This window comes from Streptomyces sp. NPDC002795 (assembly GCF_042888725.1).
Taxonomy (GTDB): domain Bacteria; phylum Actinomycetota; class Actinomycetes; order Streptomycetales; family Streptomycetaceae; genus Streptomyces.
The window spans coordinates 57,672-113,689 of the sequence record NZ_JBIAQB010000012.1 but is presented as its reverse complement, the minus strand read 5'-3'; the positions used below and the strand labels follow the sequence as shown (position 1 = coordinate 113,689).

At 70.5% G+C, this 56,018-nt stretch carries 56 protein-coding genes and 1 tRNA gene (2 of these 57 cut by a window edge); 17 read left to right on the top strand and 40 right to left on the bottom strand.

Features of this window, described 5'->3' with window-relative positions; all coding sequences use genetic code 11:
- On the bottom strand, positions 1-723 hold the 5' portion of the coding sequence (locus ACFYWS_RS31820; protein ID WP_389282201.1) for an adenylosuccinate synthase. The gene continues 561 nt to the left of window position 1, outside the view; the window shows 723 of its 1,284 coding nt (coding positions 1-723); the start codon lies at positions 721-723; the stop codon falls past the left edge of the window.
- A 172-nt stretch (positions 724-895) separates the two neighbouring features.
- On the opposite strand from ACFYWS_RS31820, the gene ACFYWS_RS31815 reads away from it, so the two are divergent.
- On the top strand, positions 896-1,756 hold the full coding sequence (locus ACFYWS_RS31815; protein ID WP_389282199.1) for a diacylglycerol kinase: 861 nt from the start codon (positions 896-898) through the stop codon (positions 1,754-1,756).
- A 60-nt stretch (positions 1,757-1,816) separates the two neighbouring features.
- Here ACFYWS_RS31815 and ACFYWS_RS31810 read toward each other — a convergent pair whose 3' ends face one another.
- A complete protein-coding gene (locus ACFYWS_RS31810; RefSeq protein ID WP_389282198.1) occupies positions 1,817-2,338 on the bottom strand; it encodes a GbsR/MarR family transcriptional regulator in 522 nt (173 codons plus the stop codon).
- A gap of 92 nt (positions 2,339-2,430) precedes the next feature.
- Here ACFYWS_RS31810 and ACFYWS_RS31805 point away from each other — a divergent pair, with 92 nt between their 5' ends.
- Together ACFYWS_RS31805 and ACFYWS_RS31800 are read left to right on the top strand one after the other, a co-directional pair.
- The gene (locus ACFYWS_RS31805) at positions 2,431-3,363 is read left to right on the top strand and encodes an ATP-binding cassette domain-containing protein (RefSeq protein ID WP_389282196.1); all 933 of its coding nucleotides are present in this window, start codon (positions 2,431-2,433) and stop codon (positions 3,361-3,363) included.
- Positions 3,360-4,976, top strand: coding sequence for an ABC transporter permease (locus tag ACFYWS_RS31800; protein ID WP_389282194.1), 1,617 nt, complete (start codon positions 3,360-3,362; stop codon positions 4,974-4,976). Before ACFYWS_RS31805 ends, ACFYWS_RS31800 begins: the two co-directional genes overlap by 4 nt.
- 48 nt (positions 4,977-5,024) lie before the next feature.
- Here the strand turns inward: ACFYWS_RS31800 and ACFYWS_RS31795 are convergent, their stop codons facing one another.
- The 4 genes from ACFYWS_RS31795 to ACFYWS_RS31780 form a co-directional block, all read right to left on the bottom strand.
- Positions 5,025-6,248 (bottom strand): cytochrome P450, encoded by a 1,224-nt coding sequence (locus ACFYWS_RS31795; protein ID WP_389282193.1) that lies wholly within the window; start codon positions 6,246-6,248, stop codon positions 5,025-5,027.
- 19 nt (positions 6,249-6,267) lie between these two features.
- Positions 6,268-6,933 (bottom strand): response regulator, encoded by a 666-nt coding sequence (locus ACFYWS_RS31790; protein ID WP_389282192.1) that lies wholly within the window; start codon positions 6,931-6,933, stop codon positions 6,268-6,270.
- On the bottom strand, positions 6,930-8,264 hold the full coding sequence (locus ACFYWS_RS31785; RefSeq protein WP_389282190.1) for a sensor histidine kinase: 1,335 nt from the start codon (positions 8,262-8,264) through the stop codon (positions 6,930-6,932). The genes ACFYWS_RS31790 and ACFYWS_RS31785 overlap by 4 nt, the downstream gene beginning before the upstream one ends.
- 96 nt (positions 8,265-8,360) lie before the next feature.
- Positions 8,361-9,245: an alpha/beta hydrolase gene (locus ACFYWS_RS31780; protein ID WP_389282189.1), complete on the bottom strand. Its 885-nt coding sequence runs from the start codon at positions 9,243-9,245 to the stop codon at positions 8,361-8,363.
- A gap of 127 nt (positions 9,246-9,372) precedes the next feature.
- Here ACFYWS_RS31780 and ACFYWS_RS31775 point away from each other — a divergent pair, with 127 nt between their 5' ends.
- The gene (locus ACFYWS_RS31775) at positions 9,373-10,005 is read left to right on the top strand and encodes a TetR/AcrR family transcriptional regulator (protein ID WP_389282187.1); all 633 of its coding nucleotides are present in this window, start codon (positions 9,373-9,375) and stop codon (positions 10,003-10,005) included.
- Here the strand turns inward: ACFYWS_RS31775 and kynU are convergent.
- From kynU to ACFYWS_RS31725, 10 genes are all read right to left on the bottom strand, one after another.
- Positions 10,002-11,195, bottom strand: coding sequence for a kynureninase (gene kynU / locus ACFYWS_RS31770; protein ID WP_389282186.1), 1,194 nt, complete (start codon positions 11,193-11,195; stop codon positions 10,002-10,004). The two genes, ACFYWS_RS31775 and kynU, sit on opposite strands and share 4 nt — an antisense overlap.
- Positions 11,188-12,030 carry a tryptophan 2,3-dioxygenase family protein gene (locus tag ACFYWS_RS31765; RefSeq protein ID WP_389282184.1) on the bottom strand — a complete coding sequence of 281 codons (843 nt, stop codon included), beginning with the start codon at positions 12,028-12,030 and terminating at the stop codon, positions 11,188-11,190. Before ACFYWS_RS31765 ends, kynU begins: the two co-directional genes overlap by 8 nt.
- 155 nt (positions 12,031-12,185) lie before the next feature.
- The gene (locus ACFYWS_RS31760; RefSeq protein WP_389282183.1) at positions 12,186-12,599 is read right to left on the bottom strand and encodes a DUF3151 domain-containing protein; all 414 of its coding nucleotides are present in this window, start codon (positions 12,597-12,599) and stop codon (positions 12,186-12,188) included.
- 140 nt (positions 12,600-12,739) lie between these two features.
- Positions 12,740-13,771 carry a class II fructose-bisphosphate aldolase gene (fbaA, locus tag ACFYWS_RS31755; RefSeq protein WP_389282181.1) on the bottom strand — a complete coding sequence of 344 codons (1,032 nt, stop codon included), beginning with the start codon at positions 13,769-13,771 and terminating at the stop codon, positions 12,740-12,742.
- Between the two features lie 168 nt (positions 13,772-13,939).
- Positions 13,940-14,500 carry an orotate phosphoribosyltransferase gene (gene pyrE / locus ACFYWS_RS31750; RefSeq protein WP_389282180.1) on the bottom strand — a complete coding sequence of 187 codons (561 nt, stop codon included), beginning with the start codon at positions 14,498-14,500 and terminating at the stop codon, positions 13,940-13,942.
- Between the two features lie 47 nt (positions 14,501-14,547).
- Positions 14,548-15,342 (bottom strand): aldose 1-epimerase, encoded by a 795-nt coding sequence (locus ACFYWS_RS31745; RefSeq protein ID WP_389282179.1) that lies wholly within the window; start codon positions 15,340-15,342, stop codon positions 14,548-14,550.
- Between the two features lie 65 nt (positions 15,343-15,407).
- Entirely contained in the window at positions 15,408-16,274 is an 867-nt protein-coding gene (locus tag ACFYWS_RS31740; protein ID WP_389282178.1) for an SRPBCC family protein, read from the bottom strand.
- 1,032 nt (positions 16,275-17,306) lie between these two features.
- On the bottom strand, positions 17,307-18,833 hold the full coding sequence (locus tag ACFYWS_RS31735; protein ID WP_389282176.1) for a polyamine aminopropyltransferase: 1,527 nt from the start codon (positions 18,831-18,833) through the stop codon (positions 17,307-17,309).
- A gap of 112 nt (positions 18,834-18,945) precedes the next feature.
- Positions 18,946-19,470 (bottom strand): DUF2617 family protein, encoded by a 525-nt coding sequence (locus ACFYWS_RS31730; protein WP_389282175.1) that lies wholly within the window; start codon positions 19,468-19,470, stop codon positions 18,946-18,948.
- A gap of 334 nt (positions 19,471-19,804) precedes the next feature.
- Complete coding sequence (locus ACFYWS_RS31725; protein ID WP_389282173.1) at positions 19,805-20,098, bottom strand: hypothetical protein; 294 nt, start codon at positions 20,096-20,098, stop codon at positions 19,805-19,807.
- Positions 20,099-20,223: 125 nt separating this feature from the next.
- Between ACFYWS_RS31725 and ACFYWS_RS31720 the strand changes: the two genes are divergently transcribed.
- The 3 genes from ACFYWS_RS31720 to ACFYWS_RS31710 all read left to right on the top strand — a co-directional run bounded on the left by ACFYWS_RS31720 (position 20,224) and on the right by ACFYWS_RS31710 (position 23,457).
- Positions 20,224-21,426, top strand: coding sequence for a pyridoxal phosphate-dependent aminotransferase (locus ACFYWS_RS31720; protein WP_389282171.1), 1,203 nt, complete (start codon positions 20,224-20,226; stop codon positions 21,424-21,426).
- 97 nt (positions 21,427-21,523) lie between these two features.
- Positions 21,524-22,084, top strand: a complete 561-nt coding sequence (locus ACFYWS_RS31715) for a SigE family RNA polymerase sigma factor (protein WP_389282170.1) — start codon at positions 21,524-21,526, stop codon at positions 22,082-22,084.
- Positions 22,081-23,457, top strand: a complete 1,377-nt coding sequence (locus tag ACFYWS_RS31710) for a PQQ-binding-like beta-propeller repeat protein (protein WP_389282169.1) — start codon at positions 22,081-22,083, stop codon at positions 23,455-23,457. The genes ACFYWS_RS31715 and ACFYWS_RS31710 overlap by 4 nt, the downstream gene beginning before the upstream one ends.
- 64 nt (positions 23,458-23,521) lie before the next feature.
- Here ACFYWS_RS31710 and ACFYWS_RS31705 read toward each other — a convergent pair whose 3' ends face one another.
- The 3 genes from ACFYWS_RS31705 to clpB all read right to left on the bottom strand — a co-directional run bounded on the left by ACFYWS_RS31705 (position 23,522) and on the right by clpB (position 28,643).
- Complete coding sequence (locus ACFYWS_RS31705) at positions 23,522-24,061, bottom strand: YbjN domain-containing protein (RefSeq protein ID WP_389282167.1); 540 nt, start codon at positions 24,059-24,061, stop codon at positions 23,522-23,524.
- A 128-nt stretch (positions 24,062-24,189) separates the two neighbouring features.
- On the bottom strand, positions 24,190-25,866 hold the full coding sequence (locus tag ACFYWS_RS31700) for a recombinase family protein (protein ID WP_389282165.1): 1,677 nt from the start codon (positions 25,864-25,866) through the stop codon (positions 24,190-24,192).
- 164 nt (positions 25,867-26,030) lie between these two features.
- The gene (gene clpB, locus ACFYWS_RS31695; RefSeq protein WP_389282164.1) at positions 26,031-28,643 is read right to left on the bottom strand and encodes an ATP-dependent chaperone ClpB; all 2,613 of its coding nucleotides are present in this window, start codon (positions 28,641-28,643) and stop codon (positions 26,031-26,033) included.
- Positions 28,644-28,770: 127 nt separating this feature from the next.
- Between clpB and ACFYWS_RS31690 the strand changes: the two genes are divergently transcribed.
- Positions 28,771-29,184 (top strand): pyridoxamine 5'-phosphate oxidase family protein, encoded by a 414-nt coding sequence (locus ACFYWS_RS31690; protein WP_389282162.1) that lies wholly within the window; start codon positions 28,771-28,773, stop codon positions 29,182-29,184.
- A gap of 110 nt (positions 29,185-29,294) precedes the next feature.
- Here ACFYWS_RS31690 and ACFYWS_RS31685 read toward each other — a convergent pair whose 3' ends face one another.
- Positions 29,295-29,651, bottom strand: a complete 357-nt coding sequence (locus tag ACFYWS_RS31685; RefSeq protein WP_389282161.1) for a hypothetical protein — start codon at positions 29,649-29,651, stop codon at positions 29,295-29,297.
- Positions 29,648-29,848, bottom strand: a complete 201-nt coding sequence (locus ACFYWS_RS31680) for a hypothetical protein (protein WP_389282160.1) — start codon at positions 29,846-29,848, stop codon at positions 29,648-29,650. Before ACFYWS_RS31680 ends, ACFYWS_RS31685 begins: the two co-directional genes overlap by 4 nt.
- A 128-nt stretch (positions 29,849-29,976) precedes the next feature.
- On the opposite strand from ACFYWS_RS31680, the gene ACFYWS_RS31675 reads away from it, so the two are divergent.
- Positions 29,977-30,960 (top strand): helix-turn-helix transcriptional regulator, encoded by a 984-nt coding sequence (locus tag ACFYWS_RS31675; protein ID WP_389282159.1) that lies wholly within the window; start codon positions 29,977-29,979, stop codon positions 30,958-30,960.
- A complete protein-coding gene (locus tag ACFYWS_RS31670) occupies positions 30,957-31,958 on the top strand; it encodes a LuxR C-terminal-related transcriptional regulator (protein WP_389282158.1) in 1,002 nt (333 codons plus the stop codon). Before ACFYWS_RS31675 ends, ACFYWS_RS31670 begins: the two co-directional genes overlap by 4 nt.
- Before the next feature lie 13 nt (positions 31,959-31,971).
- Here the strand turns inward: ACFYWS_RS31670 and ACFYWS_RS31665 are convergent, their stop codons facing one another.
- The 8 genes from ACFYWS_RS31665 to ACFYWS_RS31630 form a co-directional block, all read right to left on the bottom strand.
- Positions 31,972-33,096: a sugar ABC transporter substrate-binding protein gene (locus ACFYWS_RS31665; protein WP_389282156.1), complete on the bottom strand. Its 1,125-nt coding sequence runs from the start codon at positions 33,094-33,096 to the stop codon at positions 31,972-31,974.
- Between the two features lie 189 nt (positions 33,097-33,285).
- A complete protein-coding gene (locus ACFYWS_RS31660) occupies positions 33,286-33,807 on the bottom strand; it encodes a GNAT family N-acetyltransferase (protein WP_389282155.1) in 522 nt (173 codons plus the stop codon).
- Between the two features lie 71 nt (positions 33,808-33,878).
- Complete coding sequence (locus ACFYWS_RS31655) at positions 33,879-34,340, bottom strand: heat shock protein transcriptional repressor HspR (RefSeq protein WP_389282154.1); 462 nt, start codon at positions 34,338-34,340, stop codon at positions 33,879-33,881.
- Positions 34,341-34,345: 5 nt separating this feature from the next.
- Positions 34,346-35,533, bottom strand: a complete 1,188-nt coding sequence (gene dnaJ / locus ACFYWS_RS31650; RefSeq protein ID WP_389282153.1) for a molecular chaperone DnaJ — start codon at positions 35,531-35,533, stop codon at positions 34,346-34,348.
- A 36-nt stretch (positions 35,534-35,569) separates the two neighbouring features.
- Positions 35,570-36,226: a nucleotide exchange factor GrpE gene (grpE, locus tag ACFYWS_RS31645; protein ID WP_389282151.1), complete on the bottom strand. Its 657-nt coding sequence runs from the start codon at positions 36,224-36,226 to the stop codon at positions 35,570-35,572.
- Positions 36,223-38,079, bottom strand: coding sequence for a molecular chaperone DnaK (gene dnaK, locus ACFYWS_RS31640; protein ID WP_389282150.1), 1,857 nt, complete (start codon positions 38,077-38,079; stop codon positions 36,223-36,225). Before dnaK ends, grpE begins: the two co-directional genes overlap by 4 nt.
- A 181-nt stretch (positions 38,080-38,260) precedes the next feature.
- A complete protein-coding gene (locus ACFYWS_RS31635) occupies positions 38,261-39,268 on the bottom strand; it encodes a glycosyltransferase family 4 protein (protein ID WP_389282149.1) in 1,008 nt (335 codons plus the stop codon).
- 2 nt (positions 39,269-39,270) lie between these two features.
- A complete protein-coding gene (locus ACFYWS_RS31630; RefSeq protein WP_389282148.1) occupies positions 39,271-40,125 on the bottom strand; it encodes an NAD-dependent epimerase/dehydratase family protein in 855 nt (284 codons plus the stop codon).
- Positions 40,126-40,322: 197 nt separating this feature from the next.
- Between ACFYWS_RS31630 and ACFYWS_RS31625 the strand changes: the two genes are divergently transcribed.
- The 6 genes from ACFYWS_RS31625 to ACFYWS_RS31600 all read left to right on the top strand — a co-directional run bounded on the left by ACFYWS_RS31625 (position 40,323) and on the right by ACFYWS_RS31600 (position 49,742).
- Positions 40,323-42,605 (top strand): (Fe-S)-binding protein, encoded by a 2,283-nt coding sequence (locus ACFYWS_RS31625; RefSeq protein WP_389282146.1) that lies wholly within the window; start codon positions 40,323-40,325, stop codon positions 42,603-42,605.
- 176 nt (positions 42,606-42,781) lie between these two features.
- On the top strand, positions 42,782-44,344 hold the full coding sequence (locus tag ACFYWS_RS31620) for an esterase (protein WP_389282144.1): 1,563 nt from the start codon (positions 42,782-42,784) through the stop codon (positions 44,342-44,344).
- Positions 44,345-44,447: 103 nt separating this feature from the next.
- On the top strand, positions 44,448-45,842 hold the full coding sequence (locus tag ACFYWS_RS31615) for an FG-GAP repeat protein (protein ID WP_389282142.1): 1,395 nt from the start codon (positions 44,448-44,450) through the stop codon (positions 45,840-45,842).
- Positions 45,843-45,940: 98 nt separating this feature from the next.
- Positions 45,941-47,092: an FG-GAP repeat domain-containing protein gene (locus ACFYWS_RS31610; protein WP_389282141.1), complete on the top strand. Its 1,152-nt coding sequence runs from the start codon at positions 45,941-45,943 to the stop codon at positions 47,090-47,092.
- A 172-nt stretch (positions 47,093-47,264) separates the two neighbouring features.
- Positions 47,265-48,746, top strand: a complete 1,482-nt coding sequence (locus tag ACFYWS_RS31605) for an FG-GAP repeat protein (protein WP_389282139.1) — start codon at positions 47,265-47,267, stop codon at positions 48,744-48,746.
- A gap of 108 nt (positions 48,747-48,854) precedes the next feature.
- Positions 48,855-49,742, top strand: a complete 888-nt coding sequence (locus ACFYWS_RS31600; protein ID WP_389282137.1) for a Yip1 family protein — start codon at positions 48,855-48,857, stop codon at positions 49,740-49,742.
- A gap of 81 nt (positions 49,743-49,823) precedes the next feature.
- On the opposite strand, the gene ACFYWS_RS31595 is transcribed toward ACFYWS_RS31600, so the two are convergent.
- A complete protein-coding gene (locus ACFYWS_RS31595; protein ID WP_389282135.1) occupies positions 49,824-50,321 on the bottom strand; it encodes a phosphoribosyltransferase in 498 nt (165 codons plus the stop codon).
- Positions 50,322-50,332: 11 nt separating this feature from the next.
- Positions 50,333-50,908, bottom strand: a complete 576-nt coding sequence (gene dcd, locus ACFYWS_RS31590; RefSeq protein ID WP_326023947.1) for a dCTP deaminase — start codon at positions 50,906-50,908, stop codon at positions 50,333-50,335.
- Positions 50,909-51,418: 510 nt separating this feature from the next.
- Between dcd and ACFYWS_RS31585 the strand changes: the two genes are divergently transcribed.
- Positions 51,419-51,492 (top strand) — tRNA-Gly (locus ACFYWS_RS31585).
- 50 nt (positions 51,493-51,542) lie between these two features.
- Here the strand turns inward: ACFYWS_RS31585 and ACFYWS_RS31580 are convergent.
- The 9 genes from ACFYWS_RS31580 to ACFYWS_RS31540 form a co-directional block, all read right to left on the bottom strand.
- A complete protein-coding gene (locus tag ACFYWS_RS31580) occupies positions 51,543-52,712 on the bottom strand; it encodes a tyrosine-type recombinase/integrase (RefSeq protein WP_389282132.1) in 1,170 nt (389 codons plus the stop codon).
- Entirely contained in the window at positions 52,712-52,924 is a 213-nt protein-coding gene (locus ACFYWS_RS31575) for an excisionase family DNA-binding protein (protein WP_389282131.1), read from the bottom strand. The genes ACFYWS_RS31580 and ACFYWS_RS31575 overlap by 1 nt, the downstream gene beginning before the upstream one ends.
- Positions 52,925-52,927: 3 nt before the next feature.
- Complete coding sequence (gene repSA / locus ACFYWS_RS31570; RefSeq protein ID WP_389282129.1) at positions 52,928-54,316, bottom strand: replication initiator protein RepSA; 1,389 nt, start codon at positions 54,314-54,316, stop codon at positions 52,928-52,930.
- A 4-nt stretch (positions 54,317-54,320) separates the two neighbouring features.
- Positions 54,321-54,509 (bottom strand): hypothetical protein, encoded by a 189-nt coding sequence (locus tag ACFYWS_RS31565; RefSeq protein ID WP_389282128.1) that lies wholly within the window; start codon positions 54,507-54,509, stop codon positions 54,321-54,323.
- Between the two features lie 92 nt (positions 54,510-54,601).
- Entirely contained in the window at positions 54,602-54,898 is a 297-nt protein-coding gene (locus tag ACFYWS_RS31560) for a SpdD-like protein (protein WP_389282126.1), read from the bottom strand.
- Between the two features lie 24 nt (positions 54,899-54,922).
- On the bottom strand, positions 54,923-55,078 hold the full coding sequence (locus ACFYWS_RS31555; RefSeq protein ID WP_389282124.1) for a hypothetical protein: 156 nt from the start codon (positions 55,076-55,078) through the stop codon (positions 54,923-54,925).
- Between the two features lie 8 nt (positions 55,079-55,086).
- Positions 55,087-55,275: a mobile element transfer protein gene (locus tag ACFYWS_RS31550; protein ID WP_389282122.1), complete on the bottom strand. Its 189-nt coding sequence runs from the start codon at positions 55,273-55,275 to the stop codon at positions 55,087-55,089.
- A gap of 19 nt (positions 55,276-55,294) precedes the next feature.
- Complete coding sequence (locus tag ACFYWS_RS31545) at positions 55,295-55,969, bottom strand: DUF2637 domain-containing protein (protein ID WP_389282120.1); 675 nt, start codon at positions 55,967-55,969, stop codon at positions 55,295-55,297.
- 34 nt (positions 55,970-56,003) lie between these two features.
- Positions 56,004-56,018: the end of a hypothetical protein gene (locus ACFYWS_RS31540; RefSeq protein WP_389282118.1), read on the bottom strand. The gene runs 180 nt beyond the window's last position; the window shows 15 of its 195 coding nt (coding positions 181-195); the start codon falls outside the window, past its right edge; the stop codon is at positions 56,004-56,006.

Genomic DNA, 56,018 nt, shown 5'->3' with positions numbered 1-56,018 from the left:
GTTCGACGAGGTGACGAAGGGGTACGTGCCGTGGTCGATGTCGAGGAGCGTGCCCTGGCCGCCCTCGAACAGCACGACCTTGTCCTCGTCGAGCGCGTCGTTGATGACCAGGGTGGTGTCGGCGACGTAGCCCTTGATCTTGTCGGCGTAGCCGAGCAGCTCCTCGACCACCTGCTGCGCCTCGATGGCGCGGCGGTTGTAGAGCTTCGTCAGGAGCTGGTTCTTGACCTCGAGAGCCGCCTCGACCTTCTGGGTGAGGATCGACTCGTCGTAGAGGTCCTGGACGCGGATGCCGACACGGTTGATCTTGTCCGCGTAGGTCGGGCCGATACCGCGGCCTGTCGTACCGATCTTGCGCTTGCCGAGGAAGCGCTCGGTGACCTTGTCCACCGTCACGTTGTAAGGCGTGATGATGTGCGCGTTACCGCTGAGCAGGAGCTTCGACGTGTCGACGCCGCGCTCGTTCAGACCGCTCAGCTCGGAGAGCAGGACCGACGGGTCGACGACGACACCGTTTCCAATGACCGGCGTGCACTCCGGCGAGAGGATTCCGGAAGGGAGGAGATGCAGCGCGTACTTCTGGTCGCCTACGACAACCGTGTGGCCGGCGTTGTTGCCGCCCTGATAGCGCACTACATAGTCCACGGATCCACCGAGCAGGTCGGTGGCCTTTCCCTTGCCTTCGTCACCCCACTGAGCACCGAGCAGCACAAGTGCGGGCACAGGCGTACACCCCTTCCGGGCGGGGCATGTCCAAGGTCAGGGGCCGTGGCCGCGACTTTGCGGCCTGCCTTCGTGAGCCTTGGGGTGCCCCGGAATAGACCAAGCCCCTGGCGCAATAGCGCAAGGGGCTCTTGCACAAAGATGCTACCCGAGGAAGCGAGGCAAGGCCGAGGTGGCGGCTTTGGACCATCCATCTGACCGTGCGGACGACGCGAGCGGGAGGCTGTCGCGGCAGCTTCTGGTGATCGTCGATCCGGTCGCGATGCGCGCCGACGGGGAGTCCGTGCGCATCGCCAAGGACGTGTTGTGTGCGGGTTCGACGGCGAAGGTATGCCTGCCGGAGGGGCCCGCGGAATTCGCGAAAGCCCTGGCCAAGCGGGGTGTAAGACGACCGGTCGTGATCGGGGACGACCGGGCGCTGCTGCGCGCGGTGTCGCTGCTGCACCGGGAGCGGGAGCTGTCCGGGGCGGTGTTCTCGATGGTGCCGGTGGGGGCGGCGGTGTCGCTCGCGCACTCGCTGGGGGTGCCCGCGGGGACGGTGGAAGCGGCGCGCGCGGCGCTCGACGGGGCTCCGCGGTGGCTCGATCTGCTGGTGGACGACAGCGACGGGGTGGTGCTCGGAGGCCTGAGCATCCCGCCGATCGCGGACCCCTCGGCCTCGGGGCCGCCGGGCGGGCGGCCCTGGCGGCGGATGTACGGCTCGCTGGTGCGCAACCTCGCGGCGCGCTCGCCGCGCGGCGAGGTCGCGGACGAGGCACCGGCCACGCGGCTGCGGATCGAGGCGGACGGGGTGACGCTCGTCGACCTCGACCAGCAAGTGCGGGGCGTCTCGGTGACGCCCGGTGCGGGCGACGGGCTCGCGCGGGTGGAGGTGCGCAGGGCCGCGGGGGCGGCGGTCTCCGTCCGGGCGCACACGGTCACGGTGACCGGGGCGGACTTCCGGTACCGGGCGGACCAGGTGACGATCGGCGGGCCGGTACGGAGACGGACGTGGTCCGTGCGGGCGGGGGCGTGGGCGCTGGCGCTGCCTTGACCGGATGCGTTGGCCGGCGCCGTGGCTGAGGTCGCGGGGCTCCGCCCCGGACCCCGCTGCTCAATCGCCGCGGGGGCTCGAAAAATCAAGTGTCTTGCGGTGTTCGCGCCAGCGTTCCAGCAGGCCCGCCAGCTCCACCTGCACGAATTCGAAGAACGCGAGGGTTTCGCCGATGCGGCGGCCCGCGGGGGTGTCCGCGCCGAGGCTTTCGACGCCCTCGCGCAGCGCGTCCTCCCAGCGCTTCATGACGCTGTCGCGGCTGCCCAGCGCCTCGTACCACTGGTTGCTGTGCACTCGGAAGAGGTCGCGCCTCGTTCCGGGCTCCCGCTCGCGCACGACCATGTGCTGCTGGGTCAGGTAGCGCACCGCGCCGGACACCGCGGCGGGGCTGACCTGGAGCTGCTGGCCGAGTTCGGCGGAGGTGAGGGCGCCGGAGTCGGAGGCGAGGAGGGCCGCGAAGACACGGGAGGGCATCCGGGACATGCCGGCGTCGACGAGCTGGGCGGCGAAGCGCTCGATGAACCGGGAGCGGGCCTCCCCTACCGCCTGCTCGTGCGTCTCGTCCTTGCCCTGCGTGCTCATGTCCCGATCCTCTCCCCTTGCCCGGTCTGCGACATCAGTTTATACGCTTCCTTAACTTCACAAGTTTGTGAAGTGCGCGTAGCTTCAGAATCATGACGAAGGCAATCACGGTCTCCGGACTGCACAAGTCGTTCGGCAGGACCCACGCGCTTGACGGTCTCGACCTGGATGTCGAGGCCGGAGAAGTGCACGGCTTCCTCGGCCCGAACGGAGCGGGAAAGTCCACCACCATCCGCGTCCTGCTCGGCCTGCTGCGCGCCGACTCCGGCGCCGTGCAGTTGCTCGGCCGCGACCCCTGGGCCGACGCCGTGGAGCTGCACCGCAAGGTCGCGTACGTACCCGGTGACGTGACGCTGTGGCGCAACCTCAGCGGTGGCGAGGTCATCGACCTCTACGGGCGGCTGCGCGGCGGGCTCGACAAGAAGCGCAAGGCCGAGCTCATCGAGCGCTTCGAACTCGACCCGACCAAGAAGGGCCGCACGTACTCCAAGGGCAACCGGCAGAAGGTGGCCCTGGTCGCCGCGTTCGCCGCGACCGACATCGACGTACTGATCCTCGACGAGCCCACCTCGGGACTCGACCCGCTGATGGAGGACGTCTTCCAGTCCTACGTCGAGGAGGCCGCGCGCGAGCACGGGCGGACGGTGCTGCTGTCCTCGCACATCCTCAGCGAGGTCGAGGAGCTCTGCGACCGGGTCAGCATCATCCGCAAGGGCGTGACCGTGGAGAGCGGTTCGCTGGCCGAGCTCCGGCATCTGACCCGTACCAGCGTCACCGCCGAACTCGCGGGCGCGCCGGACGGGTTGGGCGAACTTCCCGGGGTGCACGACCTCGACGTACAAGGGATGCGGGTCAAGCTGCAGGTCGACACCGACAAGCTCGACGCCGTCCTGCGTTCGCTCGCCGACTCCGGCGTGCGCTCGCTGACCAGCACCCCGCCCACCCTGGAAGAGCTGTTCATGCGGCACTACCAGGACGACGCGGCCGACGTGCGGGCCGAAGCGAAGGAAGCGGTGTCGCGATGAGCGCCCTCGTGAGCGACAGTCGCTACGTGTCGCGGTCGGGCGGCGCGCGGCACCTCGCGGGCACCGGGACGCTGCTCAGGCTCGCGCTGCGCCGTGACCGCGTGATGATGCCCGTGTGGATCGCCATCACCGCGATGATGGTCGTGTCGATGCCGAACACGCTGAAGAGCGTGTGGCCCACGGTCGCCGAGCGGGCCGACATCGCGGCGTCCATGAACACCAACAGTTCGATGCGCGCCATGTACGGGCCGGTCTTCGGGGACTCGCTGGGTGCGCTCACGGCCTGGCGCGGGGGCACGTTCGCCGCGGTCTTCGCGGCCATCATGAGCCTGCTCATCGTCGTACGGCACACCCGTGACGAGGAGGAGAGCGGGCGGCAGGAGCTGGTGTCGTCGGCGATGGTGGGGCGGCGCGCGCCGCTGACCGCCGCGCTGCTCGCGGCGCTCGTGGCCAACGGTGTGCTCGCGCTGATCATCGCGGGCGGGCTCGCGGGCCAGGGCGGGGCCGGGGCGCTCGCCCTCGGGCTCGCGATCGGTGGCTGCGGGATGGTGTTCGCGACGATGGCGGCGATCGTCGCCCAGTTCACGGAGAGCGCCCGGCTGGCGCGCGGCGCCACGTCCGCGGTGCTCGGTGTGGCCTTCGTGCTGCGGGCGGCGGGCGACTCCGGTACGAACGACGGTTCGTCGCCGCTGACCTGGATCTCGCCGATCGGCTGGGTCGAGAACGTACGCGCCTTCGCGGGCGAGCGGTGGTGGGTGCTGGGGCTGGTCCTCGCGGCCGTCCTGATCCAGGCCGCGGTGGGCTACGAGCTGGCCGGGCGGCGCGACATCGGCATGAGCTTCCTGCCGACCCGGCCGGGACCGGCGAACGGGCGCCTCGGGACGGCCGGTTCGCTGGCCTGGCGGTTGCAGCGGGGCAGCGTGACCGGCTGGTCGATCGGGTTCCTCGCGGCCGGTGTCGTCTTCGGCGGCATGACCGAGGGAGCGGCCGACCTGGTCGGCGACAGCGAGAACACCAAGCAGATCATCGAGCGGATGGGCGGCCAGTCCGGCATCACCAACGCCTTCCTCGCCACGATGGTCGGCATGCTCGGAATGGTCGCCGCACTCTACATCGTGCAGGCGGTGCTGCGGCTGAACGGCGAGGAGACCTCGCAGCGCGCCGAACCGGTCCTCGCGAACGCGGTCGGCCGGATCGCCTGGGCCGGCGGCCACCTCGTGATCGCCTTCGCGGGCGCCGCGCTGATCATGCTGCTCGGCGGGGTCGGGCTCGCGGTCGGCTACGGGCAGGAGTTCGGCGCGATCATCGGCGCCTGCCTGGTCCAGCTCGCCGCGATCTGGACGCTCGGCGGGGTGGCCGTGCTGCTGTACGGGGTGTGGCCTAGGGCGGCTGGCGCCGCGTGGGCGGCGGCGGGAGCGGCGCTGCTCATCGGCTGGATCGGCCCGGCGCTGAAGCTGCCGCAGGCGGTCATGGACATCTCGCCGTTCGGGCATCTGCCGAAGCTGCCGGGCGGGGAGATGACGTGGGCCCCTGTGGTGGTGGAGGTGCTGCTCGCGGCGGTGTTCGTGGGCGTGGGCCTTGTCGGGCTGCGGCGGCGGGACATGACCAACTGAGGTGCCTTCACCGCCCCGCTCACGTCCCGCTCACAACTCCCCGGCGAGTCACAGCTCCACGGCGAGCCCCTCCAGCCCCCGGATGACGAAGTTCGGCTTGCGCTGCGGCTCCGACGTGAGCCGCAGCGTCGGCGCCTGCGTCAGCAACGCCCACATGGACGCGGCGAGTTCGATGCGGGCGAGCGGGGCGCCGATGCAGTAGTGGATGCCGGCCGAGAAGGAGATGTGGGGGTTGTCGGGGCGGGTCAGGTCCAGGCGGGCCGGGTCGGTGAAGACCGCCGGGTCGTGGTTGGCCGAGCCGAAGAGGAGGGCCACCTCCGAGCCCGCCGGAATAGTGGTGCCGGCCACCTCGATCTCGTCGAGCACCCAGCGTTCGAAGAGCTGGAGCGGGGTGTCGTAGCGCATCAGCTCCTCGATCGCGGTGGGGATCAGGGAGTGGTCCGCGCGCAGGGCCGCCAGCTGCTCGGGGTGGCGGAACAGTGCCCACCAGCCGTTCACGGTCGCGTTGACTGTGGCCTCGTGTCCCGCGTTGAGGAGCAGGACGCAGGTGGAGATCATCTCCTGTTCGGTGAGGCGGGCCGGGCGAGTCCCGTCCTCGTCGTCGTGCGCGGCGATCAGGCCGGAGATGAGGTCGTCGGCGGGGCGTGCGCGGCGTTCCGCGATCAACTCCCGTAGGTACTCGGCGAATTCGAAGGACGCGGTGACCGCCGCCCGCGCCGTCTCCGGCGACAAACTCAGCTCGTACATCCCGCAGATCGCCGCCGACCACGGCCGCAGCGGCGCCCGGTCCGACTCGGGGATGCCGAGCATCTCGGCGATGACGGCGACCGGGAGCGGTTCGGCGACCGCGGTGAGCAGGTCGCCGCCGCCGTCGGCCACAAGCCCGGAGACGAGTTCGCCCGCCAACTTATCTACGTAGGGCTGGAGTTGACGCACCGTGCCCGGCGTGAACGCCTTCGACACCAGGCGGCGGATGCGGGTGTGGTCCGGGGGTTCGAGGTCGAGCATGCCGTGGTCGTTGAGCGTGTGGAACGGCTCGTGCTCGGGCGGCGGGGCGGTGCGGCCGAAGTCCTCGTGGGCGTACCGGTGTTGATAGGTGCGGCCGAGGCGGCGGTCGCGCAGGAGCGCCGAGACGTCGGCGTGGTGCGGGATCAGGTACTGGTTCGACGGCTCGAACCAGTGGACCCGGCCGGCCTCGCGCAGGGCCGCGTAAGCGGGGTACGGGTCGGCGACGAAGGCCGGGGACCAGGGATCGAACACAGCGGCATCCATGCGCGGACGCTAGCCCCGCTCACCCCGGCGTGACCAGACGTGCCTCGTACGCGAACACCGCCGCCTGCGTCCGGTCGCGAAGGCCCAGCTTCACCAGGACCCGGCTCACATGCGTCTTGATCGTCGACTCGGCGACCACGAGCCGCTCGGCGATCTCGATGTTCGACAGGCCCTGCGCGATCAGGACGAGCACCTCCGTCTCACGCTCGGTCAGCTCCCCGTACGCGCCCTCCTGCCGCCCCGCCGACCCCCTCGACGTCTCGGACAGCTTGGCGAACTCGGTGATCAGGCGGCGGGTCACGGCCGGCGCGAGGAGCGCCTCACCGCTCGCCACCACCCGTACGCCGTCGGCGAGTTCGCGCGCGGAGGCGTCCTTGAGGAGGAAGCCGGAGGCCCCGGCGCGCAGCGCCTGGTACACGTACTCGTCCAGGTCGAAGGTGGTCAGGACGAGCACCTTGGTGCCCGCGTCCGCCGCGACGATCTCGCGGGTCGCCTCGATGCCGTTCAGCTCCGGCATCCGGATGTCCATCAGGACGACGTCGGGGCGCAGCTCGCGGACCTTGGCGATGGCCTCCACGCCGTTGACGGCCTCGCCGACGACCTCGAAGTCCGGCATGGCGTTGAGCAGCACGGAGAAGCCCTCGCGGACCATCATCTGGTCGTCGGCGACCAGGACCCTGATCACGCTTCGTCCTCCGTCCCGGTGGCCGCGGGCCGGGCGACGGGGATGAAGACCGCCACCTCGTACCCGCCGTCGTCCGTCGTCTCCGCCGTCATCTCGCCGTCGAGCATGGAGACACGCTCGCGCATGCCCGTAAGGCCGTGTCCCGCGCCGGGGCTCGGCTTGACCAGCCCGGTCGACGGGCCGTTGACGATCCTGAGCCCGAGGCCCCCGAGAACGTACGACACCTCGACGGCGGCCTGCGAACCCGGGGCGTGCCGCAGCGCGTTGCTCAGCGCCTCCTGCACGATCCGGTACGCCGACAGCTCGACGCCCTGCGGGAGTTCACGGGCCGCGCCCGTCACCGTCCGCGTCACGGTCAGGCCTGCCTCCCGCACGTTCTCCAGCAGCTTGTCGAGGTCGGCGAGCGTGGGCTGCGGGGCGTCGGGCGCCTCGTAGTCCTCGGCCCGTACGACACCGAGGACGCGGCGCAGTTCGGTGAGGGCCGCCACCGCGTTCTCCCGGATCGTGACGAACGCCTGCTCCAGCTCGGGCGGCGGGTTCTCGACCCGGTAGGGAGCGGCCTCCGCCTGGATGGCGACGACCGACATGTGGTGCGCCACCACGTCGTGCAGCTCGCGCGCGATGTTCGTGCGCTCCTCAAGGAGCGTGCGCCGGTCCCGTTCGACGGCGGTGACCGTACGCTCCTGGACGACCTGGCGCCGCGCGGTGCGGTTGACGTGGACGAGCGCGACGATCCCGACCCCGATGCCGGAGAGCACCGCCACCGGGAGGGCGATGCCGCCGTCGAGGCCGCCGAAGACCGCCGCGGAGAGCAGCGAGTACAGCGTGGACAGGGCCCACATCCAGGCCGCCGTACGCGGCCGGGTGCGCGCCGCGACCACCATCAGCACGATCGTGTGGCCCATGATGCTGCCGCCCGACCACGGGTAGAGGCCGTCGCTCGTCGCCCAGACCAGGACGGGGGCGGCCCCCAGCGAGAGCCAGAAGGCGAGGACCGGGCGGAGCAGGGTGAGCGCCACCGGGACCGCCACCATCAGCCCCGCGACGAGGGCGAAGAAACCGTCGTCGAGGGCGTCGTAGCTCGCCATGCCGGTGAGCAGCGTGAGCCCGGCCAGGCCGAGCACGACGGCGTGCGGCAGCCGCCCCAGGTGCCTGCGGAAACGCTCGGGGAACTGCCGGGCCCACGGCCCGTCCGTGCCCGCCCGGGGCAGCGGCCGGTATGTGAGCACCCCCCGGAACAGGTCCTCGCGCAGCCCCCGCAGCGCCGCCTTCGCGAGATGTATCTCAGGGCTGTGCTCGCGCGGCCCCTGGATGATGGTCGTGTCGGTCATGGCACTCACGGTAGGTCGCGAGGGCGCGGCCCCGCGTCCGTACGGAGGAGGGTTCGACGGCGTCCGTCGCAGGGACTACGCGCGCCGGACGCACGGTCACCAGGCCAGTTGCGCGATCTCCTCCGCGACCACCGCGCAGGCATCCGCCGCCGGGTCGATCACCGGGAAGTGGCCGACCCCCTCCAGGAACGTGACGCCCACGACCTCGCCTGCCTTCGCCGCCGCGTCCGCGTACGCCTCGGTCAGCTCGAACGGGATGGTCGTGTCCGTACGCCCCTGGACGACGGTCGTCGCGACGCCGGTCGGCAACAGCTCCACGGGGTCCACGTACGGAAGGCGCTCGTCGAACAACTCCCGCATACCGCCTAGGAGTTGGACACACGCGTCGTCGCAGACCCCTAGCTCCCCGGCGAGCACGAAGCCCGCGAGCGGGGCGATGGCGACGACGCCGCGCAGCGCCGCCGAGTTCGGGGTGCGCCAGGGCGCGCCCTCCGGCAGTACGTGCCGGGCCCCCGCCCACAGCGCGAGCTGGCCGCCCGCCGAGTGCCCGGTGACGATGGTGCGGCGCGGGTCCGCCGACGGCAGGTGCTCGGCGGCGAGCGCGGGCATCGCGTCGAGCGCGGTCGCCACGTCGTCGAAGGTCTCCGGCCAGCGCCCCGCGACGGGCCCTTCGGCGCCCTGGTGCGGAACGACACTCCCGCGCCGGTACTCGACGTTGGCCACGGCGAACCCGCGCCTCGCGAGGAAGTCGCAGAACGGGGTCATGTACTGCCGGTCGTACGGCGCCCGCCACGCGCCGCCGTGCAGGACCACGACGAGCGGGGCGGCGGTCGCACCGTTCCTCGGGGCGTAGAAATCGACGACCTGGTCCGGGTGATCGCCGTACGCGGCGCTGACGTCCGGCGGCACGACAGGATGCGAGAAGGCCGACGCCTCCTCCGCCTCCTCGCGGGCGGCGCCGGACTTGTCGGAGTCTGACATGCTCCAACCTCTCGACATCGTGCGGAACTTGCGGGTTCGGGTATGCGGACGCTACCAGGCCCGTGACGTGCGTCAACACGCACAGTGACCGCACAAACGGTCCCTTCGTACCGTTACCCTGGCGGGCATGACCGGTAACCCGACCGAAGCGCACGAACCCGGCACGCTCCGCCCCGGCGGCCGCACGGCCCGTGTCCGCGCGGCGGTGCTCGACGCGGCGGGCGACGTCCTCGCCGAACACGGCTTCGACCGGCTCGACCTGGGCGACATCGCGCGGCGCGCGGACGTCGGCAAGACGACCGTGTACCGGCGGTGGGGCTCGCCCACCGGCCTCGTCGCCGACCTCCTCGACCAGATGGCCCAGGAATCGCTCCCCCGCACCGAGACGGGCACCCTGCACGGCGACCTGACCGCCAACGCACGCCTCGTACACCGCACGTTGGCGGACCCCCGGCAGGGCCCCCTGTTCCGCGCGGTGATCGCCGCGGCCGCCTGCGACCCGCGCACGGCATCGGCCCTCGCCCGCTTCTACGAGGTCCGGGTGGCCGAGTGGGCGCCGTGCGTGGAACAAGCGGTGGAACGCGGCGAACTCCCGCACGGCACGGACCCGTCGGAGGTCATCCGCGCGGTGTCCGCGCCGCTGTACTACCGCCTGCTGACGACCGGCACGCCCCCCACGGAAGCGGACGCGGACCGATCCGTGAGGGCGGCCGTGGCGGCGGCGGCCGCGGGCGCGTACGCCCTCCCTCCGGTGCCCTAGCCCAGTTCCCGCGCCAACACCCCCGCCGCCCGCTCCACATCCGCGAAGGACAGATACAACGGCGTAAAGCCAAAGCGCAGAACATCCGGCGCCCGGAAGTCACCCACGACCCCGGCCCCGATCAACCGCCCCATCACCTCACCCGCATCCGCACACCGCAACGCCACCTGACTCCCCCGCTCCCCGTGCGCACCCGGCGTCACCACCTCGACCCGGCCCCCGGGCACGTACGCCTCGACGCACTCCAAGAAGAAGTCCGTCAGGGCAAGGGACTTGCCGCGTACGGCGTCGACGGACACGTCGGGCCGCGACCACACCTCAAGCGCCGCCTCCAACGCCAGCATCGACAGGATGTCCGGCGTACCGACCCGCCCTCGTGCGACCCCGTCCGCGGCCTCGTACTCGGACCGCATCCCGAACGGCTCGGCGTGCGAGTTCCAGCCCGGCAGCGGCGAATCGAAGGCGGCCTGGTGCTCGCGCCGCACATACAGGTACGCGGGTGAACCCGGCCCCCCGTTCAGGAACTTGTACGTGCAGCCGACGGCGAGGTCCACCCCGTGCGCGTCGAGCCCGACCGGCAGCGCGCCCGCGCTGTGGCACAGGTCCCACACCGAGACCGCCCCAGCCGCACGGATCGCCGCCGTCAGCGACGGCAGGTCGTGCAGCCGCCCGCTGCGGTAGTCGACGTGGTTCAACAACACCGCCGCCGTACGGGACGACAACGCGCCCCGCACCTCTCCCGGCTCCACCGCCCGCACCGAACAGCCCGTCATCCGGGCCGCCGAAGCGGCGATATAGCCGTCGGTGGGGAACGTCGCGGCGTCGACGAGGATCTCGTCCCGCCCCTCACCGGCCAGCCGCACCGCACCCACAAGTGCCTTGAAGACATTGACACTTGTGGAGTCACCGACCACGACCTGGCCGCCGCCCGCGCCCACGAGCGGAGCGATCAGATCCCCGATCCGCTCGGGCGCGGTCCACCACCCGGACTCGGTCCAGGACCGGATCAGCAGCTCACCCCACTGCCGGCGCACGACGTCGTCGACCCGCCCGGGTACGTTCGCGGGCAGCGCGCCCAACGAGTTCCCGTCCAGGTACACGACATCCTCGCCGAGAACGAACTCGCCTCGCACACCCGCGAGTTGGTCCTTCGCGTCCAGCTCGCGCGCACGCTCGTACAGATCAGACATGGGACCTCGCCGTCCACAGCTCGGGGAACACGCTCTTGCCCGCACGCTTCTCCAGCCACGCCACACCGGCGGAGCCACCCGTGCCCGTCTTCGCGCCCATGGCGCGCCGCGTGGCCACCAGATGATCGTTGCGCCAGCGCCACACCAGCTCCGCGACATCGGTCAACGCCTCGCCGAGCCGGGCGAGTTCATCGCTCTCGTCCCCGGCGTACAGGCGCGTCCACACCGCCTCGACCTCCGCCGACGGCTCGTACTTCCGCGACACGTCACGTTCGAGGACGGCGCGCGGCACCGCGTGCCCCCGCCGGTGGAGCAGCCGCAGCACCTCGTCGTACAGGCTCGGCTCGTGCAGCGCCTTCTCCAGCTCGGCGTGCACCCGGGGCGCGCCGCGGTGCGGCACCAGCATCGACGCCGACTTGTCGCCGAGCAGGAACTCCATGCGCCGGTACATCGCCGACTGGAAGCCGCTGCCCTCACCGAGCGCGGACCGGTACGAGTTGAACTGGGCCGGGGTGAGCTGGCCGAGCGGCCGCCACGAGGCGTTGAGCGCGTCCAGCTCACGCACGGAACGTTTCAGCGCCGCGACCGCGGTCGGCACGTCGTCGCCGCCGAGCGCGCGGGCGGCCGTCTCCCACTCGTGCACGATGACCGTGAACCACAGCTCCATGACCTGGGTGGTGACCAGGAAGACCATCTCGCCGGGATCGTCCGAGCGCAGCTGCTGGAGGTGGGTGAGGGCGTCGGCCTGGACGTAGTCCTCGTAGGGCGTGGTGCCCGCGAAGTCGAGATGCGGGGTGGCGGGAGCTTCCGCCTCGTGATCCGCGTCGTGGGACATCGCTGTCTCCTGATGTGTACTCCGGGTAGCGGTCCGCCCTGCCGTTACCGACACGGGGCCCCGGTCCCCGACTGCATCCTCCGCAATCGTCCCCGCAAACGGCAAGGCCCGCCTGGTCACATTGGACCGGGCGGGCCGCACCGCACGAAGAAATCTCAGGTCAGCGTCTGCGCGGCCTGCTCCGAGGAGTCCTTCAGGAACTGCGTGCAGCGCTCGTACTCCTCCTGCTCACCGATCGTGCCCGCGGCCCGCGCGAGGGCGTGCAGCGCGCGCAGGAAACCGCGGTTGGGCTCGTGGTCCCACGGCACCGGGCCGTGGCCCTTCCATCCGGCCCGGCGCAGCGAGTCGAGGCCGCGGTGGTAGCCGGTGCGGGCGTAGGCGTACGACTCGACGACGCTGCCGCGCTCGAACGCGTCGTCGGCGAGCTGCGCCCAGGCGAGCGAGGAGGTCGGGTACTTCGCGGCGACGTCCGCAGGGGCCGTGCCGGACGCGAGCAGCTCGCGCGGCTCCGGGTCGTCCGGGAGCTGGGTCGGGGGCGGGCCGCCGAGGAGGTTCTCGTGAAGGTTCATGGGGTCAAGTGTGCCGCGCCCGCACGGCTTCCCGTCGAGCGCCCTCGTGACATGCCACGGGCCCGGCTCCCGAGAGGGGATGCCGGGCCCATGAGCGAAAGAACCAGCGGGAAGAACCAGCGGGCGAACCAGCGGGGGAACTACTTGATGCGCGTACCCGTCGAACGCAGGTTCTCGCAGGCCTGGACGATGCGGGCGGTCATGCTCGCCTCGGCCTTCTTGCCCCACACACGCGGGTCGTACGTCTTCTTGTTGCCGACCTCGCCGTCGACCTTCAGGACGCCGTCGTAGTTCTCGAACATGTGGCCCGCGATGGGCCGCGTGAAGGCGTACTGGGTGTCGGTGTCGAGGTTCATCTTCACGACGCCGTTCTCCAGCGCGGTGGTGATCTCCTCGACCGTGGAGCCCGAGCCGCCGTGGAAGACGAAGTCGAACGGCTTCGAGCCGGCCGGCTGCCCGTACTTCGCGGCGACGCCCTCGTTCAGGTCCTTGAGCAGGTCGGGGCGGAGCACGACGTTGCCCGGCTTGTACACGCCGTGCACGTTGCCGAACGAGGCGGCCAGCAGGTAGCGGCCCTTCTCGCCCAGGCCGAGCGCCTCGGCGGTGCGCAGCGCGTCGTCGACCGTGGTGTAGAGGTTGTCGTTGATCTCGTGCGAGACGCCGTCCTCCTCACCACCGGTCGGGGTGATCTCGATCTCCAGGATGATGTTCGCGGCCTTGGCCTTGGCGAGCAGCTCCTGGGCGATCTCCAGGTTGTCCTTCAGCGTCTCGGCCGAGCCGTCCCACATGTGCGACTGGAACAGCGGCAGGCCGCCGGCCTCGACGCGCTTGGCGGAGATGTCGAGCAGCGGACGCACGTAACCGTCCAGCTTGCCCTTGGGGCAGTGGTCGGTGTGCAGCGCGATCTTGTTGCCGTAGCGCGCGGCGGCGACGTGCGCGAACTCGGCGAGCGCCTCGGCGCCCACGACCATGTCCTTCACGCCCTGGCCCGAGAGGTACTCGGCGCCACCGGTGGAGATCTGGATGATGCCGTCGGACTCGGCCTCGGCGAAGCCCTGAAGCGCGGCGTTCAGGGTCTGCGTCGACGAGACGTTGATGGCCGGGTAGGCGAACTTCCCCGCCTTGGCCCGGTCGAGCATCTCGTTGTACTGGTCCGGGGTTGCGATGGCCATCTGCCGTCTCCTCGTAAAGCGCGGGATTGCGGGTGTGGTGGTCGTGGTTCTCGGTGACCCTCACCAAGCGTCAAAGGGGTGACATCATCGTCGACCCCATCTTTCCAGACTTGCGCGAATGCTCCAGCCCGGCGAAGGTCCCGGAGTTCCCGGGCCTCGGACAGGGCCTCAGTCCAGGCCGAGCTCGTCCTTCGAGAAGGCGAAGAGGTACGGCACCCCGGCACCCTCGGTGATCTTCTCGGCGGCACCGGTGGCCCGGTCCACGATGGTCGCGACGGCGACGACCTCGGCCCCGGCCTCGCGCACCGCCTGGACGGCCTCCAGCGGGGAACCGCCGGTCGTGGACGTGTCCTCGACGACGAGCACGCGACGCCCCTTGATGTCAGGGCCCTCGACCCGCCGCTGCATGCCGTGCGCCTTGGCGGCCTTGCGGACGACGAACGCGTCGAGCCGCTCGCCGCGCGCGGCCGACGCGTGCAGCATCGCGCCGGCGACCGGGTCGGCGCCCATGGTGAGGCCGCCGACCGCGTCGAACTCAAGCCCGTGCTCACCGGCCAGGTCGAGCAGCACCTGGCCCACCAGCGGGGCGGCCTCGCCGTCGAGGGTGACGCGGCGCAGGTCGACGTAGTAGTCGGCCTCGATGCCGGAGGAGAGGGTCACCTTGCCGTGCACCACGGCCTTGTTCTTGATCTGCGTCAGCAGCGCGTCGCGCACGTCGTTCGTCGTCATGCCTACGAGCTTAAGGGGGCCCGGTGGGGGCCCGGCGCGGACCCGTTTTACAGGTGGCTCCACGTCCAGGTCGTGCTCGTCTCCAGCGGCTCCACCGGGGTGACCAGGCGCGGCGCGGTGTTCAGGCCGTTCGGGGGGCCGGTCTGCGGTTCGACGCAGACGGCCGCGTCCTGCTCGTCGTAGACGACGACCCACTGCTCGGGGCTCTTCACCTCGACCTGGAGGGCGCCCGGCCAGGACAGCATGACGTCGACGCCACCGGGCATCCCGAAGCAGTCGTCCCAGGGGCCGGGGGTGGCCTCGATGCGCTTGCCGGTCGGCAGGTGGTCGGCGCCGCGCTCCTCCTGCCAGGCCGGGTCGAAGGCGATCTGCACGCTGCTGCCGCCGTCGGTGACCGTCCGGTTGAACCAGGGGTGCCAGCCGGCCTGCGCGGGGAAGGAATCGCCGTACGTCTCGATCCCCAGCGACAGGGTCAGCGAGTTCTCGGAGAGCGAGACGAGCTGCGTGACGCGTCCGCTGTACGGCCAGGGGTCGGTGAGGTCGTACGTGAAGGCGGCCTCGGTGCGGGTTTCGCGCGCGGTGGTCCACTCGGCGTTCCGGCCGAAGCCGTGGATGGCGTGCGGCGGGGAGTTCAGCGGCATCTGGTGGGTGTGCCCGCCGTCCCGGAACTGCCCGTCCTTGATGCGGCCGCACCACGGCACCATCGGAAAGCAGCCGTACTTCTCGCCCTGCCGCAGCAGTTCGGTACCGGAGATCTTCAGGCTGCTGATACGGCAGCCGTTGCCCGGCGCCACGGTTACTTCCGCGTCGCCCGCGGTCAGCGTCGTTTGCTGTGTCGTCACGATCACTGAGACTAGGCCGTTTCTGACGGTTCAGCAGACGGAAGGGAAGGGCCTTGGGGGTACGGCTACCGGCGCCTGCGCAGGACCCGGCCGACGACGATCGCCGAGGCGAGCGCGACGGCGGCCGCGGGGGCGGCCCAGCGCAGTGTCGCGCCGGCCGTGACGCCTTCGGGGGCGGGCACGGGGGCGTACCGGCCGCGCGGCGGCGCGTGGTCGACCTCCTCCGCGCTGCGGCCGATCATGGTGCGCCGGGCGTGCGCGGCGACCGGCTCCGCCGGGAGGTCGGATTCGGGCCCCGCGCGGTCCGCGTCGGGGTCGAGGGACGGCGGCGGGATCTCGGTGTCGTAGACGGAGGAGTGGTCTTCGGCGGGCGCGAGCGCCTCGGCTCCACGGGGGTCGCCGACCGAGCTGCTGCCCGAGCCCTCGACGGTGTCGTCGACGGGCCCGTCGCCCTCGCCCTCACGCGGGTCGTCCTCACCCGCGTCCTCGTCGGGGTCCGAACCCGGTTCCTGGCCGGTCGCGCCCAGGTTCTCCGCGAAACGGTTCAGCAGACGGTGGGCCGCCGCCGCCACGGCCTCGCGCGGCAGCTCAGCGACCCGGCCGTCGCCGGATCCGGTGCCGGAGAAGGTGACCGCGGAGCCGCCGGCCGACGCCGCGACCCGGGCGGTCAGGGCGAACTTCACGCCTCCCGCGCCGCGGGCCTCACGGCCTTCACCCGTCACGGCGAAGGAACCGTCCGCCGACTGCGTCACGGTCACGCTGCCGCGGTACGTGATGGTGTGCCCGCCGATACGCACCTTCAGACGACCACCGCCACCGCCACCGGCGGCATCGCGCTGGTAGCCGGGCAGGGCCCGGTCGACACGTTGGGAATCGCAGAGCACCGCCCGCAGTGACTCCGCCGGAACCGGAACGAACACCTCATGCTCCATGCCGCCGAGCCTAGCGACCTCATCGCTCACGTGTACCCCCTTCGCCCTCCACCTTCCGACTTTCCAACGCCCCGGGACGCTCCTGTGCTAGTGCCGTCGCGGCTGAGCGGGGGCCCGGCCCCGGGGCCGGATCCATGACGGCGGGAGCACCCCCGGCGCGGCCCCAGGACCCCGGCCCCCGCGCCGAAGACGGCAGGCACCAACCTGGCGCAGCCCGCAAAACCCCGGCCGCCCACACCGATAACGACAGGCACCACCCTCGGCACAGCCCCCAAAACCCCGGCCCCCGCGCCGAAGACGGCAGGCACCAACCTGGCGCAGCCCGCAAAACCCCGGCCACCCGCACCGATAACGACAGGCGCCACCCTCGGCACAGCCCCAAAGCCACGGCCCCGCCAACCCGTGACGGCAGGCGCCGGCCCCGACACCCACACCCATCGGCGACGGCGCCGCGCAACAAGCATCACCCCGGACAACCGAAGCCCCCGGAGGGGGCGGGCGGTGGTAGACAACCGAAGCCCGGCGCAGCCGAACCCACGCCGCCGCGAACCAACACCACAGGCACCACCCTCGACACAGCCCCAAAACCCCGACCCCCACACCGAAGACGACAGGCGCCACCCTCGGCACAGCCCCAAAACCCCGGCCCCGCCAACCCGTGACGGCAGGCGCCGGCCCCGACACCCACACCCGTCGGCGACGGCGCCGCGCAACAAGCATCACCCCGGACAACCGAAGCCCCCGGAGGGGGCGGGTGGGTGGGAGACAAGCGAAGCCCGGCGCAGCCCCAGGACCCCGACCCCCACACCGAAGACGGCAGGCACCAACCTGGCGCAGCCCGCAAAACCCCGACCCCCACACCGATAACGACAGGCGCCACCCTCGGCACAGCCCCAAAACCCCGACCCCCCGAACCCGTGACGGCAGGCGCCGGCCCCGACACCCACACCGAAGACGGCAGGCGCAGCCCCCGACACCGCCCCAAAACCCCGGCCACCCTCCAACCCGTAACCGCAGGCACCGCCCCCGCCCCTACCCCCCGTACCGCGGATGTATCAACGTCGACGGCACACCCCCCACCCCCGTACGCACCACCCGCTCACCCGCCGGAGGCCCCGGCCGTGTCCATCCCGCCAGTACGAACCCGACACCCCCGTCGCCGCGATACGCCACCACCCGCAACCCCGCGGAGCGCACCGTCGCGGCGCCCGTGCTCAGCGGCGCCGCGCCGCGCCCCACCCGCGCCACCACTCGCCCCCGGTCCGCGAGAACCCGCCCCACCAACCCGTAGAACTCCTGCGAGTACAGCTTCGTGCTCGCCGTGCTGCCGGGGTCGGGCAGATCGCACACCACCACGTCGTACGGCAGCACCCGCGGAGCGCCCCGCAGCCACGCGAACACGTCCCCCGTCATCACCCGCACCCGCGGATCCCCCAGCGATCGCCCGTTCAGCTCCCTCAGCCCCGGATCGGTCCGGGCCAGCCGCACCACCACCGGGTCGGGGTCGACGACGTCCACCCGCCGCACCCCGCGGGCACGCAGCACCTCACGCGCGGCGAGGCCGTCGCCCCCGCCGAGGATCAGGACCCGCGCGCGGGGACCGCCGTGCAGCGCGGGGCCGACGAGCTGCCGGTAGGGGCGACCCCGTTCGTGCCCGTCGACCCGCAACCGCCCGTCGAGAAAGAGCGACGTGGGGCGCCGCCCACCACCCGTGAGCACGACTTCCTGCACCCCGGTCTGCACGGCGACCCGCACATCCGCCCCGAACAGAGCGTGCCGCGCCGCCCGCTCGAAGTCGTCGACGAGGACCCAGGACGTGGCGAGCAGGCCGAGCACCGTGACGTTCGCGACGATCAGCAGCCGGCGGTCGCGCCGGCTCAGGTCCCGCCGGAACAGTCCGAGGACGAGCACCGCCCCCGCCACCGCGTTGACCGCCCCGGTGAGCAGCGCCCCGGTCAACTGCCCCAGCAGCGGCAACAGCAGAAAAGGAAACGCAAGGCCGCCCACCAGCGCACCCACATAGTCCGCCGCGAACAGATCGGCCACGGCCCCGCCCGCGTCCTGCCGTCGGATCCGCTGGATCAGCACCATCAGCAGCGGCACTTCCGCCCCGATCAGTACCCCGATGGCCAGCGAGAACCCGACGAGCAGCCAGCGCGGCCCGTCCTCCCAGGCCCCGCCCCAGTCCCCGGTCCACGCGAACACCGCGTACAGCACCATGGCGCTGCAACCGCCGACGAGCGCGAGCAGCGCCTCGATCATCCCGAAGCCGACCGCGGCCCGCAGCCGCAGCCGCTTGGCGGCGAGCGAACCGAGGCCCATCGCGAAGACCATGACGGAGAGCACGACGGAGGCCTGGGTGACCGAGTCGCCCATCAAGTACGAGGCGAGCGCGACCAGTTCGAGTTCGTACACGAGTCCGCAGGCCGCGCAGACGAAGACTCCCGCGAGGACGAGGACGCGGCCGGTGCCCGGCTTCACCGGGAGCGGGGACCGGACCGGGTCGCCCAAGGGCCGGGGGCGGCCCCGCGTCGTCACGGGTGGGTGCGGTTCGATCACCCTGGAACGCTACGTCACCGCCCGACTCCACCCGGTCACCCACACGTGTGGAACCGATGCACCGCAGGCCCACCCACGACCTGCACAGCCACCGCGAGCCGGGCTCGCGCCGCTACAGGGCGGCGGCCGCCGGCATCCGCGCGCCCACCCTGGTGCGGGTGGCGACCAACTGGCCGTCCTGCGGGTACGCGTGCCAGGTGCGCCAGTGCACCTGACCCTCGTACCGCTGGGCCAGCATCGCGGTGAAGGCATGCGGGCTGCCGGGGAAGACACCCGCAAGGCCGTTCGGGTGGTCGGCGACGAGCGCGAGCAACTCCTGTGCGCGGCCCGCGAATTGACCCGCCGTCAAATGCTCGACGCGGGCGGCGAATTCGTACTCCCAGTCGCCGAGGCTCTTCGCGACCCCCAGCGGGAGCGGCGTGCTGCTGCCAGGAATGCACGCCACGGTCTCCGAGCAGGTGCCGCGCTCCTCCTCGAGCAGCACCTGGTGAGAGGCCCCGAGCAGCCTCAACTGAAGCCTTGCGTCGTCGAGATCGAGGTCGAGTGTCGCGAGCGCGGGCAACGGCTCCCGGCCGAGGGCCCAGGCCAGATCGGCCGCACTCGTATCGCTGTAGGCGGTGTTCAGGGTCGTGAGCATGGGTCGGCTCCGCTAGCACGCAAAGGGAGGTGGGGCCGGCTGGGTCGAAGGGGCCGGCTCAGGCCCACGCGAACGCGATAACTACGTAGTACGAGGGCTGTGTTGACAGTTAAAGGGAATCATGGGGGACGACGCCATCACAGCGTTTTTACCCAACTTCGGAGGGTTTCCATCCCCTCGAGGGCAGCACAGCTCAACTGTTCAACTTCAACGAGCACTATTCGCGCCCGGCGCACAACCTACGAGGGCACACCCGGACAAGCGTGCGGCCCACGCGGACCGACTGCCCCGTGTCAGTCGCCTCCGCGCGGGCCGCACGCCCGGACCCGGCGCGTCAGCTTCCGCCGCCACCGCATCCACCGCCGCCGCCGCCACCACCACCGCACGACGAACCGCCGCCGCACGAGTTGCCGTGATGGCCGCCGCCGGAGTCACCGGACGAGGAACATCCGTAGCCACCACCGCCACCACCACTCGCGGCACCGCCACCGGCCCACCAGCTGCTCCGGCCGGCCCGGTTCTTCCTCAATGAGGTGCTGGATGAGCGGCCGCTGCCGCCCGCCCTGGCCGTCCCGAGCACGATGGCGACCACAATCGTCACGAAGACCACGATGAAGAAAATGTTCATCACCTGCCCTCCTCTCTCTTCCCCCGTATCCCCCGAGGGGCCGCCCCGTGCGGGCGTGACAGGGGGATGCCCCTGCCCGGAGCACGCCAAGCGGGAGTTGAGGAAGTCCAGAGGTTCGGCGCAGGATGACCGGCATGACCTCCAGCGCACGCCCCCTGCTCAACCGCCGCCTCGCCGAGTTCGGGACGACGATCTTCGCCGAGATGTCCGCGCTCGCCGTGCGGACCGGCGCCATCAACCTCGGCCAGGGCTTCCCCGACACCGACGGCCCCGAGCAGGTGCGCGAGGCCGCGGTACGGGCGCTGCGCGCGGGACACGGCAACCAGTACCCGCCGGGCCCCGGCATCCCCGAGCTGCGCACCGCGATCGCCGCCCATCAGCAGCGCCGCTACGGCATGGAGTTCGACCCCGACCGCGAGGTCCTGGTCACAGCGGGCGCCACGGAGGCCATCGCCGCCTCCCTCCTCGCCCTCGTCGAACCCGGCGACGAGGTCATCGCCTTCGAGCCGTACTACGACTCGTACGCGGCGAGCATCGCCCTCGCGGGCGGCACCCGCGTCCCGGTGACGCTGAGGCCGACCACTGACGGGGACGCGTCCTTCCGCCTCGACCTCGACGAACTGCGCGACGCGATCACCCCCCGCACCCGCCTCCTCCTCATCAACACCCCGCACAACCCCACCGGCACCGTCCTCAGCCGCGCCGAGCTGACCGCCATCGCCGAACTCGCCGTCGAACGCGACCTCCTCGTCGTCACCGACGAGGTCTACGAACACCTCACCTACGGCGACGCCGAACACATCCCGCTCGCCACACTCCCCGGCATGCGCGAACGCACGGTCACCATCGGCAGCGCCGGCAAGACGTTCTCGTTCACCGGATGGAAGGTCGGCTGGGTCACCTCGACCCCCGAACTCGTCACGGCGGTCCGCTCGGCGAAGCAGTTCCTGACGTACGTCTCCGCGGGCCCCTTCCAGTACGCGGTCGCGGAGGCCCTCGCCCTCCCCGACACGTACTTCTCCGACTTCCGCGCCACCATGACCGCCAAGCGCGAACTGCTCGCGACCGGCCTCGAAGACGCCGGCTTCACCGTCTTCCGCCCCCAGGGCACCTACTTCATCACCACCGACATCCGCCCCCTCGGCTTCGACGACGGCTTCGAATTCTGCCGCGCCCTCCCCGAACGCTGCGGCGTCGTCGCCGTCCCCAACGCCGTCTTCTACGACGACCGCACCGCGGGGGCCCCCTACGTACGCTTCGCGTTCTGCAAGCAGGACGACGTACTGAGCGAGGCGGCGGCGCGGCTCGCCAAGGTGCGTACGCGGTAGGGCGGTTCACGGCGGCCCGTTGAAGAAAGCCTGCGCAGCAGGCATAGATGTCCCGTGCTCCGCGCGTCCTTGTGGGCGTCAGAGAACGGGAGGGCCCATGGACCCGCAGGATCAGCTGAGATTCCGGGACTTCGTCGACGCCAGGTGGGGCACCCTGCTCCGCCTGGCGAACCTGCTCACCGGCGGCGACCGGCACGAGGCCGAAGACCTCGTACAGACCGCGTTGATGAAGGCGCTGGGGCACTGGCGGCGCATCGACGACCCCGAGGGGTACGTCCGCAAGGTGATGTACCGGCACCAGGTCAGCCGCTGGCGGCTGCGCCGGCCGCACCGCGAACCGACGTTCGACGCGTCGCGCACGGTGTGGCGCGAAGCGGGCACGGCCGACGGCACCGCCGACGCCGACCTGCGGATCACCATGGCCGGAGCGCTGGCCCGGCTGACCCCGCGCCAGCGCACGATGCTCGTCCTGCGCTACTTCGAGGACCTGTCCGAGAGCGAGGTGGCGGCCGCCCTCAGCTGCTCGGTCGGCACCGTACGCAGCACCACCCACCGCTCCCTCGCCCGGCTGCGCACACTCGCGCCGGAACTCGACGCCCGGCGCCCCGCCACCGCGGCCGACCCGAAGAACACCGCGCCGAAGGGAGTCCACGCATGAATGCCGACCAGCTCGACCGCACGCTCCGGGACGTCCTCCACACCTGGACCCCCGAAAGCCCGGGCGCGCCCACGGACATCGCCGACCGTCTCGTACGCCGCCGCAAGCGCCGCACCGCACTGCGCGTCACCGGCGCGACCCTCGGCCTCACCGCCCTCGCCTTCGGCACCGTCCTCGTCACCGGCACGGGCGGCGACGACCGGCCGCCGACGCCGGCCAACCACGTCAGCCGGGAGGGCAAGCTGCGCTGGCACACCACGCTGCCGGGCAAGACCACATGGGACGCCTGCGCCACGGGCCCCGCAGCCGTGTACTGCCGGGGCGCCGGGTACGACGGCATCGGCGTCGACACCCGTACGGGAAAGGTCGTGTGGCAGCGCAAGGCCGCGCACCCCAACAGCGACAGCACCCCGTCGGGCTCGCTCCCCGGCGTCCGCGACGGAATCCTCTACTCCTACGCCGACCACGCCCCGGGAACGTCGAACCCCGGCACCGACGTCGTCGCCATCGACGTCGAAAGCCGCAAGGTGCTCTGGAAGCACGAGCTGGCCGACGACAGCCGCGACGCGGACTCCGCCGTGCTCTTCGACGGCGGCGTCCTCGCCAACACCCCCACGTTCAAGAGCACTGCGGCCCTCGACCCCAGGACCGGCCGCACGCTGTGGACGCACCAATGGAAGCAGGCCGACTGCACCGCCGCCGCGATCGGCGGCGTACCGCACCTGATGTGCTCACCGGACAGCGAGAAGGCGCCGCAGCGCAGCACCGTCGTCCGCCTCGACCCGGCGACCGGCCGCCCGCACACGGTCGCGACGGTCAAGGGCCCGGCGTCCTACATCGGCAGGGACGGCGACACGGTGCTGCTCAGCGCCATGGCCGGAAACCAGAAGTTCTTCGGCGACCCCGGCCCCATCGACCTGATCCGTGTCGACACGGGCACCGAGAAGGTGACGCGGCACCGCGCCGACGGGCCGCGCGGCGGCGTGATCGCGGACGGCACCATGCTCGTGGTCCGCAAGGGCGGCACGGTCCTCGCGTGGTCGGCCGCCGACGGGAAGCAGCTGTGGGCGAGCGAGTCCGGCCTCCGGCTCCGCAAGGACCCCACCGGCCGCGACATGTACGAACTGGCCTCCGACGCCGCGGTGAACCTCACCGACCGGGTCGCCTACTTCCTCGACCCGACCGGGAACGTGGTGGGCCTCGACCTGGACAGCGGCGCGGTGCGCTGGCGCGGCAAGGTGAAGCTGCCCGAGCGCCCCGTGCAGGGCGGTGTCGCCCCGGAACTGATGACCGAGGGACGCCACGGCCTCATCGGCCAGGTCGACGGCGAACTGTTCCGCATCGACCCGAAGCCGACGCCTGCGGCACCGTAGCCACGACGAGAGCCCGGTCGGTCGACCGGGCTCTCACGCCGTACATCGGATACAGCTCACAGACTCACTCGGAGTCGTTGCCGTCCTCCGGCTTCTCCGCGGAGTCGACCTCGGCCTCCAGGCCGAGCTGCTCCACGAGCCACCGGTCGAACTCGATCGCGGCGCGCACCCAGCTGACCGTCGACGACACGAAGTGCTCCAGCGAGACCCCGGTGCCGATCAGCATCTGCGCCTCGCCGATGAGGCGGACGGTGCCGTCGTCGTGGGTGTGGCTGTAGACCTTCGGCCACAGGGTGCGGCGGTTCCAGTCGTCGATCGACTCGAGCAGCTGCGGCTTGATCTCGATGCCGTGCGGCCGGTCGTAGAACGTCCGCACCGAGAAGACCTGCTGGTCACCCTCGCCGCGGAACATGAAGTACGTACGGAACTCCTCCCACGGCGCCGCGAGGTCACCCTCTTCGTCGGTGACGTACTTGAGCTCCATCTGCTCCAGAAGCTGCTTGACCAGGTCCTGGTCGGGAACGACGGGACCGGCCGGTCCCTCGCCCTCCTGCGGGTCGGGCTGTCCCCCGAAGTTGGGAATCGAGGACGGGTCGATAGACAAGATTCCTGCTCCTGACACTGTGGTTTCGGCCCATCGTACGGACCGTCCCTTGCGGCCAAGGGTGCCCGGTGCGATGCCTTGGCAGTGCCAGCCTTGCATCTTTGGGCCGATTCTGAAATGTGAGCCGGTTACGCGTCCAGCCGCTCCCGGGCAACGTCCACAGCCACTCTCCGAAACGGCCACAGCTCCGCGCCCAGCCCCCGCTCCGCCCGGAGGCCCACGAGGAACGCACGCGCGCCCGCTTCGGGATCGTCGGCGAACCGGGCGAGGACGCTGCCGCACTCGACCGAGGGCAGGAGGTGCTCCGGCAGGTGGCCGAACAGCTCCTGACCCGTCCGCTGTCCCCGCACGAAGTACGTGACTCCGGCGTCCCTCAGCAGTGCGGCGCGGCCCGTCCAGTCGTCAAGCCTCTGCCAACGCTGCCCGTAGGTCTCGCCACAGGCTTCCTCGATCCAGCGTGGCCGGATCACCGGCTCCTTTTCCAGAACCGCCAGGGTTCGCGACGTTTCGTCGAGCTTCCGGGTCAGCGCCGCGACGGCGGCCGGGCTCTCCGCGGTCGCGACAGCGGCGGCAAGGTTGTGGAGCGCCTTCCGTAGTTCGGTGATCGTCGCCGACCGGTCGCGCCCTGGCACCAGCGTGCGCTTCATGATGTCCCGGTCACCCAGACGATCCAGGAAGTCCTGCTCCACGCGTTCGTGCAATCCCGCCACCTGCCAGGACCCCGGCAGTTCGCATCGCGGGCCGTCCGCCGTGGTCCTGCAGTTGTAGTACTCAAGGCTGGAAGTCCCGCCGCCCTTCAGTCTGTTGCGCTGCTCCCGCACATGCATGGGTGCACCGCAGAAGCAGCGGACGATGCCCGCCAGCGGAGTCCTGGACCGTGTTCTGGCCGCCACCGCCGCGGACATGACCGCACTGTGTTCGGTCGTGAGAGCGCCCTGAAGCGCGGTGAACTCCTGCCGCGTGAGGAGCGGGTCGGCCCACCTCACGGCCGCACCGTCCGCACCGACGACGGGCCGGGACCGATGCATCATCACCCCCATGAGCGCCTCTGAACGAAGCATGTCGCGCAACGGTGTGACGGCCCAGAAGCCTCCGCTCTCGGCCTTGCGTTCGTGCTCCGGACGCTCGGCATTCTGCACGCGACGCTGATGATCGCGGGCCGTCGGCACACCGCGCTCGTTCCAGTCGCGGATGACGGCGTACACCGTGCAAGAACCGCCGACGAGGCGTTCAAAGGCCTCGCGTACAAGTGGTGCAGTCACCGGGTCCGGGACAAGACGTTTACGGCGTTCGCCTTTGAACTCGAAGGCGACGGCGCGATATCCATACGGCCAGATCCCGCCGTTCCACAGTTTGTTGTCACGAAAGTAGGCGGTACGGCCGAGCTGTTTCTCCTGCACAGCGCGGCGGTACTTGGCCGCCTGCGCCGCCTTGATGCCCGCGACCATCCGGCCGTCCTCGGTGCCGATGTCGAAGGAGGGGTCATCGAGCACGACGACGCTCTTCCCGTTCTTCAGCACCCAGTCAACGAACTGCCACCAGTGCATGTCGTCCCGCGTGATGCGGTCCTGGCTCGTGACCATCAGCGCGTCCCACTCGTGGACCAGAGGCGCACGCAACCATTTGCCGAGACTGGCCCTCTGGTCCAGGTTGACCGCCCCGGACACTGTCGAGTCGACGACCCTGCCCACTTCTTCGTACACCCCGGAGCACAGGGCCACGCTGAGCTCCTCGTCCTGGCGGAGAAGAGCCGACGACGATTCGGTGTCGCGGCTGATGCGTTGGACTGCGAGAACACGGCGCACGGGTGGACTCCCCTTGAAGTGCAGCGGATCTCGCGACCATGCAGGAGTCCGCATCAACGCGGAGTCGAACATCACGTCTTACGCCCGTACGAGCGACACGGGCACCTGCTGCCGCCTTCGCGCGGTTCCCGCTCCACAAAGTGCGGGAACCGCGCGATCAGGCCTTACAGCCTCTTCCCCGCCCCCGGCCCCACCATCAACCCGTCGCCGGCCGCGTCGACGCGGACCGTGTCGCCGTCCTTGACCTCGCCGGAGAGGATCTCCTTCGCGAGGCGGTCGCCGATCGCTGTCTGGATCAGGCGGCGCAGGGGGCGGGCGCCGTAGGCGGGGTCGTGGCCCTCGTTGGCGAGCCAGGTCAGGGCCTCGTCGGAGACGTCCAGGGTGATGCGGCGGTCGGCGAGGCGCTTGGCGAGGCCGGTCAGCTGGAGGCGGGCGATGCGGGACAGCTCGTCCTTGTCCAGGGCCGAGAAGACCACCAGGTCGTCGAGGCGGTTGAGGAATTCGGGCTTGAAGGACGCGCGGACGACCTCCAGGACCTGTTGCTTCTTCTCCTCCGCCGACGTCGTGGGTTCCACCAGGTACTGGCTGCCCAGGTTCGACGTCAGGACCAGGATCGTGTTGCGGAAGTCGACCGTGCGGCCCTGGCCGTCGGTGAGGCGGCCGTCGTCGAGGACCTGGAGGAGGATGTCGAAGACCTCGGGGTGGGCCTTCTCGACCTCGTCCAGGAGGACCACCGAGTACGGGCGGCGGCGGACCGACTCGGTGAGCTGGCCGCCCTCCTCGTAGCCGATGTAGCCGGGAGGGGCGCCCACGAGGCGTGCCACCGAGTGCTTCTCGCCGTACTCCGACATGTCGATGCGGATCATGGCCCGCTCGTCGTCGAAGAGGAAGTCGGCCAGAGCCTTGGCCAGTTCCGTCTTGCCTACGCCCGTGGGGCCGAGGAAGAGGAACGAGCCGGTCGGACGGTCCGGGTCGGCGATGCCCGCCCGGGTGCGGCGGACCGCGTCGGAGACCGCGCGGACCGCTTCCGACTGGCCGATGAGGCGCTTGCCGAGCTCGTCCTCCATGCGCAGGAGCTTGTGCGTCTCGCCCTCCAGGAGGCGGCCTGCCGGGATGCCGGTCCAGGAGGCGACGACGTCGGCGATGTCGTCGGGGCCGACCTCCTCCTTGACCATGAGGTCCCGGGAGGCATCGGTCTTGGACGCCTCCTCCTCCGCCTCGGAGGCCTCTTCCAGGTCGCGTTCGAGCGTCGGGATCTCGCCGTAGAGGAGCTTGCTCGCGGTGTCGAAGTCACCGTCGCGCTGGGCGCGTTCGGCCTGGCCGCGCAGTTCGTCGAGCTTTTCCTTGAGTTCACCGACGCGGTTGAGGGACTGCTTCTCCTTCTCCCAGCGGGCGGTGAGGCCGCGCAGCTCCTCCTCCTTGTCGGCGAGGTCGCGGCGGAGCTTGTCCAGGCGGTCGCGGGAGGCCGGGTCGGTCTCCTTGGCGAGGGCCATCTCCTCCATCTTGAGGCGGTCGACCGAACGCTGGAGCTCGTCGATCTCGACCGGGGAGGAGTCGATCTCCATACGGAGTCGGGAGGCCGCTTCGTCGACGAGGTCGATGGCCTTGTCGGGGAGGAAGCGGGAGGTGATGTAGCGGTCGGAGAGCGTCGAGGCCGCGACGAGGGCGCTGTCGTTGATCTGGACCTTGTGGTGGGCCTCGTAGCGGCCCTTGAGGCCGCGGAGGATCGCGATGGAGTCCTCGACGCTCGGCTCGGCGACCAGGACCTGCTGGAAGCGGCGTTCCAGGGCGGGGTCCTTCTCGATGCGCTCGCGGTACTCGTCGAGCGTGGTCGCGCCGACCATGCGCAGTTCGCCGCGGGCGAGCATCGGCTTGAGCATGTTGCCCGCGTCCATGGCGGAGTCGCCGCCGGCGCCCGCGCCGACGACGGTGTGCAGCTCGTCGATGAACGTGATGATCTGGCCGTCGCTCTCCTTGATCTCGGAGAGGACGGTCTTGAGGCGTTCCTCGAACTCGCCGCGGTACTTGGCGCCCGCGACCATCGCGCCGAGGTCGAGCGAGACGAGCTTCTTGTCCTTGAGGGATTCCGGTACGTCGCCCTTGACGATGCGCTGGGCGAGGCCCTCGACGACGGCGGTCTTGCCGACGCCGGGTTCGCCGATGAGCACCGGGTTGTTCTTGGTGCGGCGGGACAGGACCTGGACGACGCGGCGGATCTCCTGGTCGCGGCCGATGACCGGGTCGAGCTTGCCCTCGCGGGCGGCCTCGGTGAAGTCCGTACCGAACTTCTCCAGCGCCTTGTAGGACCCTTCGGGGTCGGGTGTGGTCACCCGGCGCCCTCCCCTGCTCTTGGTGAATGCGTCGACCAGCTTCTTCGCACTGGCCCCGTTCTGTGTCAGCACGTCGGCGGCTGCGCCGCCCTTGGCCGCGATGCCGATGAGCAGGTGTTCCGTGGAGAGGTACTCGTCGCCGAGCTCCTTGGCGCGCTCGGAGGCGTCGGCGATGACGGCGAGCAGTTCGCGGCCCGGCTGGGGCGGCGCGACCGTGGATCCCGTCACGCTGGGCAGCGCCGCGAGCGCCCGCTCGGCGCCCGCCCTGACCTGCGCCTGGTCGGCGTCGACCGCGGCGAGGAGGTCGGTGATGTTCTCGTTGTCCTGGCCCTCCAGAAGGGCGAGGAGCAGGTGGGCCGGGGTCAGATCCGGGTGGCCCCCGGACACGGCCCGGCTGCTTGCCGCGTTGATCGCGTCGCGGCTCCGGTTCGTCAGCTCGGCGTCCACGTGCCTGTTCTCCTCCATGTACTAGGGAAACTCACTGTGACTCGTCCAACGTGCACAAAGTTGAGTCTATTCCACTCAAGGCCGACCAGGGAAAGGGGCCGGTCCCCTCTGGGATAGGTTCCCGTTCATGGCCAAGCGCATCGACCTCGACGCCCCCGGATCCGCCTTTCTCAGCTTCTGGCGGGAACGGCATCTGTGCACGCTGACGACGCTGCGCGCGAACGGCACGCCGCATGTGGTCCCGGTCGGGGTGACGTACGACGCCGAGGCGCGGGTCGCCCGTGTCATCACGGGCAAGGGCACCAGGAAGGTCGCCCACGCCCTTGAGGGGTCGGGATTCGTCGCGGTGTGCCAGGTCGACGGCAGGCGCTGGGCGACGCTGGAGGGGCGGGCGACGGTGCGTACGGACCCGGAGCGTGTCGCGGACGCCGAGCGTCGCTATGCCGAGCGTTATGCGCGGGCGCCCCGGCCGAACCCGGACCGGGTGGTCATCGAGATAGCGGTGGACCGGGCCACGGCGAACGTTCCCGACGTCGCCTGATCCGCACGACCCCGTGGAACGGCCGCAGCGGCGCCACCGTGTTCAGGTACACGGTGACGCCGCTACAGGGGGGAAGCGCCTGCGCGATCTACAACGACGGGGGTATCGCGTCAGGCACTGCGGGGGGTGGCCGAGGTGCTGGCGTGGTGGGACTGCGAGCCGGCCTCCGAACGGGGGTCCGCCTCGCCGACCAGTTGGTGGTCCCGCTGGTCGAGGTTCACGAAAATCATCCCGTACCGGACGACCGTGCGTACCGGCTGTGGAGCGCCGCGCGGGCGGCGCAGGCAGCGGTAGGCCCTGATGTCGTCGCCCTCGCGGACCACGATGACGGGCTCTCCGAAGAGGGTGACCATGAGGGAGTCACCGGAGTTCGGAACCGCGGTCACGAGGTCGATGGTGTGCCAGCCGGAGCGGTAGGCGATCGCCATCTCCCGGCGTAATGACCGGTCGTCGGGCGGGGTGATCATTCGCCGCCGCCTCCGGTCACGGGAGCGACTCCCCACGCGACGTCGTCGGCGCCGGCCACGGTCGAGACGCTCTGCGTACCGACCTGATCAGAGCCCCAGGCGACATCGCCGGGCGTAGCGGCTCCGGCGGTGCCGAGCGCCAGCGCAACAGCCGCGACCGCCGCGCCGAGCACTGAGCGAAGCATTCTCTTACTCATGTCGGCTTCGTCCTTACTTGATGGCTTCTTCTCCCCCGCACCACAGACGATGACTCATTCGGGCACATGGAAACCACAGCGGCGATGCATCATGTTCCTGCACGTTCAGGACCCTGGGGGGTGGAGATTTGCCTAGAAGCAGCTCAAAAGCGACGCATCCTCATCCGGTCACTGAGCTGTGCCCGGAGGGGGAGCGCCTTTACGCCAGCGCGCTGAGCGCCGGCCGTGTCGCGCGCGCCGAGATCGAGTCAGCTCCCTGCCTGCTGGAATTCGCGCTCCTGCACCCGGATCCGGATGACGCGGACTGGCTCCGCCCGGTTCCGCCCTCGGTCGTACTGTCCCAGCGGTTACAGCCCATAGAGCGGGAGATCCACGACCGGCGGGAGCTGTCCGGCGAACTCACCGCCGCTTTCCAGCCGTTCATGGCCATCAGTGCCCAGATGCCCGCGACGACGCACGCCATCACGGTGCTGGAAGGCGGCGGCCGGATCAAGGCGGCGCTCGACAAGGCCATCGCGGAGAGCCGCACGGAGGTGCTGACCGTGCAGCCGGGCGGCGGTCGCAGCGAGCATCTGCTGATCGAGGCCCTGGAGCGCAGCCGGCCCCTCATCGAGCGCGGCATCTCGATGCGCACGCTGTATCAGCACACGGTCCGATACAGCCAGAACACCTTCGCGTACATGGACAAGATGGCGGGTGCCAGGGTAGAGATCAGGACGCTCGAGGAACTCATCGAGCGGCTCATCATCTGCGATCACGACGTAGCGTTCATCCCGGCCGAGGCCGGCAACAGCATGGCGCTCGAACTGCGCCACCCCGGCCTCGTCCAGTACCTGATCAATGTCTTCGACCACATGTGGCGGCGTGCCACCCCGCTGCAGGAAGACGTCTCCTACGAGTCGACTCCCGAAGGGATCACCGGTGTTCAGCGCTCCATCGCCACACTGCTCATCGAAGGGCATGTCGACGAGGCCATCGCCCGTCGGCTCGGCATGAACGTGCGCACCTGCCGCGCCCACATAGCGAAGATCGCCGCGGCTCTCGGCAGCGGCAGCCGGGCCCAGCTCGGCTATCTGATCGCCCGGTCCGGGATGCTGGAGCAGGATTCGTGACGGCCGAACCGCACACCGGACGCCAGGTGGATCCCCATGGCCACGGCGCGGAGGAGCTGTGCCAGGAGGGCTCGGAGCTGTACGCCCGTGCGCTGCGCGAGGGCCGCGTCCACAAGCGCGACACCGAACCGGCGCCGTGCCTGCTGCGCTTCGGCCTCCTCGTGCCCGCCGACGACGATCCGACGACCCTGCGACCGGTGGCCCCGGCGGTCGCGCTGCCGCGTCTTCTCGGTTCGTACGAGGAGGAGATCGTCCGGCAGCGGCGGCGCAGTTCGCGGCTCGCCGACCAGTTCGCGCCGCTGATCGCGCTGGAGACGCAGCGCGCCTCGGTGCCCAGTACGCCCATGTTCCGTGTCCTGATGGGGTTCCAGCGGATCAACGAGGCGATCGACGAGGCCGCGGGCGAGGCCTGTCTTGAGCTGCTGACCATCCAGCCGGGCGGCCGGCGGCCGCCGCGGGGGCTCGCCGCGGCGCTCCCCCGCGAGCAGGCCCTCCTCAGCGGCGGCGGCCGGATGCGCACGCTGTACCAGCACACGGCCCGGCACTCCCCCGCCGTCACGGCGCACTACGAGCAGCTCGTCGGCGACGTCCAGGTCCGCACGCTCGACGAGGTCACCGAGCGGCTCGTCATGCTGGACCGCACGGTCGCCTTCATCCCCGCGAACCCGGACCGCACGGTGGCCCTGGAGGTCCGCCACCCGGCGCTGATCACCTACCTGGCCACGACGTTCGAGCGCCTGTGGCAGCTGGCCACGCCGATGTTCCCGCAGGCGGCCGTCGAGGAGCTGACGGCGGACGGCGTGACGACGCGCCAGCGCACGATCGCGACGCTGCTCATCGAGGGCCACACGGACGCGGTGATCGCGGAGCGGCTCGGCATGAACATCCGCACGGTCCGCGTGCACATCGCGAAGCTGGCGGCGACGCTCGGCAGCGACAGCAGGGCCCAACTGGGCTATCTGATCGGCCAGTCGGGCATCCTGGAGGACGCGGACTAGGGCGTGCGGGCGGTCACTTCAATCCGGCCTCCGCGCACGCCTGTGCGTACCTCGGCGTGCAGATCTGCGACAACTTGAAGATCTTGTCCTTGACGACGGTGCTCTTGATGTTGTCCTTGGTGAGCGCGACGACGCTGACGCTCGCCGTCCTGATCTGCTTGTCGGTCGGGCTGTCGGTGCGGTCCATCGCCAGCGCCTCGAACTCGATGTCGCGGCCCTGCGAGATCCGTACGGCCATCTCGGCGGCGGTCTGCGCCTCGTCGGGGTACGGCTTGTAGACGCTCATGTACTGCTCGCCGCCGAGGATCCGCTGTACGGCGGCGAGTTCGGCGTCCTGCCCGGTGATCGGCGGCATCTCGCTGACACCGGCCTCCTTCAGGGCCGCGATCACGCCGCCCGCCATCCCGTCGTTGGCGACGTACACGCCCGCGATGTCGTCCACGCCGAGCGCGTTGATGGCCTGCTCCATGTTGGCCTTGGCGTTGGACGGCTTCCAGCCCTCGGTGTCGTACGACTTCGCGACGGTCACGGCGTTGCCGAGCTCCGCGCGGGCGGCGGCCTTGAACTGCGCGGCGTTGGGGTCGCTGGGCGAGCCGTTGATCATCACGACCTTGTCGCTCTTGGTGGCCTTGGCGCCACCGAGGGCGGAGATCAGCGCCTTGCCCTGGGTCTGGCCGACGAGCTCGTTGTCGAAGCCGACATAGGCGTCCACGGGCCCCTGCGCGAGCCGGTCGTACGCGATGACGTGGATCCCCGCGTTCTTCGCCTTGCGCACGGCCGGGGCGATGTCCTTGGCGTCCACGGCGTCGACGACGACCGTGTCGACCTTCGCGGCGATCATCTCCTGCATCTGCTCGCGCTGGAGCGCCGCGTTCCCCTTGGCGTTGGCGTAGACCAGCTCCCCCTGGCCGCCGGTCAGCTTCGCCACCTGACGCTCGAAGATGGGGTGGTCGAACTTCTCGTAGCGGGCGGTCTCCTTCTCCGGGAGCAGCAGACCGATCTTGACATCGTTGCCCTTGGTGGTGGACGCGCTGGGTCCGTTGTCGTCGCCCGGCAGCACACCACCGCAGGCCGAGAGCGAGACGACCAGGACGGATGCGGCGCCGGCCATGGCGGCGCAACGCATACGCGTGTTCATGTGCGGATACCTCCCTGACGTGGCCGCGACGGTGCGGCCGAGGTGGCTCGAAGCCAACTCGCCCGCCCATTGACCGTCAAGAGGTGAAGCCACACCGCAACGAAATCGGGTCCATTACTTCTTCACATGAAGCCGAAGACGGCGAATACCGGACACCTTCGCAAGGTACCCAAGACCTTCACAGGATCCTCAGGCCTGGAACTCCGTCAGATCGATCGCGTACAGGCTGTGACCCTCCACCCTGCCGGGCAGCGGCGTCATCCCCAGCTTGTGGAGAACTTTCTCCGAAGAGGTGTCGTTCTCCGCGGTGACCGCCACGACCCGGTCGATGCCCCGGTCCTGAACCGCGAACTCCAGCGTGGCCTGCGCCGCCTCCGAGGCGTACCCCTGGCCCCAGAACTGTCGCGCGAGCCGCCACTGGATGCCGATCTGCTCCGCCACCTGCGGCGGGGCGTCGGGAACGTACAGGCCGACGGCACCCGCCAGTTCGCCGGAGCCGAGGAGTTCCACGGCGAAGACCCCGAAGCCCTCGTCGTCCCACTCCTCCTCCCAGCGCTCGATGTCCTCGGCGGTCTCGTCGAGGGAACGCGGGGCGCCGTCGCCGATGCGGCTCATCACGGCCGGGTCGGCCTGGATCTCGGCGAGCGGGGCGAGGTCGTCGTCCGGCAGCCAGCGGCGCAGGAGGAGGCGGGGGGTGCGGATCTCGGTCATGGCTCCATCCTGCGGCATACGAAAGGGCCCCGGAGACAACGCCTCCGGGGCCCTTCACGCATGAGTGCCGGCTACTGCTCGGACGACCGCTTCGGCCGCCACACCACCAGCGCGCTCGTCTGCTGGACCTCCTGGTACGGGACCAGGTCCCGGCGGTACGAGGCGTGCACCGCCGCCTCGCGCTGCTGGATCGCGGAGGCCGCGCTGTCCACTGCCGAGGAGAGCTCGGCCACGCGGGACTGCAGCGCGGCGACCTGGTTCTCCAGCTCGATGATGCGCTTGATGCCGGCCAGATTGATGCCCTCGGCCTGCGACAACTGCTGCACCGCACGGAGCAGTTCGATGTCGCGGGCCGAGTAGCGCCTGCCTCGCCCGGCCGTGCGGTCGGGCGAGACCAGGCCGAGCCGGTCGTACTGGCGCAGGGTCTGTGGGTGCAGGCCGGACAGCTGTGCCGCCACCGAAATGACGTACACCGGCGTCTCGTCGGTCAGTTCGTACGGGTTGCTTCTCCGACGACCGGGCTGCCCGTCCATCACACTCACGCTCCCTTCGCGGCCTTGAACAGTTCTGCCCGCACGTCGGTGTCCTCAGTCGCCTTGCGGTACGACTCGAGCGCCGAACGGGCGTCCTCCGACAGGTCCTTGGGGACGTCCACCTCGACGGTCACCAGCAGGTCCCCGCGCGTGCCGTCCTTGCGGACGGCACCCTTGCCGCGGGCCCGCATCGTCCGCCCGTTCGGCGTGCCCTCGGGCAGCTTCAGGGTGACGGCGGGGCCGCCGAGCGTGGGCACCTTGACCTCGGCGCCGAGCGCCGCCTCGGTGAACGTCACCGGGACGGTGACGGTGAGGTTGTCGCCCTTGCGGCCGAAGACCGGGTGGGCGTCGACGTGCACGACGACGTACAGATCGCCCGCGGGGCCGCCCCGTTCACCGGGTGCGCCCTTGCCGCGGAGCCGGATGCGCTGGCCGTCGGAGACCCCCGCGGGGATCCTGACCTGCATGGTGCGCGAGGACTTCGCCCGCCCGCTGCCCTTGCAGGCATCGCACGGTGTCTCGGCGATCAGGCCGCGGCCCTTGCAGTCCACGCACGGGTCGGTGAGGGAGAAGCCGCCACCGCCGCCCCGCGAGACCTGTCCCGTACCGACGCAGGTCGGGCACACGCGCGGTGTGCCGTTCGCGTCGCCGGTGCCGGAGCACGCCTTGCAGGGGGCCTGGGAGGACATCCGCAGCGGGACCGTGGCCCCGTCCACCGCCTCGGTGAAGCTGAGCGTCACCTCGGACTCGATGTCCTGGCCCCGGCGCGGCTGCGTACGCGTACCCGCGCCCGCGCCGCCCCGGTTGAACAGGCCACCGAACACATCGCCGATGCCGCCGCCGAAGCCGCCCTGCCCCGCCTGGCCCTGGGCGCCGCCTCCGAAGAGGTCGCCCAGGTCGAAGTTGAACGAGCCGTTGCCGCCGGCGCCGCCGGGTCCCGGTCGGAACCCGCCGCTGCCGAACAGGGCGCGCGCCTCGTCGTACTCCTTGCGCTTCTTGGGGTCACCGAGGATGTCGTTCGCCTCGGAGATCTCCTTGAAGCGCTCCTCCGCCTTGTCGTTGCCCTTGTTGGCGTCGGGGTGGTTCTCGCGGGCGAGCTTGCGGTACGCCTTCTTGATCTCGGCGTCGGTGGCGTCCTTGGGGACGCCGAGGACCTTGTAGTAGTCCTTCTCGATGAAGTCCTTGGTGCTCATCGGCCTCGACGTCCCTCCTTACCCGTGTGTGTGACGTCAGCCCTCTTCCGGGCCACCGTTCTCCTTCTCGGCATCCTTGTCGGCTGCCTCGTCCGCCTTCGCGCCCGGCTGCGGCTCGGCCACGGCCACCCGCGCGGGGCGGATGGTGCGCTCGCCGATCCGGTAACCCGGCTGAAGGATCGCCACGCAGGTCGTCTCCGTGACGTCCGGCGCGTAGGAGTGCATCAGGGCCTCGTGCACGGTCGGGTCGAAGGGCTCGCCCTCCTTGCCGAACTGCTGAAGGCCCATCTTCGCGGCGACCGTCTCCAGGGATTCGGCCACCGACTTGAAGCCGCCGACGAGCTCGCCGTGCTCCCGGGCACGGCCGATGTCGTCGAGAACGGGAAGCAGCTCGGTCAGGAGGTTCGCGACAGCGACCTCCTTGACCGTGACGCGGTCCCGCTCCACACGGCGCCGGTAGTTCTGGTATTCGGCCTGCAGCCGCTGGAGGTCCGTGGTGCGCTCGTTGAGCGCGGTACGCACCTGGTCCAGCTGCGCGGTGAGGGCAACGTCCGATACGGAAGCTGAGTCCCCGGCCGGGGCCGCCCCCTCCTTGTCGGAGGGAGCGGCCTGCGGCTCGGCGTCGTCGGGGGTGGCGCCGGAGGGGACGTCAGGCTTCTCGTTCTCCTCGAAGCCCGGGGTCTCCTCCGTCACGCGGCACCGTCCTTGCGGTCCTTGTCCTCGTCGACGATCTCGGCGTCCACGACGTCGTCGTCGGCCTTGGCGTCACCCTGCGGGGCGTCGCCCTGCGGGGCCTCGGCGCCACCGGCGGCCTGGGCGTCGGCGTACATGGCCTGGCCCAGCTTCTGCGAGACGGCGGCGACCTTCTCGGTGGCGGTGCGGATCTCGGCCGAGTCCTCGCCCTTGAGCTTCTCCTTCAGCTCGGTGAGCGCCTCCTCGACCTCGGTCTTCACCTCGGCGGGAACCTTCTCCTCGTTGTCCTTGAGGAACTTCTCCGTCTGGTAGACGAGCTGCTCGCCCTGGTTGCGGGACTCGGCGGCCTCGCGGCGGGCGTGGTCCTCGTCCGCGTACTTCTCGGCCTCTTCGCGCATCCGGTTGACCTCGTCCTTCGGCAGCGAGGAGCCACCGGTGACGGTCATCTTCTGCTCCTTGCCCGTGCCGAGGTCCTTGGCCGTGACGTGCATGATGCCGTTGGCGTCGATGTCGAAGGCGACCTCGACCTGCGGGACACCGCGCGGGGCCGGCGGCAGACCGGTCAGCTCGAACATTCCGAGCTTCTTGTTGTACGCCGCGATCTCGCGCTCGCCCTGGTAGACCTGGATCTGCACCGACGGCTGGTTGTCCTCGGCCGTCGTGAAGATCTCGGAGCGCTTGGTCGGGATCGTGGTGTTGCGCTCGATGAGCTTCGTCATGATCCCTCCCTTGGTCTCGATACCGAGGGACAGCGGGGTCACGTCGAGGAGCAGGACGTCCTTGACCTCGCCCTTGAGGACACCGGCCTGGAGCGCGGCGCCGATGGCGACGACCTCGTCCGGGTTGACGCCCTTGTTGGCCTCGTTGCCCGCGGTCAGTTCCTTGACCAGCTCGGCGACGGCCGGCATACGGGTCGAACCACCGACGAGAACGACGTGGTCGATCTCGGAGAGGTTGATGCCCGCGTCCTTGATGACGTTGTGGAACGGCGTCTTGCAGCGCTCCAGAAGGTCCGACGTGAGCTGCTGGAACTGGGCGCGCGTGAGCTTCTCGTCCAGGTGCAGCGGGCCCTCGGCGGACGCCGTGATGTACGGCAGGTTGATCGTGGTCTCCGTGGAGGAGGACAGCTCGATCTTCGCCTTCTCGGCGGCCTCGCGCAGGCGCTGCAGCGCCATCTTGTCCTTGCCCAGGTCCACGCCGTGGCCGTTGTTGAACTGCTTGACCAGGTAGTCGACGACGCGCTGGTCCCAGTCGTCACCGCCGAGCTGGTTGTCGCCGTTCGTGGCCTTCACCTCGACGACGCCGTCGCCGATCTCCAGGAGCGAGACGTCGAAGGTGCCGCCACCGAGGTCGAAGACCAGGATGGTCTGGTCGTCCTTGTCCAGGCCGTAGGCCAGGGCCGCGGACGTCGGCTCGTTGACGATGCGCAGGACGTTCATGCCCGCGATCTCGCCGGCTTCCTTCGTCGCCTGCCGCTCGGAGTCGTTGAAGTAGGCCGGGACGGTGATGACCGCGTCCGTGACCTTCTCGCCGAGGTAGGACTCCGCGTCGCGCTTCAGCTTCTGCAGGATGAACGCGGAGATCTGCTGCGGGTTGAAGTCCTTCCCGTCCAGGTCGATCTTCCAGTCGGTGCCCATGTGGCGCTTCACCGAGCGGATGGTCCGGTCCACGTTCGTGACCGCCTGGCGCTTCGCAACCTCGCCGACCAGCACTTCGCCGTTCTTCGCGAAAGCGACGACGGACGGCGTGGTCCTGGCGCCCTCGGCGTTCGCGATGACGGTGGGCTCACCGCCCTCCAGAACGCTGACGACGGAGTTAGTCGTGCCCAGGTCGATGCCGACCGCACGTGCCATTTCGATTCCTCCAGCTACCTACTTGAGTGGAACTGACTCAAGACTGCAACACCCGCCCCCTCGGCGTCAACAGACCTGAGTCCCGCCCACTCAAGTTTTATCCTGCCCTTATCGGCAAACCACTGGAGGCAAGCCTCTGACCTGGGATTTCATAAAGCTCCAGGGGCTCGTACGGAGCTGATTACGCTACGAGCGAGGCGTAGAGGCACTCGGTGCGCTCGGTCCACACGGCTTCCCCGTACCGCTTCGCGTACACCGCGCGGCAGTGCTCCCGCAGCGTCGGGAAGATCTTGGCGGCCACGTCGAGCGCGTCGGGAAGGTGCGCGTCCAGGGTGGTGACCGTGCCCGTGCCCTCGGACCGTACGGCACGCGGCACCGCCGACGCCCCGGCCCCCTCGAAGGCCAGCACCGGCAGCCCCGCCGCGAGCGCCTCCGCGTACACGAGCGGCACCACCCCGCGCGCCCCCCGCCCCGGCAGCACGATCCCCCGGTACCCCCCGAACGCCCGCCTCAGCGCCCCCCGCCCCACGGCCCCGCACATCCGCACCGACGCGGGCGCCGCCGCCCGGCACCGCCCCTCCAGCGGCCCGGCCCCGACCACGTCGAGCCGCTCACCCGCGGGCCAGCGGCGGAGCAGTTCGAGCACACCCCGCTCCGGCGCGAGCGGGGCGACGCACACCCAGGCGTCCCCTGCCCCGCCGGCCTCGACCTCGGGCCCGGGCTCCGGTTCCGATCCCGGTTCCACGACGGTGGGCACGAAGTCGGGCACCACGTCGAGGCGTTCCCGGGGCAGCCCGGCGCGCGCGCACGCGTCCCGGCTCGCCTCCGAGAGGACCACGAGGCGGTCGGCCCGCCGCAGCAGCGGGTCCTGCCGCAGCCCGCCGCGCGCCGCCCACGGGAACTGCAGCGCGGCGAACCGGGAGCCGCGGTGGGGCCCGTGCCGCAGGGTGGCGACCACCGGGCCCGTCCACTCGGTGACCCAGGCGCGGCCGAAGGCGGGGTACAGGTTGTGGACGTGCACGACATCCGGGCCGAACGCGCGCAGGGCGGCGAGGGGGCCGCGGCCGCGCCCGTTCACCGAGACGAGGCGCACCTCGTGTCCGGCGCGGGTGAGCGCGGCGATCTGGTCGAGGACGGCCTCGTCCTCGCCGCCCGGTGCGCCGAAACCGTGGACGACGGCGATCCTCATGGTCAGACCCTGGCCGCGGCGGTCGTGACCACGCCGAACGCGCCGCCCGCGTCGACGAGGGCCGCGTCCACGATGTCGAGAAGCCCCAACGTCGGCTCCCAGCCGGTGAGTTCACGCAGGGGCCCGACGTCCGGATCGCGCACCCCCTCGCACTCCTCCCCGCACACCTCCTCGCACACCTCCTCGTACGGGACGAAGAGGAGCGGGGAGGGGGAGCCGGAGCGTTCCACGATGACGCCTGCCAGGTCGGCGACGGCCGTCTCCTGTGCGCCGCAGACGTCGAAGGCGCGGCCGGCCGCGGCCGGCTCGGCGAGCAGCCTCAGCAGCGCGTCGACGGTGTCGGCGACGTGCGTGAAGCGGAGCCGCCGGGTGCCGTCGCCGTGGATGGTGAGCGGCAGGCCCGAGACCGCCTGTCCGGCGAGGCGCGGAACGACGGCGCCACGCGCGGGCGACTGGCGCGGCCCGACGGTGTCGTACAGCCGGACCACGGTCACGTTCGCGTCGCAGGCCTCGTCGGCGGAGGCGGTGAGCAGGCGGCGGCCGTGTTGCCGGGCGGCCTCGACGACGGGGTGCTCGCCCGCCGTGGCCAGGTGGACCACCGCGTCGCAGCGGCCCGCGAGTTCGGCGACGAGCCGGGCGTCGAGGGCCGAGCCGCGCACGAAGCGGAGCCGGGGGCTGGGCCAGGCGGCGGCGAGGTTGGCGCGGTCGCCTGTGGACAGGTCGTCGAGGACGACGACGGTGTGTCCTTCGGCGAGCAGTGCGTCGGTGAGGTGCGAGCCGATGAAGCCCGCGCCACCGGTGACCAGGTATGTCAGAGGTGCGGTCGTGGAGGGTGCGGTCGTCAACGGTGCGCTCATCCCCATAAGTTATTCCGTAATGTCCAAATATGGGGTGAATAACACGATCCGCTTTGGGGCCCTGCGGTGATCCACACAGGGGAACCTGCGCGACACAGATCACCAGCCTGGCGACTACATTGCGCACAGGTAAGTGGGTAGTCTCGGACAGACAACCTAAGTTACCGCTTAGTAACGCAGGCCCGAGGAGCCCCCAAATGCAACTCGCCGCGATCATCGTGTCGCTGGCCCTGATCGTCGTCGGCGTGGCTCTGTTCGCCCGAGCCATCGCGCAGATCTACCGCTACGTGCGGCTCGGCCAGAACGTCCCAGCGGGGACGCGTACCGACGAACCCGTCCAGCGCACCGTCACCGTGGCCAAGGAGTTCCTCGGCCACACCCGCATGAACAAGTGGGGGATCGTCGGCTTCGCGCACTGGTTCGTCGCCGTCGGCTTCTTCTCGCTGATCCTGACGATCGTGAACGCCATCGGCCAGCTGTTCCAGGCCGACTGGCTGCTGCCGATCATCGGCGAGTGGGCGCCGTACAACATCTTCGTCGAGTTCATCGGCCTGATGACGTCGCTGGGCATCCTCACGCTGATCGTGATCCGCCAGCTGTCGAAGCCGAACAAGGCGGGCCGCAAGTCCCGCTTCGCCGGATCGAACTTCGGCCAGGCGTACTTCGTCGAGGCCGTCATCCTGATCATCGGCGTCTGCATCCTGACGCTGCACGCCCTCGAAGCGACGATGCACGGGCTCGACCACTACGAGGCGTCGTTCTTCGTCACGTACCCGCTGGTCCTGGCTTTCAAGGGGCTGAGCCTCGGCGCGCTGCAGAACATCGTGTACTTCACCGCCATGGTGAAGATCGCGACCTCGTTCATCTGGATGATCACGGTCGCCCTGAAGACCGACATGGGCGTGGCCTGGCACCGCTTCCTGGCCTTCCCCAACATCTGGTTCAAGCGCGAGGCCGACGGCGACGTCGCGCTCGGCGCGCTCGCGCCGATGACGTCCAAGGGCGAGCCGATCGACTTCGAGGACCCGGGCGAGGACGACGTCTACGGCGTCTCCCAGGTCGAGCACTTCTCCTGGAAGGGCCTGCTCGACTTCTCCACCTGCACCGAGTGCGGCCGCTGCCAGTCGCAGTGCCCCGCCTGGAACACCGGAAAGCCGCTCTCCCCGAAGCTGCTCATCATGTCGCTGCGCGACCACGCGCACGCCAAGGCCCCCTACCTGCTCGCCGGTGGCGGCAAGGACATGGAGGGCAACGAGCAGGCCACCGAGGAGCAGCTCAAGGACGTCCCGGCCGCCGCCCTCGCGGAGGCCGAGCGCCCGCTGATCGGCACGGTCGAGGAGAACGGCGTCATCGACCCGGACGTCCTGTGGTCCTGCACCACCTGCGGCGCCTGCGTCGAGCAGTGCCCGGTCGACATCGAGCACATCGACCACATCGTCGACATGCGCCGCTACCAGGTGATGATCGAGTCCGCGTTCCCGTCCGAGGCGGGCACGATGCTCAAGAACCTGGAGAAGAAGGGCAACCCCTGGGGCCTGGCGAAGAAGCAGCGCCTGGAGTGGCTCAAGGAGCTCGACTTCGAGGTCCCGGTCGTCGGCAAGGACATCGAGGACCTCACCGAGGTCGAGTACCTCTACTGGGTCGGCTGCGCCGGCTCCCTCGAGGACCGCGCGAAGAAGACCACCAAGGCCTTCGCCGAGCTCCTCAACATCGCGGGCGTCAAGTTCGCGATCATGGGCGGCGACGAGAAGTGCACCGGTGACTCCGCCCGCCGCCTCGGCAACGAGCCGCTGTTCCAGCAGCTCGGCCAGGAGAACGTCATGTCGCTGAACATGGCCTTCGGCGAGGAGTACGACGACGACGGCAAGGTCACCGAGGAGTCCAAGAAGCCCCGGACCGCCAAGAAGATCGTCGCGACCTGCCCGCACTGCCTCAACACGATCGGCAAGGAGTACCCGCAGATCGGCGGGGATTACGAGGTAATCCACCACACGCAGCTGCTCCAGCACCTCGTCGACGAGGGCAAACTGACGCCGGTCACGCCGGTCGAGGGCATCATCACGTACCACGACCCGTGCTACCTGGGCCGTCACAACAAGATCTACTCCCCGCCGCGCGAGATCATCGCCAGCGTCCCGGGCATCCGCAACGAAGAGATGCACCGCCACAAGGAACGCGGCTTCTGCTGCGGCGCCGGTGGCGCGCGGATGTGGATGGAGGAGCGGATCGGCAAGCGCATCAACAACGAGCGTGTCGACGAGGCGCTGAGCGTGAACCCGGACATCGTCTCCACCGCCTGCCCGTTCTGCCTCGTCATGCTGACCGACTCGGTCAACGGCAAGAAGAACGACGGCAAGGCCAAGGAGTCCGTCACGGTCGTCGACGTCGCCCAGCTGCTGCTCGACTCCGTCAGGACGCCGGTCGACCCGGCGGGCGAGGCGGAGACCGAGGACGCGCCGGAGCCCGAGCCGGTGAAGTAACCGGCCGCGTACGTCACTTGAGGGCACCCCGTCACGACGGGGTGCCCTCTTCTTTTGTTCCGTCCCGTACAACCCTTCCGACCTATCCCGTGTCAAAGGGTGCGCCGGACAAGGAACGGGCCCTTTCCGGCCATCCCCCCGCGCTGCCCGGCCTTCCTTCGACCAAGGAGCCGCACGTGCGCAAGAACCGTTCGGCCGCCCTCGCCGCGGCCTCGTTCCTTCTTCTCACCGGTACGTTCATCGCCGCCGCCCCGTCCGCGTACGCGGGCACACCCGGTGGCACCCGCGCCAACGACCGCAACACCGATTTCAACGGCGACGGCTACGACGACGTGCTCGTCGGCGCCCCCGGGGCCACCGTCGGCGGGCACGCCGGGGCCGGGATCGTCACCGTCCAGTACGGCGCCGCGAGCGGCATGGGGACATCCCGCTCCGCCGTCCTCAGCCAGAGCACGACCGGGGTGCCCGGCGCCGCCGAGAAGGGCGACGCATTCGGACAGGCCGTCGCCACCGGGGACCTCGACGGCGACGGCTACGACGACGCGATCGTCGGCTCGCCCGGCGAGGACCTGGGCACCGTGACCGACTCGGGCGGTGGCGTCGTCCTGTGGGGCACGCCCAAGGGCCTGACCGGCAGCGCCAGTACCGGACTTGAGGCCGACGAGCCCGCCACCGGCGGCAAGTTCGGCTCGGCGCTCGCCGCCGCCCGGTTCACCGACGGCGGCGACGGCGACCTGCTCGCCGTCCTCGACTCGGTCGGCCTCGCGATCTTCCGCTACGAGGCCGCTCCCGCCGCCAGATCCACCACCGGCGCGGCGGCGAAGAACCTGGTCCGCGACTCCCGGACCGACTTCGCCCCCAAGGCACCGAAGGCCAAGGCACCCCAGGGCAAGGCGCCGACGGCCACCGCACGGGCCGCCACCCTGGCCGCGCCGACCGGGATCCAGCCCACGTCCCTGACCACCGGCGACTACGACGCCAACGGCTTCGCCGACCTCGTCGTCTCCGGCACCTCGGTCGGCGACGAGTCCGGTGACGGCTGGTCGTACGTCATCCCCGGCACCGCCTCCGACGCCGAACCGCTGCCGAACCTCACGGTGCGCGGCGGCCCGGTCGCCGCCTCCGGAGACGTCAACGGCGACGGCAAGGACGACCTCGTCACCGGTGAGCCGAACAGCCCCGACGACGGAGGCCCCTGGACGACCGGCGGCATGGTCGGCGTCCACTACGGCTCGGACACAGGCCCCAGCGGCGAACCGCAGTGGTGGACGCAGGACTCCGACGGCGTGCCCGGCACCGCCGAGAAGGGCGACGGCTGGGGCGGCGACCTGTCGGTCGGCGACACGAACGGCGACGGATTCGCCGACGTCGCGATCGGCGCGCCCGGCGAGGACATCGGGACGGTCGCCGACGCGGGCGCCATCACCGTGATGCGAGGAACGAGCCTCGGCCTGCGGACCAGCGACGTACGGGACTTCAACCAGAACTCGGCGGACGTCCCCGGCGCGGCCGAGAAGGGCGACAAGTTCGGCGGCCAGGTCTCCTTCACCGACCCGAACGACGACGGACGGTTCGGCCTCCTCGCGGCGGCGCCCGGCGAGAACACCAACGACGGTGTGGTGTGGGTGTTCTCCGCGGGATCCGGTGGGATCACGGCGGCCGGCTCCTGGACGTACGGGGCGGGCGCCCTGTCCGGTCCGTCCCTGGACGCACGGTTCGGGGCCGCGATCGACGAGTGACCGAGGCGTCTTCGAGCGTCTTCGTACAACCATTCACCGGCCCCCAGCCGTCACACCAGCGGACCCACCGAGTACAACTGCCCCACCCAACGCTGGAGTTGACGTGCGCCTCAAGAAAATCGCCATGGTCGCCGGGGTGGCCGCCCTGACCGCGGGCGGCCTCACCCTCCCCCTCGCGGGGACCGCGTCCGCCGCGACGACCCTCAAGGACGACTTCAACGGCGACGGCTACCGCGACCTCGCCATCGGCACGCCGGGAGCCAACGCCGTGACGGTGACGTTCGGTTCGGCGTCCGGCGTGAGCGGCGGCAAGGCCGTGACGATCACACAGGAGACCTCCGGGATACCCGGAGTCACCGAGAAGGAGGACGAGTTCGGCGAGAACGTCACCAGCGGTGACGTCGACGGCGACGGATACGCCGACCTGATCGTCGGCGCCCCCGGCGAGCAGGTCACCGACTGGGCGAGCGGCTCACTGAACGTGGTGTGGGGCGGCGCGAACGGCTTCACCAAGGGCGCCACCGTCTACCACGCACCCTCCGCCGACGACGAACGCTTCGGCGAGAGCGCCGTCCTCGTCGACCTCGACGGCGACGACCACGCCCAGCTCGCCGTCGTCAGCGCCAAGAAGTTCTGGTGGTACTCGGACTCCAACAAGCCCGAGGACGCCTACGCGCCGGAGGTCGAGTTCGTACCGGCCGACGTGACCCTCGAAGGCCTCACCGCCGACCAGTTCCGCAAGCCCGGCGTCGGCGAGACCTACACCTACGTCCTCTACGGCAAGCACGCCGACGGCAGCCCCTACACGGGCTGGGTCAACGGCGGGCCCGGTGACATCGGCTACTACTCCGGGCGGATCGACGGGCAGTACGCCGGCGCCACCACCGGGGCCGCCGCCACCGGCGACGTGAACTGCGACGGCTACCCCGACCTCGTCACCGGCCAGGCCGACGACAACTCCATCTGGGTGTTCTACGGCGGATCCACCATCTTCACCGACGAGATGGAGGGCATGGACAAGGTCACCCAGGACAGCGCCGGGATCCCGGGAGCGACGGAGGCCGAGGACCGGTTCGGCGCCTCCGTCGCCGTCGGTGACGCGGACGGCGACGGCTGCGCCGAGGTCGCGGTCGGCGCGCCCGGCGAGACCGTGGACGGCGTCAAGGGCACCGGCTCGGTCGTCGTCCTCAAGGGCGGCGAGGGCTACATCGACGCGGGCCGCTCCTACCACCAGGAGACCAGCGGGGTGCCCGGCGTCGCCGAGACCGGCGACCGCTTCGGCTCCACCGTCCGCCTCAAGGACATCAACGGAGGCGGCCGCGCCGACCTGTCCGTCGCCGCGTCCGGCGAGGACATCGGCTCGGCCGCGGACGCGGGCGCCGTCACGGTGCTGCGAGGCTCCTCGCCGTACCCGACGACGACGGGCGCGACGTCGTTCAACGGCTCGGACTTCGGCCTCCCCGGCGCGGGCATCGCGTTCGGTACGTCCCTGCGCTGACGGCCCCGTCCCCGCCCCTGCCATCATGTGGACGTAGTCAACTCATGGGACGGGCGGGGGCGTTGTTGATGCCGGATCACATACGAAGAAGCGGCGGGGTGCTGTGCGCCGTACTGCTCGCCGCCACGCTCACGGCATGCGGCAGCCACGACGACGGCGCCGGCCGCCGCCCCACGACCGTGGCGGGCAAGCAGCACCGGAGCGCGCCGCTGCCGATCCCGCGCGGCAAGGGCAGCAAGCTCCCCACCGACTTCAACGGTGACGGCGCCCCCGACCTCGTCCTCGACGACCTCGCGCACGACGGGCTCGGCGACGACCCCGGCATCGGCGTCGTCTACGGCAAGAAGGGCCACGGACTCGTCGCCGGGACCCGGCAGTTGCTCACCCCGGCGAAGTACGCGGCGCGGACCAAGGGGCGGGCCCCGGCGACGTTCGCCTCGGAGGCGAGCTGCGACCTCGACCGGGACGGATACGCCGACCTCGTGGTGTCGACGGACCCGCCGTACGACGGCCAGGGCATGCCGCCGGTCCCGCTCCAGATCCTCTTCGGCTCACCCACCGGGATCGCAGGCAAGGGCGTCACGCTGAAGATCCCCGCGCGGGCCAGGGTCGGCAACGAGTGGCCCGACCAGCCGGTGTGCGGGGACTTCGACGGCAACGGCAGGAACGACCTGGTGGTGCACGCCAGCGGGGGCCGGCTCAGCGTGCTGCCCGGCCCGTTCACCCGCGCCGGCGCCCCGCGCGGCACCACCCGCATCGCGCAGGCCTCCGGGAACGTGCCGACAGGACCCGCCGCCGACCTGAACGGCGACGGCGCCGACGACGTCCTGGTCCGCGCCCACGCGGGCACGGCACGCGCCACGGTCGCCCTCGGCGGCCGCGGCGGCTTCACGAAGGGCGCCACGTACTCCTCCGGCACGGCGGCCGTGGCCGGGCGCTTCGGGGTGGCGGTGCTCGGCAAGGACGGACTCCGCCTGGGCGGGCGCACGCTCGACGTCACCGGGGACCGGCTGCTGCCGGCCGGCCGCGGCCTACTCGTCTCCGACGCCGACACCACGTACCTGATCCACGCGGGCACATCCCACCGCCTCCCGGCGAAGGGCCACGCCATCGCCGCGGCGGACTACGACGGCGACGGCCGCATCGACGCGGCCCTCCAGTCGACCGCCCCCGACCGACTGACCATCGTCCCCGGCTCCACGAAGGAACCCCGCCAACCCTCCTTCACCACCCGCGTCTTCACCGACTGACTCGAGAAAACAAACCCGACCGCTTCCCCGTACAACCCTCCTGCCCCACCAACGGTCTCCTGTTAGCCGAACGCAGGGTCATGCCCCGGGCAATTCCCGGCCAACGACCGGCGAACGGCACCCCGTTGACGGGACACCCGCCAGGCGTCCCCTTCCCGCAGGAGCCAACCGAATGGCCAAGCACAGCCGTACCCCCGCCCCGTCCCGGACCCGCGTCCGCCTCGCCGTGGCCACCGCCACGGCCGCTGCCCTGACGGGCGGGCTCTTCGTCGCCACGGCGGGGACCGCGACCGCGGCCACCCCCGGCGTCGCCGCCTCCGATGCCGACTTCAACGGCGACGGCGCGGCCGACGTCGCCACGTCCGCGCCGCTCGCCTACGTGTCCGGGCACTCCGGCGCCGGACAGGTCAGCGTCCTGTACGGCGGCGGCAAGCACACCACCATCAGCCAGAACTCCACCGGCGTGCCCGGCACGGCCGAGGCGGGCGACACCTTCGGCGCCGCCACCGCCTACGGCGACTTCAACAGCGACGGCTACGACGACCTGGTCGTCGGCGCGCCCGGCGAGGACGTCGGCACCGACAAGGACGGCGGCACCGCGGTCATCCTGTGGGGCTCCGCGGGCGGCCTGAACGGCGGCAAGAGCGGCAAGACGCTCACCGACCCGCGCCCCACGAAGCACGACGCGTTCGGCGCCCGCCTGACGGCAGGCGACTACTTCGACGCCGGCACGGACGACATCATCGTGGCCACACCGAACTCGTCCACCATGGACCGGATCGCGATGGGCGGCGACCAGAGCTGGTCGACCCTGAGCGCACCCGTGCAGAGCGGCTCCGACGGCGTGGGCATCCACAACCTGCACACCGGCGACGTCAACGGCGACGGCCTGGACGACCTGCTCGTCAACGGCTACGAAGCCGACTCCGACATGGGCTGGAACGCCAACTACTACCTGCCGGGCGGCAGCGGCTTCAGGACCGGCGAGGGCGCCGTCAAGCTGCCCGCCGGTGTGATCACGGACATCGGCGACGTCGACAGCGACGGCTACGGCGACGTCGTCATCGGCCTGGAGTGGGACACCGACTCCGGCGTCCCCGGCGCCCAGCTGGGCGGCGCCGTCAAGATCGCCCACGGCTCCGCCAACGGCCCGGTCGCCTCCACCGTCCAGACCATCGACCAGGACACCTCCGGCGTCCCCGGCGGCGGCGAGACCGGCGACGACTTCGGCGGCGAGCTCGACCTCGGCGACATCAACGGCGACGGCCACCTCGACCTCGTCGTCGGCTCCGTCGGCGAGAACCTGGGCGGCGTCGCGGACGCCGGCGCGATCACCGTCCTGTACGGCGCGGCCGACGGCTCCGGCATCACCGGCGCGGGCGCCAAGCTCTACAGCCAGAACACCCCGGGCGTCCCCAACTCCGATGAGACGAACGACAACTTCGGCTCCGACGTCCACATCGACGACATCGACGACGACGGCCGCGGCGACGTGATCGTGGGCGCTCTGGGCGAGAACGGCGGCAACGGCGCGGTCTACGCCCTGAACTCCAAGGCCGACGACACCCTCTCCGGCTCCGCCGGCACCTACGTCTCGACGCTCGGCATCTCCGGCTCCGGCACCCCGCTGCTCGGCGCCAACTTCGCCGACTGACCTTCCCGTCGGGCGCGTCCCCTAGGGGATGTCACAGCTCAGCCGCAATGCCGGGCCCGAACCCCGGGCCCGGCATCGCGTGCACGGAAACCAGGTACGTTCGAGTACGTGGCTGGATTCAGGAACGGACGCGGCCGGGACAACCGCGAAGCGCCGCAGGGGCACCCTCCGTACGGGCCCCCTCAGCAGCAGCAACACGCGTACGGGCAGCAGCAACAGCAACGACAGCAGTGGCCGCAGCCGAACGGCGGGCACGGGGGACACGGCGGGCACGGCGGGCACGGCGAGCCGGAGTACTTCGGCGATCCCAACGCGCCCCGCGCCCACGACCCGTACGCGGCGAACAACCCCGGTCACACCCAGGCGTTCTCGGTGAACCCCGGCGACGACCCGTACGCGTACGGCCAGGGCGCCACGTACCAGGCGGGCGCGTCCGCCCCGGCCGGACCGGTCGGCCCCCGCCTGCACTGGAAGCCGCTGCTCTCCGGCATCTTCCTGCGCCCCTCGGCGACGTATCTCCAGATGCGCGACTACGCGATGTGGGGCCCGGCCCTCATCGTCACGTTCCTCTACGGACTCCTGGCGATCTTCGGCTTCGACGGCGCCCGCGAGGACGTCATCAACGCCACGATGTCCTCGGCGATCCCCTACGTCCTGACGACCGGCATCGCGATCACGATCAGCTTCTTCGTCCTCGGCGTGGTCACCCACACCCTGGCCCGCCAGCTCGGCGGCGACGGCGCCTGGCAGCCCACGGTCGGCCTGTCCATGCTGATCGCCTCCCTCACCGACACCCCGCGCCTGGTCTTCGGCATGTTCCTCGGCGGCGACGCGATGTTCGTGCAGATCATCGGCTGGGCGACGTGGATCGTGGCGGGCGCCCTGCTGACCACGATGGTCTCCAAGTCCCACGACCTGCCCTGGCCGAAGGCGCTCGCGGCCTCGGCGATCCAGCTGATCGCACTCCTCTCGATCATCAAGCTGGGCACGTTCTAGAACTTTCCGGCGAGAACCTGCCGGCACACGAAATGAGGGGCCCCGCGGGGCCCCTCATTTTCGTACGTCCGTCTCCCGCGCTCAGGCGTCGAGCACCTGTCCTGCGCGCTTCGCGACCGGCGGCTCAACACTCCACGGGAAGTTGATCCACTCATCCGTCCGCTTCCACACGTACTCGCACTTCACGAGCGAGTGGGACTTCTCATAGATCACGGCGGACCGGACCTCGGCGACGGTGTCGAGGCAGAAGTCGTGCACCAGCTTCAACGTCTTGCCGGTGTCCGCGACGTCGTCGGTGATGAGGACCTTCTTGTTGGAGAAGTCGATGGCGTTCGGCACCGGCGCCAGCATGACCGGCATCTCCAGCGTCGTGCCCACACCGGTATAGAACTCGACGTTGACCAGGTTCAGGTTCTTGACGTCCAGCGCGTACCCGAGCCCACCCGCGACGAAGACACCGCCACGCGCGATCGACAGGATGATGTCGGGCTCGTACCCGTCACCGGCGATGGTCTCCGCGAGCTCGCGGATCGCGACCCCGAACTTCTCGTACGTAAGGTTCTCGCGTACGTCACTCATATCGCTGCTGCTCACACCTGGGTCCGATGGAAATTGAGGAAGGAACGGGAGGCGGTCGGCCCGCGCTGTCCCTGGTAACGCGAACCGTAGCGCTCGCTCCCGTACGGGAACTCGGCGGGTGAGGACAGCCGGAACATGCACAGCTGCCCGATCTTCATGCCGGGCCACAGCTTGATGGGGAGCGTCGCGAGGTTCGAGAGCTCCAGCGTCACGTGGCCGCTGAAGCCCGGGTCGATGAACCCGGCCGTCGAGTGCGTGACGAGCCCGAGCCGCCCGAGCGAGCTCTTCCCTTCGAGCCGCGAGGCGAGGTCGTCGGGAAGGCTGATGACCTCGTACGTCGACGCGAGCACGAACTCACCGGGGTGCAGGATGAACGGCTCGTCGCCCTCCGGCTCCACGCACCGCGTCAGGTCGCTCTGCTCGACGCTCGGGTCGATGTGCGGGTACTTGTGGTTCTCGAACACCCGGAAGTAGCGGTCGAGACGTACGTCGATGCTCGACGGCTGCACCATGGATTCGTCGTAAGGATCGATCCGGACCCGCCCGGCGTCGATCTCGGCCCGGATGTCCTTGTCTGAGAGAAGCACGTAGCGAGGATACGCAGTGGGCGCGGGCCCGCCACAATCGGCGGGGCCCGCGCCCACTGTCACTGGTGCCGCTTACCGCTCGTCCGGTCCCACAGGAACGGCGTGCCGAAGTCGCGCGCACCGCGGACACCGAATAAGCCGGCTGGGACCGAGGCGGTCCGCCTGCTGCATCGGGAACGAAGCGGTGCTGAACACGTGCCCTTCGGCACATCGGACGACGGTGCGATCCATCGAGTCCATCAAGTCCCGGAGTCCCTTCCCCACGGAGCCATTGGGCCAGTTTCCTGACCGACGACGGAAAGCAACATTACGGGATGAAAGGGACGCCAATCCAGGCGGCACCCCGACGTGAATCGTCTTCGGCCGGACTCCCCACCGTACGCTCCAACTCCCTTCACCCGCAGTCACTTCCATCCCCCACAACGCAGCCGGGCCCCGGAGGCTTCAGCGCCCGGGGCCCGGCATGGGGTACAGTGTCGCCAGTACGGATCGCCTCAACGGCCGTACCGCGCGGGTGTAGTTTAATGGTAGAACATAAGCTTCCCAAGCTTAGAGCGCGAGTTCGATTCTCGTCACCCGCTCCAACGCTAAGGCCCAGGTCAGAGACCCGGGCCTTTTTGCTGTGCGGATTCGCTCAGTCGTCGCGTGCCACATCCGTGCCAGAAGCTTGATCATCCGGCTTCCGTGCCACAGCCTTGCGAGCCCGCCGAACGCTCCGGTCGAGCATGCCCGCGACCTCCTGTTGCCGCCCCTCTTCCGAGTGCTGATAGATCATCGCGGCCTTCTCCGAGGACTGCCCGGCACGCACCATCGTGTCTTTCAGCGTGGCGCCGGATCGGGTCGACAGGGTGTGCCCGGTGTGGCGCAGGTCGTAGAAGCGGAAGTGCTCCGGCAGGCCGACGGTTGTCCGGGCCTTGCGCCAGTGCCGGCCGAAGGTGCTCCGGCGGAAGGCGGCCCCTCGCTCACCGACGAAGACGAGACCATCGGCCCCTTCTTCGGCGTACGACTCAAGGTGCCACCGCAGCTCACGTTCCAGGAACGCGGGCAGGTAGATCGTGCGCATGCCAGCGTCCGACTTGGTCTCGCCGGGCGCACGGCGGCCGTTGACCCGCTCCGGTTCGGCGACACGCACCGTAATCTTCAGCGCGTCGAGATCAACGTCACGGCGACGAAGTCCCGCCAGTTCCTCGGGCCGGGTCGGGCCGTAGGCACCGAGGTAGACCATCAGACGCCAGCGCATCCCGACCGCTTCAGCGAGGGCGTCGACCTGGGCAACGGTGGCCGTGGGACGCTCCGCCGCCTTCTCCGCACCGGCACCCTTGATCCGACACGGGTTGCGCCTGATCAGCTCGTCGTCGACCGCCGTTTCCATGATTCCCTTCAGCAGCCGGTATGCCTTGGCCGTGACGACCTTGGAGCCGGTAGCGAGCTGGTCCGTGCGCCAGGACCGGACGCGCGGCGCGGTGATCTCGTCGAGGTCGTCCTCACCGAAGGTCGGCAAGAGGTGCTTGTCGAGCAGCCGCCGGTACAGGTCCACGGTGAGCACGCTGAGTTCGCGATCCTTCAGCCACGTGTCGGCGTACGCCTGGAAGCTGACCCCGCCCGCATCGGGATCGGTCCAGTCGCCCCGCCTGATCTCGGTCTGCTTCTCGGCCAACCAGTCGTCAGCATCGTTCGAGGTCTCGAAGGTGTACGGCGCCGGGCGCATCACGCCGTCAGGCCCCGGATAGCGCGCCTGGTAACGCCCCGAGGGGAGTTTCCGGATCGCTCCGAACCGGCGCCGCCTGCCCCTGTCGTTCGCCATCAGGCAGCCCTCCCGTACCGAGCGCGGGAACGCTTGCGAGGCTCGACCGTGTGGGCGGAGATGTACTCACGCACGGAGCTCTCGGGGATGCGGACGTGGCGGCCGACCTTCACGTACGCGATGCGGCGTTCCTCGATCAGGCGCCGAGGGAAGCGGACGGTGGTGCCGAGGATCTCGGCGACCTGGGTGACGCTGAGGTAGCGGTCGTTCATGGTCTACTCCCCTTCTTCCTGGGTCGAGTTGGCGCATTCCTCGCGGGACAGTTGTCGGTTCTGCTCGATGTCGCGGCGGACGTTGGCCGCGATCCAGGACTCACCGGGCGTGTGACCGTGCCCGGCGTACGACCAGTGGGCGAGCGTGAGCGTGGTCCCCTCGTCGATCTCGTCGGGGTCGGGCAGGCCGAGCGCGGCGCGGTGTTGAGCGGCGCGGTAGTCGGCGCGGACCTGGCGCAGGGCGCCGAGGGTGGTCGAGTAGCGGCGGGACTTGGTGGAGAAGTGGCCGCGGAATCCGAGCATGTGGGCCCAGTCGCGGAGCTTGCGGTCCGGGTAGGCGTGGTGGAGGTCGAGGCAGGCCTCAATGAGGCGGCGCGGGTGGTCGGGCACGTCGAGGAGGAGCAGGGCTTCCTTGTTGCCGATGCGGCGGTCCACGGTGCCCGTCGTCTCGGCGGCCTTGGTGGCGTACTTGGCCACGTAGGAGGCGACCGCCGCCTCTGTGATCTCGGAGCCGTCTCCGAAGGCCTTGATGGTCTGCACGTCGAGGCGGTCGCCCCAGCACAGGACACGGGCCGGTTGGTCGCCGGACGCCTCCAGGTCGACGCGGACGCGAGCAGCTGCCGCGCGGATCGCGTCGGTCAGGAGATCGACCGTGGCCCAGTGCGGCGGCGGGGAGTCCGGGCCTTCGGGGCCGTCGAAGCGGATCACGGCGTGGAAGTGGATGGCGCCGCGCTTTTGGTACTCGGCGACCTTGCCGAAGGAGAGCCGGGACTCTTCCTTGGCCGCTTTCTGGGTCAGGCCTGCGCGGGCGGCGATCTCACGGCGCAGGTAGATCGTGAAGTAGCGCCACAGCTCGGAGGCGTGGTTGTTCCACAGGACCGCGCCCGCGTAGTCGTAGGTGGCCGGGTCGAGCGGGGTGCCCAACTCGGGTGCGTCTTCCGGGTGTCGGGTGCCGCAGCGGCAGGGCCGGGTGCCGGGCCGGTTGTGGACCGGGCCGAAGCTCGGGGCGGTGAGTGTGGCGAAGACGCGGGGGTGTTCGCGGACCGTGGGCGGGGTGCCCTTGGCCGGGTCGCCGACGAGGCCTGCGCGGATCAGGTGGTAGGTGTCGCCCGCGTACGTCCAGGCGCACGAGGGGCAGCGGGAGGCGCGGCGGTTGCCGCAGGCGATGCGGAGCTTGCCGCCGGGCTCGGTGTCGGTCGAGTACGAGTACAGGGCCTGACCGGTGGCGCGGTCGCGAGTGACGGTCGAGCCCTGGAGGTGGATGGGGTCGGAGCAGCCGCCGGTGCGGCGGATCTGGTCTTGGATGCGGTCGAAGCCGGGGGACCCGGCCACCCTCAGCACATCGGCGAGAGTGGCCGGGTCCAGGCCCGCCACGGTGGCGGCGTCGGTCATGCGCTCACCGTCCGGCGGAGACGAGGAGCGGGGCCGGGGCGGTACGGCCGAGGCCCTTGCAGGTGCGGCAGGTGGCCTTGATGACGTGCAGGTGTCCGGCGTGGTCGCGGCCGAGGCCGGAGGATACGGCGACGGTCGGGAAGCCGTCGCAGTCTCGGCAGACGCGCGAGCGGGCAGGGGTGGGCTGGGCCATGATGAGACTTCCCTTTCGGGTCCGTTGGATCTGGAGGGGTGGAGCCGTCCGGGGCGGCGGAGACTTGGCGGTTGAGGCCGCCCCGGAGGGTGTTACTTGCGCTCTTGGTTCATGAGCGAGCGGACGACGAGTGCGACGATCGCGAGCGATCCGGCGGTGATCGCGACCGCGAGGAGCATGGAGACGAGCACGGTGCCGATCACGAGGACCGCAGCCGTTCCGCCGCCGACGAGCAGCGCCAGCGAGCCGGGGGTGAGCTGCACCGTGGGCCGTGCGGAGGCGACCGGGACGGGCGCCGGGGTCGTCTGGTGATGCCCGACGATGGCCCCGCTGAGCGGGATGGTCTGGCCGGTCGGCTGGTCGTTGACCGGGATCTTCGGCGTGAACACGAGCGGACTCCTTTCTGATCTGGGCTAGTTGACGAGGGAGCCGACGGCGGGGCCGAGGAAGCTGTGCGCGAGGAGGTAGCCGCCGATCAGGAGCAGCACCACGAGCCAGATCGGCGGCCGGGTGAGCCTTATGCCGAGGTAGCCGACGACGATCACGGCGAGCCAGAGCGGGACGTCCATGAGGTCTCCTAGGCCGAGCAGCGGTGTGTGCGGGCGGCGAGTTCGGCGGCGGAGCGGTCGTTGTACTCCGTGGAGAAGTCGCAGCGGGGCGCGGTGCAGGCGGCCGTGTGGCGGTCGCGGCCGCGTCCGTCGTAGAAGGTGGCGACCTGGACGGGGCCGAACTTGCGGACGTTGCGGAAGCGCCGATAGGCGGTCATGGGTGGTGCTCCTTCCTGGTCAGGTGAGTTGGAGCTGTGCGGCGATGGAGTCGACGACCGGTGCCGGGAGCCCGAGTTGGGCGCGCAGGTTGGCGGCCGGGAGCGGGGTGCCGGTGGTCGCGTGGTGCTTGTCGGCGAGCTTTCGGGCGTGGTCCAAAAGTGCCGGCGGAACGCTCACCGGGTCCGGCTTCGGGGCCGGGGCGGGGTCGGCGGCCGGGAGTTCGGCAGGCTCGGCCGGTTCGGGGCGCTCGTCGAGTACGGGCGCGGGCTCGGCACGCTGCACGTCGACCGGGGTCGGTTCCTCGGTCGACTCCGGAGCGGGCTCCGCGGCCGGGGTATGCACGAGGAGCGTGCCGCCGAGGAAGGCGAGCGCGGGCCATCCGGCGACGACGATGCGCAGCCAGGCCGGAACGTGGCCGAGGTCGAGGAGACCGGCGGTCGCGATGTTGGCCCCGAGCGAGGCGAACAGCGCGATCACGAACCAGGCCCACGCCGCACGGTCACCGCGGGCGGTGCGCAGTCGGCGCCAGGCCGCGACCAAGAGCAGGTCGACGCTGATCGGGTAGGCCCAGGCTTTCCAGCCGGACTGTCCGGCGGCTTCGGCCAGGTCGTGCAGGTGGGAGAAGGACAGGGCTCCGGCGATCACGGCTTGGATGAGCACGGCGTCCAGACGGATCGAGCGGTTCACCGTCATCACTTCCTAGCGGGGGTCGGGCCCGGACAGGCGGTCAGCGGTTGGCGCG

Excerpts from the sequence above, each read along its gene's own strand:
- ACFYWS_RS31810 (WP_389282198.1), bottom strand. The coding sequence starts at position 2,338 with ATGAGCACGCAGGGCAAGGACGAGACGCACGAGCAGGCGGTAGGGGAG.
- ACFYWS_RS31805 (WP_389282196.1), top strand. The coding sequence starts at position 2,431 with ATGACGAAGGCAATCACGGTCTCCGGACTGCACAAGTCGTTCGGCAGG.
- ACFYWS_RS31800 (WP_389282194.1), top strand. The coding sequence starts at position 3,360 with ATGAGCGCCCTCGTGAGCGACAGTCGCTACGTGTCGCGGTCGGGCGGC.
- ACFYWS_RS31795 (WP_389282193.1), bottom strand. The coding sequence starts at position 6,248 with ATGGATGCCGCTGTGTTCGATCCCTGGTCCCCGGCCTTCGTCGCCGAC.
- ACFYWS_RS31785 (WP_389282190.1), bottom strand. The coding sequence starts at position 8,264 with ATGACCGACACGACCATCATCCAGGGGCCGCGCGAGCACAGCCCTGAG.
- ACFYWS_RS31780 (WP_389282189.1), bottom strand. The coding sequence starts at position 9,245 with ATGTCAGACTCCGACAAGTCCGGCGCCGCCCGCGAGGAGGCGGAGGAG.
- ACFYWS_RS31775 (WP_389282187.1), top strand. The coding sequence starts at position 9,373 with ATGACCGGTAACCCGACCGAAGCGCACGAACCCGGCACGCTCCGCCCC.
- kynU (WP_389282186.1), bottom strand. The coding sequence starts at position 11,195 with ATGTCTGATCTGTACGAGCGTGCGCGCGAGCTGGACGCGAAGGACCAA.
- ACFYWS_RS31765 (WP_389282184.1), bottom strand. The coding sequence starts at position 12,030 with ATGTCCCACGACGCGGATCACGAGGCGGAAGCTCCCGCCACCCCGCAT.
- ACFYWS_RS31760 (WP_389282183.1), bottom strand. The coding sequence starts at position 12,599 with ATGAACCTTCACGAGAACCTCCTCGGCGGCCCGCCCCCGACCCAGCTC.
- fbaA (WP_389282181.1), bottom strand. The coding sequence starts at position 13,771 with ATGGCCATCGCAACCCCGGACCAGTACAACGAGATGCTCGACCGGGCC.
- pyrE (WP_389282180.1), bottom strand. The coding sequence starts at position 14,500 with ATGACGACGAACGACGTGCGCGACGCGCTGCTGACGCAGATCAAGAAC.
- ACFYWS_RS31740 (WP_389282178.1), bottom strand. The coding sequence starts at position 16,274 with ATGGAGCATGAGGTGTTCGTTCCGGTTCCGGCGGAGTCACTGCGGGCG.
- ACFYWS_RS31730 (WP_389282175.1), bottom strand. The coding sequence starts at position 19,470 with ATGCTCACGACCCTGAACACCGCCTACAGCGATACGAGTGCGGCCGAT.
- ACFYWS_RS31725 (WP_389282173.1), bottom strand. The coding sequence starts at position 20,098 with ATGAACATTTTCTTCATCGTGGTCTTCGTGACGATTGTGGTCGCCATC.
- ACFYWS_RS31720 (WP_389282171.1), top strand. The coding sequence starts at position 20,224 with ATGACCGGCATGACCTCCAGCGCACGCCCCCTGCTCAACCGCCGCCTC.
- ACFYWS_RS31715 (WP_389282170.1), top strand. The coding sequence starts at position 21,524 with ATGGACCCGCAGGATCAGCTGAGATTCCGGGACTTCGTCGACGCCAGG.
- ACFYWS_RS31710 (WP_389282169.1), top strand. The coding sequence starts at position 22,081 with ATGAATGCCGACCAGCTCGACCGCACGCTCCGGGACGTCCTCCACACC.
- ACFYWS_RS31690 (WP_389282162.1), top strand. The coding sequence starts at position 28,771 with ATGGCCAAGCGCATCGACCTCGACGCCCCCGGATCCGCCTTTCTCAGC.
- ACFYWS_RS31685 (WP_389282161.1), bottom strand. The coding sequence starts at position 29,651 with ATGATCACCCCGCCCGACGACCGGTCATTACGCCGGGAGATGGCGATC.
- ACFYWS_RS31680 (WP_389282160.1), bottom strand. The coding sequence starts at position 29,848 with ATGAGTAAGAGAATGCTTCGCTCAGTGCTCGGCGCGGCGGTCGCGGCT.
- ACFYWS_RS31665 (WP_389282156.1), bottom strand. The coding sequence starts at position 33,096 with ATGAACACGCGTATGCGTTGCGCCGCCATGGCCGGCGCCGCATCCGTC.
- ACFYWS_RS31660 (WP_389282155.1), bottom strand. The coding sequence starts at position 33,807 with ATGACCGAGATCCGCACCCCCCGCCTCCTCCTGCGCCGCTGGCTGCCG.
- ACFYWS_RS31655 (WP_389282154.1), bottom strand. The coding sequence starts at position 34,340 with ATGGACGGGCAGCCCGGTCGTCGGAGAAGCAACCCGTACGAACTGACC.
- dnaJ (WP_389282153.1), bottom strand. The coding sequence starts at position 35,533 with ATGAGCACCAAGGACTTCATCGAGAAGGACTACTACAAGGTCCTCGGC.
- dnaK (WP_389282150.1), bottom strand. The coding sequence starts at position 38,079 with ATGGCACGTGCGGTCGGCATCGACCTGGGCACGACTAACTCCGTCGTC.
- ACFYWS_RS31635 (WP_389282149.1), bottom strand. The coding sequence starts at position 39,268 with ATGAGGATCGCCGTCGTCCACGGTTTCGGCGCACCGGGCGGCGAGGAC.
- ACFYWS_RS31630 (WP_389282148.1), bottom strand. The coding sequence starts at position 40,125 with ATGAGCGCACCGTTGACGACCGCACCCTCCACGACCGCACCTCTGACA.
- ACFYWS_RS31625 (WP_389282146.1), top strand. The coding sequence starts at position 40,323 with ATGCAACTCGCCGCGATCATCGTGTCGCTGGCCCTGATCGTCGTCGGC.
- ACFYWS_RS31605 (WP_389282139.1), top strand. The coding sequence starts at position 47,265 with ATGGCCAAGCACAGCCGTACCCCCGCCCCGTCCCGGACCCGCGTCCGC.
- ACFYWS_RS31595 (WP_389282135.1), bottom strand. The coding sequence starts at position 50,321 with ATGAGTGACGTACGCGAGAACCTTACGTACGAGAAGTTCGGGGTCGCG.
- ACFYWS_RS31580 (WP_389282132.1), bottom strand. The coding sequence starts at position 52,712 with ATGGCGAACGACAGGGGCAGGCGGCGCCGGTTCGGAGCGATCCGGAAA.
- ACFYWS_RS31575 (WP_389282131.1), bottom strand. The coding sequence starts at position 52,924 with ATGAACGACCGCTACCTCAGCGTCACCCAGGTCGCCGAGATCCTCGGC.
- repSA (WP_389282129.1), bottom strand. The coding sequence starts at position 54,316 with ATGACCGACGCCGCCACCGTGGCGGGCCTGGACCCGGCCACTCTCGCC.
- ACFYWS_RS31565 (WP_389282128.1), bottom strand. The coding sequence starts at position 54,509 with ATGGCCCAGCCCACCCCTGCCCGCTCGCGCGTCTGCCGAGACTGCGAC.
- ACFYWS_RS31555 (WP_389282124.1), bottom strand. The coding sequence starts at position 55,078 with ATGGACGTCCCGCTCTGGCTCGCCGTGATCGTCGTCGGCTACCTCGGC.
- ACFYWS_RS31550 (WP_389282122.1), bottom strand. The coding sequence starts at position 55,275 with ATGACCGCCTATCGGCGCTTCCGCAACGTCCGCAAGTTCGGCCCCGTC.
- ACFYWS_RS31545 (WP_389282120.1), bottom strand. The coding sequence starts at position 55,969 with ATGACGGTGAACCGCTCGATCCGTCTGGACGCCGTGCTCATCCAAGCC.